Genomic DNA, 56,834 nt, shown 5'->3' on the forward strand with positions numbered 1-56,834 from the left:
CTGGGCAGCAACTGGGTGGACAACGGCCCGGGCTGGCTGGGGATCCGGCTGCAATCAGCGGAAACAGTGCTCCGGCTCACCTGTGTAGAGCTGGCGCGGACGGCCGATCTTGGTGTTGGGGTCGCTGATCATTTCGCGCCACTGGGCAATCCAGCCCGGCAGGCGGCCGATGGCGAACAGCACCGTGAACATCTTCTCCGGGAAGCCCATGGCCTTGTAAATCAGGCCGGTGTAGAAGTCCACGTTCGGGTAGAGCTTGCGCTGGATGAAGTAGTCATCATTGAGCGCCTTCTCTTCGAGGCGCAGGGCGATCTCCAGGAGTTCGTCGTTGCCGCCGAGCTTGGTGAGGATCTCGTGTGCCGTGTCCTTGACGATCCTTGCCCGCGGATCGTAGTTCTTGTAGACGCGGTGCCCGAAGCCCATGAGGCGGACGCCGTCTTCCTTGTTCTTGACCTTCTCCATGTAGTCCTCGGGCTTGGTGCCGTCGGCCTGGATCTGGCGGAGCATCTTCAGTACGGCCTCGTTGGCGCCGCCGTGGGCGGGGCCGAAGAGGGCGTTGATGCCTGCCGACACGGAGGCGAAGAGGTTGGCGTTGGACGAGCCGACCAGCCGGACCGTGGAGGTCGAGCAGTTCTGCTCGTGGTCGGCGTGCAGGATGAGGAGCAGGTCCAGTGCCTTGGCGACTATCGGGTCAACCTCGTACTGCTCGGCCGGAAGGCCGAAGCTCAGGCGCAGGAAGTTCTCCACGAGGTTGTGGGAGTTGTCCGGGTAGAGCATCGGCTGGCCGATGCTCTTCTTCAGGGCGTAGGCGGCGATGACCGGCATCTTGGCCAGGAGCCGGTACGTGGAGACCTCCACCTGCTCAGCGTTGAACGGGTCCAGCGAGTCCTGGTAGAACGTGGAGAGCGCGGACACAGCCGAGGACAGCACGGGCATCGGGTGGGCGTCCCGCGGGAAGCCGCTGAAGAAGCCCTTGAGCTCTTCATGCAGCAGGGTGTGGTGGCGGATCCGCTGGTCAAAGGCTTCCAGCTCGGTGGCGTTCGGCAGGTTGCCGTAGATGAGCAGGTAGGAAACTTCAAGGAAGCTCGAGTGCTGGGCGAGCTGCTCGATCGGGTAACCGCGGTAGCGCAGGATGCCGGCGTCGCCGTCGATGTAGGTGATCGCCGAAGTGGTGGCCGCAGTGTTCATGAACCCCGGGTCAAAGGCAACGGCGCCTGTCTGCTTCAGCAGTTTGGAAACGTCATAGCCTTCGTTTCCTTCTACAACCTTGATGCGCGGGAGTTCGAGTTCGCCGCCCGCATGGCGCAGGGTTGCGCTGGTGGTCTCAGTCATGGAGTCTCCTCATGAGGCGTCAGGGCCTCTCTGTAGAAAGCTTGATCCAACATCCGGTGGAGCCGCCCGAGGAGCCTGCGTGGCAGGGTTTCCAACGGCCGGGCTGCCTTCTTGTAGAAAGCCACCATTGATAGTCAGTTAAAAAGTACCGCTCCAAGGCAAGGTGACACTAATCCGATAGTGCCGAAATGCCCCAAAAAGGCCCCCGTTGTGTTGCGTGTCACATCATTGTTACGGACCCGTGGCGGCTACGAGCCGGTGCTCAGCCTGGCTACAGCCGTGTCGATCCGCTCATCCGCGGCCGTCAGCGCAACGCGAACGAACCCGTTGCCGGCATCGCCGTAGAACACGCCGGGGCCAACCACGATCCCCAGCCCGGCCAGCCTGCCCACGGTGTCCCAGGTGGCTTCGCCGGCGCTGCACCACAGGTACAGCCCCGCCTGCGATTCGTGGATGGTCAGCCCGAACGCCTCGAGCGCCGGCACTAGCCGTTCCCGCCGGCCGCGGTAAAGGTCCTTCTGCGCCTGAACGTGGGCGTCGTCGCCCAGCGCCACCCGCATGGCTTCCTGCACCGGGTACGGCACGATCATGCCTGCGTGCTTGCGGCTGTTGACCAGGTTGGCCATAGTCACCGGGTCGCCGGCCACGAACGCCGCACGGTATCCCGCCAGGTTCGACTGCTTGCTCAACGAGTAAACCGCCAGCAGGCCGTCATGGGAGCCGCCGGCTACATGCGGGTCCAGAATACTGGGCACCGGGCTACCGCCGCGCTGGACGTCCCACTCCCCCCAGCCAAGTTCCGCGTAGCATTCGTCGGAAGCCACCACGGCGCCGAGCCCGCGGGCCTGGTCGACGATCCGCTTCAATGACGCCGCGTCACGGACGCTTCCGGTGGGGTTGGCCGGCGAATTTACCCAGACGAGCCGGACGCGCTGTCGTGTCTCGTCATCCAGTTCGTCGAGGTCGTCAGCGGCGATCTGTTCGGCGCCGGCGAAGGTCGCCCCGATGTCGTAGGTGGGGTAGGCAACCGTAGGACGGACGACGACGTCGCCCGGCTTCAGTCCCAAAAGGAACGGCAGCCATGCCACCAGCTCCTTGGACCCGACGGTTGGCATCACATCTTGGGGATCCAGCCCGGGGACGCCGCGGCGGCGGGCGAACCAGTCTGCAATAGCGGTGCGGAGCGCCGGCGTGCCGTGCACCGTGGGGTACCCGGGTGCGTCGGCGGCGTCCTGGAGCGCCTCCTGAATCAGGGCCGGCGTGGGGTCCACCGGGGTGCCGATGGAAAGATTGACCACCCCGCCCGGGTGCTCCGCAGCCTTGGCAAGATATGGTGCCATGGCCTCCCACGGGTAATCGGGCAGGCTAAGGCCGAAGCTGCGTACTGCGGATGTCACGCCAAGCGCCTCAGTGATCCTGGTTCTGCGGCGGCAGGGCAGCAATCATCGGGTGGTCGGTGTGGGTGTTGCCGACCTTTGCAGCGCCGCCGGGCGAGCCGAGGTCGTCAAAGAACTCAACGTTGGCCTTGTAGTAGTCGGCCCACTCGTCCGGGGTGTCATCCTCGTAGTAAATGGCCTCGACGGGGCAGACAGGTTCGCAGGCACCGCAGTCGACACACTCATCGGGGTGGATGTAGAGGGACCGCTCACCCTCGTAGATGCAATCGACGGGGCATTCTTCAATACATGCCTTGTCCTTGACATCTACACACGGCTGCGCGATTACGTACGTCACGTCCCTTGCCTCTCCACGTTGGTTTCCGGCATTCCGCCGGTGATCATTTCCGGCCTGAACGCCGAACTGCTGACTTCTGAGCCTATTATCTATCAGGCTGTTCCCGCGAACCTAGCGGCGCGTCATACATTGCCCGCGTCATACTAGCGCGGGGTCCTAGGATGGAGTGGTGAATCCGCAGATCCCCGCTCCCCGGCAGTTCCTGGAAGGCGCGCCGCTGGGCACAAGGGTGGTGGTCCGTTACAAGATCCCGGAGGGCATGACGGATGCTGTGGGCGATCTGGTGGGAATCAACGCCGCTGAATGCACCGTCCGCACCCGGCGGACCGACGTCGTAATCCCTTTGGCCCTGGTGGTGGCAGCGAAAGCGGTGCCACCGGCGCCGGCACGGCGTGCCCCGCGCACGGCACCTTAGCCTCCAGCACGCGCGTCGTCAGGCCGGCGGCCTCAGCGTCCGGTAGCGCCGGCACCAGACGAGCATCAGCACGGTTACGCCGGCGATGCCGTAGATCCACGTGTACCCGGGAAAGTCCCCCGCGATCAGCCGCTTGCCGGGCTCCAGCGTCGACCACAGGCCGGCCAGGACGTAGCACAGCACGCCGCAGGCCGCCGTCGGGATCACCGACCGGAAGGCCGCCCCGAGGAGCAGTTGGACCGAGCCGAGAAGCACCAGCGCTGCCACTGCACCCCAGGGAAGGACGACGCCGGAAAGCAGCAACTGCTGGCGGTGCAGTGTCGTACCGGCCGCGGCAACAAAAAGAGCTGCCGGCACGGCGGCGGCGATGCCGCCTGCCATGCCGGCAGCTCTATTGTTCACGAAGGTGATAACCGGAACGTGCCCGGATCAGACCTTGGCGCGGGCGCGGTTGGCCTTGGCGCGCTCGTTGGTGTCCAGGATGACCTTGCGGATCCGGATGGACTCCGGGGTAACCTCGACGCACTCGTCTTCGCGGGCGAATTCGAGGGACTCTTCGAGGGTCAGGTCGCGCGGGGGCGTCAGGTTCTCGAAGGTGTCGGAGGAAGCGGCACGCATGTTGGTGAGCTTCTTTTCCTTGGTGATGTTGACGTCCATGTCGTCGGCGCGGGAGTTCTCGCCCACGATCATGCCCTCGTAGACCTCGGACGTGGGCTTCACGAAGAAGGAGCCGCGTTCCTGCAGGTTGATCATGGCGAAGGGCGTCACAACACCGGCGCGGTCGGCGATCATCGAACCGTTGGTGCGGTATTCGATCGGGCCGGCCCAGGGCTCGTAGCCCTCGGAGATGGAGGCAGCGATACCGGCGCCGCGGGTGTCCGTGAGGAACTTGGTGCGGAAACCGATCAGGCCGCGGGCCGGAACGATGAACTCCATGCGGCACCAGCCGGTGCCGTGGTTGGCCATGTTGGTCATGCGGCCCTTGCGGGCTGCCATGAGCTGCGTGACGGCACCGAGGTATTCTTCCGGCACGTCGATGGTCATGTGCTCCATCGGCTCGTGGATCTTGCCGTCGATGGTCTTGGTGACCACCTGGGGCTTGCCGACCGTCAGCTCGAAGCCTTCGCGACGCATCTGCTCGACGAGGATGGCCAGGGCCAGTTCGCCACGGCCCTGGACTTCCCAGGCGTCGGGACGCTCGGTGGGGAGGACCTTGATGGAGACGTTACCGATCAGTTCCTTGTCGAGGCGGTCCTTCACCTGGCGTGCGGTGACCTTGGCGCCCTTGACCTTGCCGGCGAGCGGCGAGGTGTTGATACCGATGGTCATGGAGATCGCGGGATCGTCCACGGTGATCAGCGGCAGCGGCTGCGGGTTGTCGGCGTCGGTCAGGGTCTCACCGATGGTGATGTCCTCAATGCCGGCGACGGCCACAATCTCGCCCGGACCAGCGGACTCGGCCGGCACGCGGTCGAGGGCCTTGGTGGCCAGCAGTTCGGTGATCTTGACGTTCTTCAGCTCGCCGTTGGCACGTGCCCAGGCAACGGTCTGGCCCTTGCGCAGGGTGCCGTTGTAGATGCGCAGCAGAGCCAGGCGGCCCAGGAACGGGGAGGCATCCAGGTTGGTGACGTGTGCCTGGAGGACACCATTCGGGTTGTACGTCGGTGCCGGGATGTGCTCGATGATGGTCTTGAACAGCGGCTCAAGGTCCTCGTTCTCCGGAGCGGTGCCGTCAGCCGGCTGCTCAAGGGAGGCGCGGCCAACCTTGGCGGCGGCGTAGACGACGGGGACTTCGAGGATCTTGTCCAGGTCCAGGTCCGGAACTTCGTCGGCGAGGTCGGAGGCCAGGCCCAGGAGCAGGTCCATGGACTCGTGGACGACTTCGTCGATCCGTGCGTCGGGGCGGTCGGTCTTGTTGACCAGCAGGATCACCGGCAGGTGCGCGGCAAGGGCCTTGCGAAGCACGAAACGGGTCTGGGGCAGGGGGCCCTCGGAAGCATCGACGAGGAGCACAACGCCGTCAACCATGGACAGGCCGCGCTCCACCTCGCCGCCGAAGTCGGCGTGGCCCGGGGTGTCGATCACGTTGATCGTGATGGTCTCGCCCTGCGAGGACGGTCCGTTGTAGGCCACGGTGGTGTTCTTGGCCAGGATGGTGATGCCCTTTTCGCGTTCAAGGTCACCGGAGTCCATGACGCGGTCTTCGAGGTGGTTGTGCTCGGCAAAGGAGTTGGTCTGCTTGAGCATGGCGTCGACCAGCGTGGTCTTGCCGTGGTCAACGTGGGCCACGATCGCGACGTTGCGCAGGTCACTGCGCGATGCAGTGGCTACCGCGGTGTTGGTGGTGGTTTCAGACATGCGTTATTGCTCGATTCAGTGGTGAAGTCAGCTGTGGTATCGCGACATTTCCAACCGGAACGCACGACGGATGAGACCCTTTGGCACAGGGCACCTTCTACCATTCTAAGCGCTAGGTCATTTATTGGCCTAAAAACCCCAAAATGGGGTCCTCCAGACCCCGTTACTGGATCGTCATCTGAATGGGACGAATAGTGGCTTAAGTTACTGGATATTCCTGTTGCGATGCCCCATCATTACGGAGGTAACAGCACGCAAAGCCCGGAGACCCTAGATGCGAAACGCTTCAGCCCTGACCCGCTTCGTCGCACCTATGATCGCCGCCGGCGTTCTGATGGCCGGCTGCGGGCAGGCACCACAGACCCCGAATGCGGCCCCGGAATCTGCCGCACCGGCCGCCAGTGCGGCAGCATCGCAGCCGTCGGCATCTGCATCCGGCCAGTCCGTTCCGCGGAAATCGGCGGCCGCGCCGGTGGCTGCAGCACCGGGCGAACCGGTCGCCGCCGGATCGCCGGGGAAGGCCCGGCTTGCCCCGGAATCCGATCCGGCATCGATGGCACCCGGGTCGGTCTACCTGAACCCTGCAAACGGCCGCAACGAAGTCATCGTCGCCAACATCAAGCGCACCGCAGTCCTGATCGGGGACTCCCAGTCCGAGCCCGAAGCCGGCTGGCCCCGCCAGGGCCTGGCTGCCATGGGTTACAACGTATTCTTCTGCGGCCGCGGCGGCACCGGCTTTGTTGTGGGCAATGGCAAGACCGGAAACTACATTGACGCGTTGCAGCGCGGCGACTGGCAGCTTCCCTACGGGTCGCCCGGGCTGGTGGTCATCCAGGGCGGCGGAAACGATGCTGCCCGCGGAGCCACTGATGCCCAGATCGTGACCAATGCCGAACGCCTGATCTCCTCGCTCAAACAACGCTACCCTGGGTCCAAGTTTGCCATGATCGGCACCCTGGCCCGCGGAATCAACTACGGCGGCGGGCGGCGGTCACAGGTGGACGCATTGCTCGGCACGGTGGCAGCCAAAAATGCCATCCCTTTCGTCAGCGTTGGTGACTGGCTGACCAGGTTCGATCTAGCCAAAGAACTGGCCGACGCCGTGCACATGAACAGTGTGGGCCACAAGGCGCTGGGGACCATCCTGGCCGCAAGGCTGAAGGAACTGGGACTTGAGGCGCCCGCTGTGCCGGCCACCTCGGCATTGCCGGTCGGGTGAGCGGAGCCTCACCCTCCTGAGCTGCCCCTTCTGCATAGAGTCGCATCGGCACCCGGACAATTCAGCACAAAAAGGAGCCGGTATCCGCCCCGGGGGCGGATACCGGCTCCTTTCGTGATGACCCTAACCCAGGGAACATTTGCTCGCGTTTTTGCTCAGGCAACTTCCGGCGGCAGCATCAGCCGCGCACCCGGGATGGCATGGAGCAACGCCTTCGTGTAGTCCTGCTGCGGAGCGTCGAACACATCGTCCGTGGAACCGGTCTCAACCAGCTTGCCCTTCTCCATCACGCACACGTGGTCCGCGATCTGCCGGACCACGGCAAGGTCGTGGGTGATGAACAGGTAGGTCAGGCCCAGCCTGGACTGCAGTTCGGCAAGCAGGTTCAGCACCTGCGCCTGGACCAGGACGTCGAGGGCGGAAACCGCCTCGTCGCAGATGATCACTTCCGGGTCGAGTGCCAAGGCACGGGCGATGGCAACACGCTGCCGCTGCCCGCCGGACAGCTCGTTCGGATAACGCTGCATGGTCGACTGTGGCAGTGCCACCTGGTCCAGGAGCTCGCGGACCTTCTTCTCGCGGCTGGCTTTGTCCCCGATCTTGTGGGTACGCAGCGGCTCCTCGATGGTCCGGAAGATGTTGTACATCGGGTCAAGGGAGCCGTAGGGATCCTGGAAGATCGGCTGCACGCGGCGGCGGAACGCAAAGATCTGCTTGCTGTTCAGCGTGGAGGTATCCACGCCGTCGAACACGATCTTTCCGGACGTCGGCTGCAGGAGGTTCAGCACCATCTGGGCCACGGTGGACTTGCCAGAACCCGACTCCCCCACGATCGCCGTCGTCGTCCCGCGCTTGACGCTGAAGGAAACGTCGTCGACGGCGGCGAAGTCGGTGGACTTCCCGAAGCCGGAGCGCAGTTTGAAGACCTTGCGGAGGTTCTGGATCTGGAGCACGTCTTCGGTCATGGTCGGCTCGACGACGACCGCCTCGGCGGGAGCGAGCAGCTCGTCCGTTTCGACGCCGAGTTCCTTGGCCACCTGGATGCGCCGAGAGGCCAGCGACGGCGCCGAGGCCACCAGGCGCTGCGTGTACGGGTGCTGCGGGTTCTGCAGCAGTTCGAGGGACGGACCGGCTTCCACCACGTTGCCCCGGTACATCACCACCACCTTGTCCGCGCGTTCGGCGGCCAGGCCCAGGTCGTGCGTGATGAGGAGCACGGCCGTACCCAGCTCGGAGGTCATTTTTTCGAGGTGATCCAGGATCTGCCGCTGCACGGTGACGTCCAGCGCGGACGTGGGCTCGTCAGCGATGAGCAGCCGCGGCTGGCAGGACAGGCCGATGGCGATCAGCGCACGCTGGCGCATGCCGCCGGAGAATTCGTGCGGGTACTGCTTTGCGCGGCGGGCCGCATCGGGAAGCCCAGCTTCGGAAAGCACCTTCGCGACGTCGTCCGGGCCGCTGGGCAGCCCGTTCGCCTTCAGCGTTTCCCGGACCTGGTAACCGATCTTCCACACCGGGTTGAGGTTGGACATCGGATCCTGAGGCACCATGCCGATGCTGTTGCCGCGCAGCTCGATCATGCGCTTCTCCGAGGCATGGGCGATGTCCTCGCCATCAAAGAGAACCTGGCCGGCCGCTACACGGCCGTTACCGGGGAGCAGGCCGATGGCGGCCAGCGCCGTCGTCGACTTGCCGGAACCGGACTCGCCGACAATGGCAACAGTCTCGCCGGGCATCACCGTGAGGTGCGCGTTGCGGACAGCATTCACTTCGCCGTTGCTGGTGGTGAAGCTGATCGCCAGATCCTTGATTTCAAGGAGCGGGCGTCCGGCAGCCGCGCCGGCTTCGTGGAATTCGACAGAGGCGTTCATGGCGTCCCCTTTCATCGCTTGCGCGCTTTGGGATCGAGCGCATCACGCAGGGCGTCGCCCAGCATGATGAAGCTCAGGACGGTGATGGACAGCGCGATGGCCGGGTAGAGCAACGGCATCGGGTTGGACCGCAGGGAAGCCTGCGCTGCCTGGATGTCATTGCCCCACGACATGACGCTCGGCGGGAGGCCGATGCCCAGGAAGGACAGGGTGGACTCGGCGACGATGAACGTGCCCAGCGAAATGGTGGCCACGACGATGATGGGCGCGAGGGAGTTCGGCATGACGTGGCGCATGAGCGCGCCGAACTTGGAGACACCCAGCGAGCGGGCGGCCGTCACAAAGTCCGCGTTGCGGACCTCGATCACGGCGCCGCGGGTGATGCGGGCGATCTGCGGCCAGCCGAAGGTCACCAGGATCAACACGAGCGTCCAGGCCGTGCGGTTGGCACGGAACACCGGAAGCTGCATCAGCACGATGGCGCCGAGGATCAGCGGCAGCGCAAAGAAGATGTCGTTGATGCGGGCCAGGATGGAGTCCACCCAGCCGCCGTAGTAACCGGCGAGGGCACCCATGATGCCGCCGATCAGGAGGACGCCAAGGGTGGTGAAGAGTCCCACGGTCACCGAGGAGCGTGTGCCAAAGATGACGCGTGCGTACACGTCGCAGCCCTGCTGGGTGAAGCCGAGGGGATGCCCGGCCGCCGGTCCAGCGTCGGAGTTGGCCAGCTGGCATGCCTCTGAAGCCGGGTCAATGCCCGAAAAGAGCGACGGGAACAGTGACACTGCCACAACGACCAGGATTAGGAAAGCCGAGATCAGGAAAAGCGGCTGCCGGCGCAGGTTCTTCCAGGCCTCGCCCCAAAGGCTCAGCGGGGCCTGGTCTTCCTTGACCCTGTCGGTTGCCTGCAGCGGCGTCTCGGAAAAGTCGGCGACAAAGTGTTCGATGTGCCGCTTTGCCGGTGCGTCAGTGAGTTGGGATGATGCGATGTTCTCAGGCGTCATAGCGGATCCTCGGGTCAAGCCAGGCATACAGCAGGTCTACAAGCAGGTTGGATACGACATAGATCAGCACCAGCACGGTGACGATCGAGACAACCGTGGGGCCCTCGCCCTGGGTAACGGCGCGGTAGAGCCGGTTGCCCACACCGGGGACGTTGAAGATTCCCTCGGTAACGATGGCTCCGCCCATCAGGGCGCCCAGGTCGGCGCCGAGGAAGGTGATAACCGGGATCAGCGAGTTGCGCAGGATGTGCACCCGGACCACACGGAAACGGGACAATCCCTTGGCCGTAGCTGTTCGCACGTAGTCGGCGTTCATGTTTTCGATGACGCTGGTCCGGGTAAGGCGCAGGACGTAGGCGAACGAGCCCAGTCCAAGGACGATCGCCGGCAGGATGAGGTCCTGGACGGTGGCGGCCGAACTCACGGTCGGCTTGGCCCAGCCAAGCTGGACGCCGATGGTGAACTGCAGCAGGAAGCCGAGCACGAAGATCGGGATGCCGATCACGATCAGGGAGGCGATCAGGACGGTCGCGTCGAAGAACTTGCCCTTGCGGAGGCCCGCGATCAGGCCGAAGATGATGCCGAAGACGGCCTCGAAGATCAATGCCATGACGGCCAACCGGGCCGTGACCGGGAAGACCTCGCCAAGCACAGCCGCAATCGGGCGTCCGGAGAAGTCCTGGCCCAAATCGAAGGTGAAGATGCCCTTAAGGTAGAGAAGATACTGGATCCAGAACGGCTGGTCCAGGTGGTACTGGGCCCGCAGCTGGGCCGCCACGGCCTCATTGACCGGCTTGTCGCCGAAGAGGGCCACGATTGGGTCACCAGGCAGGCTGAAGACCAGGAAGTAGACCAGCAGCGTAGCGCCCAGGAAGACCGGGATCAGCTGCAGGAAACGCTTGAGGATGTAAGTCGCCATCAGCGAAGGACACCCCCGTCAGCAGGCATCCTGTCCAAGGATGCGGCGGAGTTGTTCATCAAAGAACCTTTTCACTATGGGTGCAGCCGTCGCCGGTGTGGTCACGGAGGCCCGGCTGCAAAGTACACCGGCGTAGCTGGTGCTTAGAAATTGGGGTGCAAGCAAAACAACGGCGGGGGCCCAGTCCATGCAGCCCCCGCCGTTGTTCAGTTGTTACTTGCCAGTGATGTTGTAGTACAGCGGGACGCCGTCCCAGCCGTAGTCAACGTTGGTGACCTTATCGCTCCAGCCGCCCTGGGCAACCTGGTACCACAGGGGGATGGCCGGAAGGTCGGTCAGGAGGATTTCCTGAGCCTTGTTCATGGCCTTGTTGCCGTCGCTGACGGAGGAAGCGGCAAGACCTTCAGAAATGGCCTTGTCGAACGTCGGGTTGGCGTACTTGGCGTCGTTGGAGCCTGCACCGGTCTTGTAGATCGGTCCGAGGAAGTTGTACAGCGACGGGTAGTCCGCCTGCCAGCCGGCGCGGATGGAGCCGGTCAGCGTCTTAGCGGTGGCGTCGTTGCGGGCTTCCTTGAAGGTGGCGTACGGCTTGCCCTCAACCTTGATGCCGAGCGTGTTCTTGAGCTGGTTCACTACGGCTTCGACCCAGGCCTTGTGTCCGCCCTTGTCGGCGTTATAGGCGATAGTGAAGGTCTTCTCTGCGTCCCACTTCTGGATGCCGTCAGCCTTGGCCCAGGCAGCCTTGGCCTTCTCTGCGTCGAACTTCAGGTTCTCGGATCCCGGGATCGAATCGCTGTAGCCGTCAAGGACGGGAGCAGTGAAGTCCTTGGCGGGCTGGCGTGCGCCGCTGAAGATCACCTTGGTAATTTCTTCACGGTTGATGGCCATGGAGATGGCCTGGCGACGAAGCTTGCCAGCTTCTCCACTCCATTCCGGCAGGTATTCCGGAATGGCAATCGTCTGGTTGCCGGCGTACGGCTTGTTGATGGTGCGGTCGCCGAGGTCAGTCTTGAAGTTCTTCAGCGCGCTGGTCGGGATGGTCTGAAGGACGTCCAGGTTGTTGGACAGAAGATCCTGGTACGCGGCGTCGTCGTTCTGGAAGATCTTGAACGTCACACCGGCGTTCTTGGCCTTACGGGCGCCGTTGTAGTCCGGGTTCGGTACGAGCTGGATCTGCACGTTGTGCTGCCAGCCGCCGTCGGCCATCTTGTACGGGCCGTTGCCAACCGGCTTCTCGCCGAAGCCCTTCGGGTCCTTCAGCGCGCCGGACGGAACCGGAACGAAAGCGGTGTAGCCGAGGCGAAGCGGCCAGTCAGATTCAGGCTGCTTCAGTTCAACAGTAAACGTCTGGTCGTCAACGACTTTGAGGCCGGACATGGTCTCGACGGTGGAGCCTTCTGCGCTGGCCTCGTCGTAACCCTTGATGCTCTCGAAGAAGCTACCGCTGAGCTGTGCGTTCTTCGCGGCCGCGCCGAAGTTCCAGGAATCAACGAACGTCTTGGCCGTGATGACCTCGCCGTTGGTGAACTTCTGGTCCTTCTTGATTTTGACGGTGAAGTTCTGGCCATCCGGACCCTCGATGGACTCGGCCAGTTCGTTTACGGGCTTGCCGCTCGGGTCGTAGCTGACGAGGCCCGAGAACATCATCTGCATGATCTTGCCGCCACCGACTTCGTTGGTATCGGCCGGCATCAACGGGCGCTGGGGCTCGGAGCCGTCGACAAGAATTACTTTGCTGGTGTCGCCACCGGTGCTGCCGCTACCGGCGGTGGAGCCGCCTCCGGCACCGCATCCGGTCAGGGCTAGGGCCGCGATGGCAACCATGCCCAGTGCTTTGGAAGTGCGCGAAAAACGCATTCCGCCTCCTATGAGTTGTGGGAGTGAGAAGGGAAAGTCTTGTGCTTCCCCGCAGGCCGGGCACAGAGGTGTCCTGTGACGTGGCATACATAAGTGAGTAGCCTAACCCCAAAATGTCCAGATGTTGGAACTCTGTTGCCAAACTGTAACCCGGTCACAATTTGACCACTAGCGTCAACACCGGCGTATTTCAAGTCACACGTTACTCAGTGGTAGCCTACACCTGATGTGACGGATCTTACTCCACTCCACTCGCCAGCAGCTGAGCCCGCAGCTCCCGTCGCTCACGCTGTTTTTCGGGGTCCGGCAGGGGCACCGCGGCGAGCAGGCGCTGCGTGTAGGGTTCCTGCGGATTCCGCAGAATCTGGTCCCGAGTGCCCTGCTCAACGATTCTGCCCCGCTGCATCACGCAGATGCGGTCGGCCAGCACGTCGACCACCGCCAGGTCGTGCGTCACGAAGAGGCAGGCGAAGCCGAGGTCTTTCTGGAGGTTCTGGAACAGTTCAAGTACTTTTGCCTGCACCGACACGTCAAGTGCCGACGTCGGTTCGTCCGCAACCATCAGCTTCGGCTTGAGCGACAGTGCCCGGGCGATGCCCACGCGCTGCTTCTGGCCGCCGGATAGCTCATGCGGATACCGGTTGCGGTAGCTCCTGGGCAGCTCGACCTGGTCAAGGAGCGCCTCGATCCGCTTCTGCAGCCCGCTTCCCTTGGCCTCCCCGGCAAGGAACATGGGTTCGCCGATGCTCTCGCCGATCGGAAGGCGCGGATTCAACGACGACGACGGGTCCTGGAAAACCATGCCGATGTGCCGCCGGACATGGTGCAGCTGCTTGCCGTTCTTCTTGGCGGCTGAAATGTCCTGGCCCACCACCCGCATTGTGCCTGCTGCGACGGGAAGCAACCCCACGGCCGCGCGGCCGATGGTGGTCTTGCCGGAGCCCGATTCGCCTACGAGTCCCACCACCTGGCCCGGGTAGATCACGAGGTTTGCTCCCTCCACGGCCCTGAAGGCAGGCACGCGGCCCTGTTTGGGGTATTCGATGGCCACATCAGTCAGTTCGAGGACCGGCTCGCCCTGGGGCCGTTCCGCGGCCGCAGCAGCCAGCGCCGCAGCGTTCTCCCGCTCGCGCCGAACCAGTTCGTCATGCTCCACCGATTCCAGCTCGGCGTGGGTGGCGGCTGCCAGCGCGGCGGTAACGTCGACTTCTTCGCCGTGCTCCGCTCCGCCCTGGCCAAGGTGCGGCACCGCCGCCAGCAATGCCTGCGTGTATTCGTGCCGGGGGTTCCGGAAGACCTGCTCGGCCGTTCCGGTTTCGACAATCAGGCCCCGCCGCATGACGGCGATCCGGTCGGCGAGGTCCGCCACCACGCCCATGTCGTGGGTGATCAGCACAATGGCGCTGTCCAGCTTGTTCCGCAGATTGCGCATGAGGTCCAGGATCTCGGCCTGGACAGTGACATCCAAGGCCGTGGTGGGCTCGTCGGCAATCAACAGCTTGGGGTCGCAGGACAGCGACTGCGCAATCATGGCCCGTTGCCGCTGGCCGCCCGACAGCTGGTGCGGGTAGGACTTGAACGCCTTCTCCGGGTCCGGTAGTTCCACCAGTTCCAGCATCCGCAGGGCGCGTTCCTTGGCCTGTTCGGGTGAAACTTCGTTATGCAGCCGCACTGTCTCCACGATCTGCGCCCCGACCGTGTAAACCGGGTTGAGTGCGGTCATGGGCTCCTGGAAGATCACGGCCACGTCCTTGCCGCGGACTTCCCGGATGTTGGCCGCGCTGGCACCGAGGAGCTCTTTCCCTGAGAGGCGGACGCTGCCGGATACCCGGCTGTTACTGGGCAGGAGGCCCAGGAGGGCCATGGAACTGGCGCTCTTGCCCGAACCGGACTCCCCCACGATGGCCAGGACTTCGCCGGCCCTGACCTCATAGTTCAGGCCGATGGCCGCGGGCACCCATTTCTTGTCCACTCCAAAGTCCACGCTGAGGTCGCGGACCTCGAGTACAACAGCGCCCTTGGCGGGTTCCTGCCCGGGGGCGGCGTCCTGGTGGGGGGTGATGTTGTCAGTCATGACGGGTTCCCTTCCGCCCAGGCCGCCACTGCACAGGAGATTAGTGCTGCGGCCTGGAATCCTGAATTATTAGGGGCATGAGCAGTGTGCCGCACGCCGGAAATGTTGAAGTCTTCAAAGCCCCTACGAACAGATGGTTCGCGTGGCTCTCCTGGCTGGTCGCAGCGCTCGGCCTCGTCGTCACTGCGGCGGCCGGAGGCCCGGCCGCCCTCGTGGGGGCAGGCCCGCTGCTGCTGATCGGCTTTCTCGGCTGGCTGCTGTTCTGGATGCCTTCGGTGGTGGTTCACGACGCCGGCATCACCTTGGAGAATCCGTTCCGCTCCGTTAACGTCCCCTGGGCTGCCTTGGTCAATGTTGATACCCGGTACGCCTTGACGCTGGTCACGCCGGCCGGGAGCTACGTTTCCTGGGCTGCACCGGCACCGGGCATCTGGGGCGGCCGGAACGCCCGTCCTGAGGATCTCAAGGGCCTGCCTTCCGCCACGTACGGGCCGGGAAAGTCCGTGCGCCCCGGTGACCTGAAAACCACTGATTCCGGCCAGGCGGCCCGGCTGGTCCGCGGACGCTGGGAACAGCTGGTCGAAGCTGGCTCCCTGGACGCAGGAAATGCCGAAACGACGGCCGTCAGGGTGACGTTCCGCTGGCCGGCGGTTGCAGCCACCGCCGTGCTGCTGGCCGCCAGTTACTGGGCCGTTGCAGTTCCTTAGGGCGGATGCCCGGACAGGCCGCATTCAGTCGCCCGCAGACCCGTCGGCTGCGGCAGCCGGCACCTTGGCCGGTTCCCCGGACTGCTGAGTGTCCCTGGCCTTCTTGGCGTTGAACTTCTTCTGCCTTGGATCGAATGCGTCCCGGAGCCCGTCGCCGATGAAGTTGATGCTCAGGCAGATCAGGACAATGAAGATGCCAGGGAACCAGAACAGCCATGGCCGGGTGGCGAACGCTTCCTGGTTTTGCGAGATGAGGAGCCCCAGCGAGGTGTCCGGGGATTTCACACCCACGCCGAGGTAGCTCAGGGCGGTTTCCAGGAGGATGGCGGCGGACATTGTGAGTGTCACGTTCACGATCAGGACGCCGATGGCGTTGGGCAGGATGTGCTTGAAGATGATTCTCGCGTTGCTGGCGCCGGAGATGCGTGCAGCATCAACAAACTCCCGTTCCCGTAGTGTCAGGAATTCCCCGCGCATCAGGCGTGCAAGGCCGACCCAGCTGACGAGCCCTAGGAAGATTCCCAGTATCAGGATGCCGTTGCTGGCCGCGAAGCCCGAAAACCAGCCGCCCTGGTCCCTGCGGTTAACGCTCTGGGCAACCACTGCGGCCAGCAGCAGCACCGGAATGATGATGATGACGTCCGTGATGCGCATCAGGACGGCTTCCACCCAGCCGCGGAAGTAGCCGGACAATCCGCCCACCACGGTGCCGAGCAGGCCTGCGATGGTCCCGATGAGCAACATGATGATGATGGACTGCTGGGCGCCGCGCATGGTCATGGCAAAGAGGTCCCGGCCGATCCGGTCCTGCCCGAACGGGTGGTCTCCCCAGGCCGGCGGCCAAAGGGACGCCGTAGGGACGCCGTCGTTAACGAGCGGTGAAACGTCAACGTGGTTGTACTTCCACCAGCCCGGAATTCCTGCCCAGCCCACGGAAGTAAAGGCGAGGATGAAGATCATGGCGAAAATGACCAGGCCCACGATGGCGCCGCTGTGGCCGAGGAAACGCTTGCGGACAATCTGCCCCTGACTTAACCCCTTCGCGTCGGGTTCCAAGGACGAACCCGGCTGCCTGGAGTGTGAGTGTTCGGCCAGGAATTCTTCCTGCTGGGTTGGCTGGCTCATGCCTTAATCCTTACGCGGGGATCGAGTGCGGAGTACGCGAGGTCCGCTATCAGGTTGAATACCATCGCCGTAACCGCGACGCAGACGAATACACCCATCACAGGGTTCGGATCGATGTGCATAATGCCGTCCAGGAACAGGAAGCCCATGCCTCGGACGGAGAACACGGTCTCAGTAATGACGGCACCACCGATCAGGGCCCCGATATCGAAGGCCACGATTGTTGCAATGGGAATCAGCGCGTTGCGGAACGCGTGCCCCATCACCACCGATCTCTCGGACAGGCCTTTGGCGCGGGCCGTCCTGATGTAGTCCATGTTCATGATTTCGAGCATGGAGGAGCGGGTAAACCGCGTGTAGCTGGCGAGCGATACCAGGATCAGGGCCATGGTCGGCAGAATCAGGTGCGTAAAGGTGTCCAGGGTAAGGATCCAAAAATCACCTTGGATGTTGGGCGTGCCTGCACCGATCGTGGCGATGGGACGGCCCCGGACCCTGCTGTTGCTGAAGTAACCGGGCCATGCCTGCATAAAGCGGTCCAACACAACGAGCCCGCCCACTAGGAAAGCCGTTATTCCGGCTGCGCGCATCGACTGGCCGCGGTCGTAGCCGCCCACCAGGTAGCCCGTTCCCACGCCAACGCCGATGGTCGCCAGGCCCAGGAGGACGATCATGACAGCCGTGGCCTGGTTGAGAAGCGGCTGCACAGCAAAGTATGCGACCACAGCAAGGGCAACCACAATGAGTGACGCCTGCAGGGCCTTCCGGTTCTTGAGGCCGGCCACCAAAAGCGTCACGGCAAAGGCCAGGCCGACACCGGCGATGGCAATAACAACGGGGCCGAGACCGGGATTCCGGAACCACTGGACGACGGAGAAGTAGACGAGCACAAGGCTGACTGCCACAAAAACGATGCCACCCGAAACGAACCTGCGCCGGGCCGCCCCGCCCACCGCCACGGCCACGATCAGGCCGGCGACGACGCCGATGCCCAACGCGACGGGCAGCGGTATTTCGGGATTTCGGAGGAAGTCGTTGAAGCCGATGGCACCGTATTCCTTCAGCAGCACGGCAACCCAGAAGATGGGCAGGGAGAAGAATAGGAACGCCATGAACGTCACGCCGTAGTCCAGCGCGCTGTACTGGCGCAGCGCGGTAATGATGCCGAGGGCTATGCCGATCAGGATGGCAAGGATGGTGGCGCCCGTGACGAGGGTCAGGGTCTGGACCAGCGCGAACCCGAGGGCTTCGGTGATCGGCTGTCCGGCGATGTTCTTACCCAGGTCGCACGACGAGCCGAAGGGAACCAGGCACTGCGCCGCTCCGCCCAGCCATTTGAAGTACCGGAGCGGAGCCGGCGTGTCGAGATCAAGGAGTGCGCTGCGGGCATCCATGAGTTGTTGCTTGTTGGGCGCGCTGCTGGCGCGGAATTCCTCCAGGGGATCCCCTGACGACGCTGTCAGGAGGTAGACGAGGAATGATGCGCCGAGAAGTATGAGTGCGGCTGTGATGAGCCGCCGGACGATGTACGTCACCATGGTGGAAAGCCTCGATATCCGGGCCCGGGATCTCGCCGGACCCATCGCAGAATCAGGCCGGCTTTCCGAATGAGGGGGGGCGGAAGGCCGGGAGAATGCCGGTGGTGCCGGCAAAGGCGCCGGGACGGTGCTTCTGTTGTCCCGGCGCCTTCACCTGCTCAATCACTTGCTGAGCGGGGGCTCTACTTCTCGGCCCACTCCCAGAAGTTCCACCAGACACCGGTCTGGTTCGGCATGAACTTAACACCCGTGATGCGGTCGCTGTAAGCGTCCACGCCCACGGACTGGAAGAGCGGAAGGCCGTAGGCGGAATCCCAGATCTTCTTGTCGATTTCCTTGCTGAGGTCATCCTGCTTTGCGCGGTCCGTGGTCACGATCAGTTCATCCATCAGCTTGTCGGCATCGGGATCGCTGAACTGGTTGAAATTGGATCCGTTGCCGCTGCGGAAGATCTGCGGTACACCGGAAACGCCCACACCCGGGTTGGTCCAGCCGAAGATGGTGGCGTCGTAGCTGCCGTCACCGAGGGCCTTGCCCCAGTCGGACTTGCCCAGGCCGCCGTCGACGATCTTGAAGCCGGCCTTGGTGGCCGACTCGCGGATCAGCGAGAATGCGTCCACACGGTTGGGGTTGTCTTTGTTGTACATGATGCGGATCTCGGGCGTCTTGCCCGCGAGGAGCGCCTTGGCGCCGTCGATGTCCACGTCCTGGTAGGCGGAGGAGCCGTTGTTCTTGACGGAATCCGCATAGGCAGCCTGCGCCGGGACGAACAGCTGCGAGTCCAGCGGCTTGGCCTGCGGATCGAGCTTCTTCACGATCTTGTCAACGATGTCCTTGCGCGGGACAGTCTTCATGAACGCTTCCCGGACGCTCTTCTCGGCCAGCGGGCCCGAGTAGTTCAGGTCGATGTGGTCGTAAGAGAGCTGGTTGCCCTGTTCCACGGTGACGCCCTGGCTTTCCAGGGCCTTGAGCTGCTCGATGGTGTCAGCCGAGGCCTGCGGCGCAATAATGTCAGCTTCGCCGTTCTTGAGGGCCTGCACCTGTGCCGGAGCTGAGCCGATGTAGCGGACCGTGATTTCGTCCAGGCTGGATTCGGGGCCCCAGTTGTAATCCTTGTTTCGGACCATGGTCAGCGACTGGTCCTGGGTGACGCTTTTGACGATGTACGGACCGTTGGAAAGGAAAAGGCTGGGATCGGACGGCAGGGTCTTCGTGTCGAAGCCGGTGTTCCAGAGGTCAGCCATGGCCTTCAATTTCTCATCGGCCGGCTTCGGAGCCTTGGGATCGCCCTTGGGCTTTTCCTTCAGGTAGTCCACGAGCGCCTTAGCGTCGCTCAGGCCAGCCTTCTTGGCCAGCACATGCGCCGCAATGTCGATGCCCGGTCCGCCAAGAACGGTTTCCCAGTCAGCGAAGGGCTTGGAGTACTTGATGGTCATGGAGCGGTTGTCGTCACCGAGCTCCGGGAAGTCGGTGAGCTTGAGGCCGGTGGGGTCACCGGCGTAGGAGAAGTACTGCGTGCCCGTCTTGGCCTCGGAGTCGGCATCATCGTAGTAGCCGGAAAAAGCCGCCCACTGCAGCAGGAGGTCGGCCGCCGTCACGGGTGTGCCGTCGGACCACTTCACGCCCTCGTTGACGGTGTACTTGATCGTTAGCGGGTCATCGGAAGTCTTTTCCATCTTGCCGAATTTCTCGTTGCGTACAACGTTCAGCTGGTTGTCGATGTAGTAGAAACCCGAGTGGGTGGCATAACTGATCTTCGAGTTGATGTCCGTGTTGCCGTCGGCGGTGTTCGGGTTGAACGTGTTGAACGCGTTCACCTCGACCACCGTGGCTGAGCCACCCTGTTTGCCGGCAGTAGCGCTGGACGGGGTGGTCCCGCCGCTGTTGCCGGCGCAGGCGCTGAGAGCTAGCGCGGCAGCTGCCGCGACGCCTACCGCTTTGGAAATACGACCTAAGCGCATTCCGCCTCCTATGTTTCTGTGGTGTTGAAAAGACCGCCGCTGTAGGCGCCGGCCAGACCGCCCATTCCCCCAGTGAGAATGTGGCTAGTCTCACATGAGCAGTAGCCTAGACCCGAAAAGAAAGCCAAAGGGACCAAAGTTGCCCATGGGTAAAGGTTGTTACCGAGCTGCAACAATCAACATAAAGGCCACGATTCGCGAGGAATCGTGGCCTTTGGGGTTAATGCCTATTCACTGACTGCGGCAGTGCTGCGGACGATCGAATCTCATCGTTGTAACCACCTCGGAGGTCATCGAGCGGCTCGATTCCAGGTCAGTGTCTTAGCGGGTAATTTCCCGCCATTGTCGGTAGCTGCCCTTCGTCGCCCGCCTATCATGGGGATCAGTCCCACACTGACCCTGAAGGAAGCCCATGCCCGACTCCTCACGACCGCTACGCAAGCTCGGATTCCTGACTATTGGCCTGTTCGATCCGGCGGATCCAGCCGCGGGGCACGAATCGACGTTGCAGGTCATCGAGCTGGGCGAGCGGCTTGGATTTGATAGCGCCTGGCTGCGCCACCGCCATCTGCAGTTCGGGATTTCCTCCCCCGTTGCCCTCATGGCTGCGGCCAGCCAGCGCACCTCCCGGATCGAGCTTGGAACGGCAGTGACTCCGATGGGCTGGGAAAACCCGTTGCGCCTGGCCGAGGACCTGGCCACCGCGGATCTGCTCGCCGGCGGACGAATCAATCCCGGCCTGAGCGTGGGGGAACCAATGCACTACGCCACGGTCAAGCACGAGTTGTACCCGGATTCCGCTGAGCTGGAGGACTTCAGTTACGGACGTCTGGAGCGGCTTGCCCGTTTGATTGCAGGGGAACCGGTGCGGGAATTCTCCGGCAAGCATGGTGTCGTTGAGGAATTCTCCAACCGCGTCGAGCCGCACTCTTCCGGGCTGCGCGAACGGCTTTGGTATGGGGCGGCAAGCAAGAAGTCAGCAATCTGGGCCGGAGAAAACGGATTCAATCTGCTCTCCAGCAGTGTGATGTTTGCCGAGACGAATCAGGAACCGGCGTTTGCCCAAATCCAACAGTCACAAATTCGGGCCTATCGTGAAGCTGCCGCTGCCTCAGGCCAAGCGCACGGACCAGCCCGGGTCTCACAAGGCCTGGTGGTGATCCCGACCGATTCGGCTTCCGCCAAACAGCGGGAAAAGTACCAGCAGTACGTCGATGAACGCACTCCCCGGACCTTGGCGCCGCAGGGGCCTAAACGCGTGTTGTTCGCTCCCGATCTCATTGGCACCAGCGCTCAGATTGCGGATCAGTTGTACTCGCACGCGGGGTTCCAGGAAGTCGACGAAGTGGCGTTCGCGCTGCCTTTCAGCTTCGACCACGAGGACTACGTCCAGATCCTCACCGACATCGCCACCAAGTTGGGACCCGCCCTCGGATGGACCCCCGCAGGTTTATCAAGACCCGCACTAGGCGGTTCTGACAACGAAAAATCGCGCCCCGACTTGTGCCAGGACGCGATTTTCGAGAACGTGGCTAGACGTTGAAGCGGAACTCCACCACGTCGCCGTCGGCCATTACATATTCCTTGCCTTCGATACGGACCTTGCCGCGGGCTTTGGCCTCGGCCATGGATCCGGCGTCGATGAGGTCGTCGAAGGACACAACTTCGGCCTTGATGAAGCCACGCTGGAAATCGGAGTGGATGACGCCGGCGGCCTGCGGTGCGGTGTCGCCCTGGTGGATGGTCCAGGCGCGGGTTTCTTTGGGACCGGCCGTCAGGTAGGTCTGCAGTCCCAGCGTGTGGAAGCCGACGCGGGCCAGCTGGTCGAGGCCTGATTCGTCCTGGCCGTTCATCTCCAGCATCTCGCGGGCTTCTTCCTCGTCCAGTTCCACGAGGTCGGATTCCAGCTTGGCGTCGAGGAAGACGGCGTCCGCCGGAGCAACCATGGCGCGCAGTTCTTCCTGCTTCGCGGGGTCGCCCAGGATTCCCTCGTCCGAGTTGAAGACGTAGATGAAGGGCTTGGCGGTCAGCAGGCCGAGCTCCTTGAGGTGCTCCATCTCGAGCTTGTCGCTCTTGATCGAGGAGAAGATGGTGTCGCCACGTTCAAGCACGGCCTGCGCCGCCTTGATCGCGGCCAGTTCGGCCGCGTCGCGCTTCTTGATCTTGACTTCTTTTTCGATCCGGGGAATCGCATTTTCGATGCTCTGGAGGTCAGCCAGGATCAGTTCGGTGTTGATGGTCTCCATATCCGAGCGCGGATCCACCTTGCCGTCAACGTGGATGACGTCCGGGTCATCGAACACGCGGACAACCTGCGCGATGGCCTCGGCCTCGCGGATGTTGGCGAGGAACTTGTTGCCCAGGCCTTCGCCCTCCGACGCACCCTTGACGATCCCGGCGATATCGACGAACGACACGGGGGCGGGCAGCAGGCGCTGTGATCCGAAGACAGCGGCCAGCTTGGCAAGCCGCGGGTCCGGCAGGTTGACCACACCGACGTTCGGCTCGATGGTGGCGAACGGATAGTTCGCAGCCAGCACCTGATTACGGGTCAGTGCGTTGAAAAGGGTTGATTTGCCGACGTTGGGCAGTCCGACGATGCCAATAGTAAGAGCCACGAGCACTAATTCTACCGGTAACCGGGCGCGAACCATGCGGCGGTCCGTTCCCGGCCTCCGCAGGCGGCGTGCGTCTGCGCCAAAAATGTCGGTGGCCCATGCCAAAGTGAACACATGGACGCTTTTGCACTGATACTTGCCCTGCTGATGCTGATTCTCGGCGCCGTGATCGGCGCCGCCCTCACCTACGTGGCGCTCCGGCGGCGGAGTGTGGCCCTGGAACAGGACTTCGACGGCGTCTCGGCGCGCCTTTCGGAGGTCAGCGCCCAGTTCGCGGCGGCCGACGCCGAGCGGCGCCTCTTGTCTGCACAGAACCGGGAGCTGGGCGAGTCGCGGAACCAGGACGGCAGCGTCCTTCGGGCGCTTGCCCCGGTGGCGGAAAAGCTGACGGCGGTCCAGCAGCAGGTGTCCCTGTTGGAACGCGACCGGCTGGAGCAGTACGGGCAGCTGGCCCAGCAACTTCAGGAGGCCCGGCTTTCCGACGAGCAGCTCTTGCGCTCAACCCACGCCCTGGAGTCCGCCCTTCGGTCGAATAGCGCCCGCGGCCAGTGGGGTGAGGTCCAGCTGCGCCGGGTCGTGGAAGCCGCCGGCATGCTCCGCCACGTGGATTTCCACGAGCAGCAGCACACCGCCGGAGCGGGGAACGCCGTCCGCCCCGACCTCGTGGTCCAGCTCCCGGGCGGGAAGCAGCTGGTGGTGGACGCCAAGGTTCCCCTGGGGTCCTACCTTGAGGCCCAGGACCTGGGACCTTCAGCGGGACGCCAGCAGCAGGGGTCCGCCCTCAACGGCCAGAACGCGTTGCTGGCAGCCCACGCCAAGGCCCTGAAATCCCATGTGGACGCCCTGAGCAACAAGAAGTATTGGGAGATCCCGGGCAATTCGCCGGAACTCGTCATCTGCTTCCTGCCGGCCGAATCCATCCTGGCGGCCGCGCTGGCAGCGGACGCCGGCCTTCTGGACTACGCCTTGAATAAGAATGTGGTGCTGGCATCCCCCGGCACCTTGTTGGCCGTGCTGAAGTCAGTAGCGTTCACCTGGCGCCAGGACGTGCTCACAGACAGCGCCCGAGAGCTCTTTGAGTTGGCGCGGCAGCTCTACGAGCGGATGGGCACACTGGGCGAAAACGTGACCAAGCTGGGTTCGTCGCTGAAGACTTCCGTTGACCGCTACAACTCAATGGTCGGAACGCTGGAAGCGCGCATTCTTCCGACGGCGCGGAAACTCAACGCCCTTGAAGCCGAGGGGCTGACCACACCGCCTGCGATCGAGGTGACTCCCCGGTCGGTGGCGGCTCCCGAACTTCAGTCTGAGGAGTCGGCCGCCTAGCCCGCGGCCGGGCCGGCCGGCCTCCGCTGAGACCGCATGGCCCTGTGCCGCGAAGGAGTTAGTTCCGCGCTCCGCGTCCGCCGAGGGCACGGGTCACGTCGCCCGATTTCTTAAGCGTTGCGCGCAGCTCCTTGGGCAGCGAGAAGAGCAGGTCTTCCTCCGCCGTGACCACTTCTTCCACAGCACTGTAGCCGTAGTCCGCCAGGAGCCGGAGCACATCCTTGACCAGCACTTCCGGAACGGACGCGCCGGAGGTGACGCCCACCGTGGCCACGCCTTCGAACCAGGCCTCGTCCACTTCGTTGGCGAAGTCGACGCGGTAGGACGCCTTGGCGCCGTATTCCAGTGCAACCTCCACGAGGCGGACGGAGTTGGAGGAGTTGGCGGAGCCCACCACAATGACCAGATCGGCCTGCGGGGAGATCTTCTTGATGGCTACCTGCCTGTTGGTGGTGGCGTAGCAGATGTCGTCGCTGGGCGGATCCTGCAGTGTCGGGAACCGTTCCTTGAGGAGCCGGACGGTTTCCATCGTTTCATCCACGCTCAGGGTGGTCTGTGACAGCCAGATGACCTTTTCCGGATCCCGCACGCTAACTTTGTCGACTTCGTGCGGACCGTTGATGATCTGGATGTGGTCGGGGGCTTCGCCGGCGGTTCCTTCAACTTCCTCGTGACCGTCGTGGCCGATGAGGAGGATGTCAAAGTCGTCCTTGGCGAAACGGACAGCTTCGCGGTGGACTTTGGTCACCAGCGGGCAGGTGGCGTCAATGGTACGCAGGCCGCGGTCCTCGGCCGACTGCACGACCGCGGGCGATACTCCGTGGGCCGAAAAAATTACCAGGGCGCCTTCGGGGACCTCATCAGTCTCGTCAACGAAGATGGCGCCCTTCTCCTCAAGCGAACTCACGACGTGGACGTTGTGGACAATCTGCTTCCGCACGTAGACGGGCGGACCATAGTGTTCCAGTGCCTTCTCCACGGCGATGACGGCGCGGTCCACGCCGGCGCAGTAGCCGCGGGGAGCCGCTAGCAGCACCTTTTTGGGACCTGAGACCGGGGCTGCAGCCAGCACGTCTTCAGGCGAACGGCGCCTGCGTGGAATTGACGGCATGGGAATGGAGACTGCTGAGGTGGTCATTGTTCAATGCTACCGGGAACGCTGGTCGCGTCCGGCGCCGGCAACGACGCGGAGAATGACGCCGGCCACAATGAGGACGGCGCCGGCGATGAGAGCCACCAGGATCCATTGTCCGAACCGCTCCGAGGATGCCGCCACGAATTCACTCTTGAAGATATCCGCCACCTCGTTCCCGCTGGCCGTCCCGCCTACCGCAAGGCCGGCCGCATCAGATCCGAGTTTCCACGCCGCGGCCAGCACCAACGCCCCCGTTCCCGTACCTACCAGCACAATCCAGCGCCGGCGGGCGGCGATGAGGGCCAGCAGTAGGGCAATGGCCGAGCCGGCAGCCAACGCGTAACCCATGGGGGCATAGGCCGCAACCTGGTCAACGAGCTGACGGTGGCTCGGCTGCCCGATGTCGATGCGCGTCTGGTCCGGCGCTTCAATCGGAATGTTGGTGGCCTCCGAAATCTGCTTGGTCAGCAGGCCAACCAAGGGCGCCACATCCAGGGTGAGGGACGTGGACGGGTCAGCTGCTGCCGATCCGGCCCCTGCAGCCGGGAAGTTAAGCCGGTGGCTCTTCCTCAGCGTTTCTTCCCAGGCCGCAGGATAGCCGGGGAGCGTCGTCAGGGATTTGGCGGCGGAGTCCAGGATCGGCTGCACCAGATCGGCGAACGGTTCAGGAATCTGGCCGGCCGGGTCGATGCTCGCAACAGCCGCGGACGCCAGCCTCTGCTGGAAGACGGTGTCCTTGCCCAACGGTGCGGCGAGCGAGACAAAGCCATCCTCCTGCACAATGTTCCGGTCCACCCAGATGGCAGGGACGGAGACGGCGGCCAGCAGCAGTCCAAGGATGACGGCGGCAGCGGAGACAAAAGTGCGCAAGGGATTCCTCGGTTGTGGTTGGCGGTACTGCCATCCTAGGGGCGTCGGCCGGGAAGCAAAAATGTCGGCGGACAGTGGTAAAGCTATGGATAGAGTTGATTCGGTTTGATGCCATTCCGTTTTGATGCACCGCCACCTGCAAAGGATTCCCAATGCCCAAGGCTCCCTCCCCGTCACGGCCCGCCCATGCCTGACAACATGCCCGCGGCCACCACGGTTCCTGCGACGGCTGCTGAAACGAGTCCGGACAACCCCTGGCCCCTGCAACTGTTGTCCCAGAAGCTCAAGGCCCATATCGACCGGACGCCCTCGGCGTGGGTCGAAGGTCAGGTCATTGAGCTGAACCGCCGTGGCGGCAGTGCTTTCATGACGCTCCGGGATGTCGACGCCGAAATCTCCCTGCCCGCCTCCATCTGGTCGACTGTGCTGGATCGCCAGGAGGTTCCCCTGGAACGCGGGTCCAGGGTGGTGGCGCTCCTGAAGGCGGAGTTCTGGCTCAAGACCGGACGCCTCAACATGTCCGTGAAGGACATCCGCCCGGTGGGGCTGGGCGACTTGCTGGCGCGTATTGAACGGCTCCGCCATGCGCTTTCCCTGGAAGGACTCTTTGCGGATTCCCGGAAGAAACGCCTGCCCATCCTCCCCCACCGGATCGGACTGATCACCGGACGCGATTCCGATGCCAAGAAGGACGTGCTGCGCAATGCCGCCCTCCGGTGGCCCGCGGTCGAATTCGAGGTCCGCGAAGTTGCCGTCCAGGGAAACACTGCTGTTTCCCAGATCATGGCCGCGCTGCGGGAACTCGATGCTGACCCGCACGTTGACGTCATCGTCATCACCCGCGGCGGCGGCGCACTCGAGGACCTCCTCCCCTTCAGCAACGAGGACCTGATCAGGGCAGTGTCCAATGCGTCCACGCCGGTGGTCAGCGCGATCGGCCACGAGGCAGACCGCCCCATCCTCGACGACGTCGCCGATCTGCGGGCCTCGACGCCTACGGACGCCGCCAAGAGAATCGTTCCCGACGTCGTGGAAGAACTCGCCAGGGTCCGGCAGGCACGGGACCAGCTCCGGCGCGGGGTTAACCGGCTCGTTGAGCGGGAATCCGACCGGTTGGCTTCCCTGCATTCACGGCCGGTCCTGGCCGCACCGGAGACCATGGTCAGTGCACGCGCCGAGGACGTGGCGCGGCTCAGCAGCCGCTCCCGTGCAGCCATCAGCACGGCGGTGCTGAGGGCAGCCGACCAGATCGTGCATCTCCGCAACCAGGTCCGCTCGCTCTCGCCGCAACAGACGCTGGACCGGGGCTACGCCGTGGTGCAGGTTGCCGGCACAGACCAGGCAGCGGACGCGCAGCCGGCAGTAGTCCGGCACCCGTCTCAGGCCCCGGAGGGTGCGGACCTATTCGTCCGGGTGGCCGGCGGCAGCTTTTCCGCCCGGTCCACGGGCGGACACCAGGTATCCGACGGCTGAACCAGCCCACGCCGGACATGTACCGGCCCCGGCCCATCCACTGACAACCAGCAGGGAGCACCACAATGGCAGCAGAACAGAAACCGAACGCGGATATCGAAGCGCTCAGCTACGAGGAAGCCCGCGAGCAACTCGTGGCTGTCGTGGGCAAGCTGGAAGCCGGCGGCGCCAGCCTGGAGGACTCACTCGCCCTGTGGGAGCGCGGCGAAGCCCTGGCCAGGCGCTGCGAGGAGTGGCTGGAAGGCGCCCGAAAGCGGCTGGCCGCAGCCCGCAACCAGGCCGGGCCCGAGTCGTAGGGCCCGTCAGGACCTTTCCACCAGGCTCCGTTCCAGGGCCACGTCGAACTCAGCGGCGGGCCACTGAAGATTGAGGTCCGCCATCGCCTGGAGCAGCAGCTGCTGCACGGCGATTCGGGCGTACCACTTCTTGTTCGCCGGGACTACGTGCCAGGGGGCAACCTCGGTGTGCGTCTTGTCGAATGCCGCCTGGTAGGCAGCCATGTAGTCGTCCCAGAAGACGCGCTCCTTGAGGTCGGCGCTGCTGTATTTCCAGTGCTTTGATGGATCGTCAAGCCGTGCAAGCAGGCGGGCCTTCTGTTCGTCCCGGCTGATGTTCAGCATCACCTTGACGATTCGGGTGCCGGAGCCGGCAAGCCGGGCTTCAAACTCGTTGATCGCCGTGTAGCGTCGCTCCAGCTCCTCCGGCGAGGCCCAGCCGTGGACGCGGTGGATGAGCACATCCTCGTAGTGCGAGCGGTCGAATACGCCCACCATGCCGGCCGCCGGGACTTCCCTCTCGATCCGCCAGAGGAAGTCGTAGGATTTTTCCTCGTCCGTGGGCGCCTTGAACGCCTTGAGCTGCACCCCTTGGGGGTCCATGGCACCCACCACGTGGGCCACGATGCCGCCCTTACCCGCAGTGTCCATGGCCTGGAGGATCAGCAGGACGCGCTTAGTCCCGCCGAACTTTGCTTCGGCGAACAGCTGCTCCTGGAGGGTCGCAAGTTTGCCGTCGAGTTCTTCTAGGAGTGCCCGGCCGTCGGATTTGCCACCGGGATAGCCCGGAGTGGAATCAGGGTCCACATCCGCCAGCTTGAACCCGTCACCAGCCGCCAAGGTCCCTGACGGGTGTTCGTCGAACGTTTCGATGTTTGCCATGAGAAGCCTTCCGCCGATGTGCCGCCAGTCCGGAGGGCCGCTTCCTTGCGCCCGTCCGGCCGCAGCCGCCCGCTATCCGCGGGGCGACTGCTGCCATCAGGCTAGTTCCCCTGGTACCGGCTCAGGAAGTCCCCCATGCGGCCGACTGCCTCTTCGATGTCCTTCACGTTGGGCAGCGTGACCATCCGGAAGTGATCCGGCCGTACCCAGTTGAAGGCGCGTCCGTGGGAAACGAGGATCTTCTGCTCCCGGAGCAGGTCCAGGACAAATTTTTCGTCGTCGCGGATATGGAAGACCTCCGGATCCAGTTTCGGGAACAGGTACAGCGCTCCCCTGGCCTGCTGGGTGCTGACGCCGGGGATGGCGTTGAGCATGTCATAAGCTTTGTTCCGCTGTTCCAGCAGCCGCCCGCCGGGCAGGATCAGATCGTTGATGCTCTGGTATCCGCCCAGTGCGGTCTGGATGGCATGCTGGGCAGGCACGTTGGCACACAATCGCATGTTGGCGAGCAGGCTGATGCCTTCGAGGTAGTCGGCGGCATCCTTCTTCGGCCCGGATATCGCCATCCAGCCGGCCCGGTACCCGCAGACACGGTACGCCTTGGACAGCCCACTGAAGGTCAGGCACAGAACGTCGTCGCCGGTAAGGCCTGCCAGGTTCACATGGACGGCGTCCTCGTACAGGATCTTCTCGTAGATCTCATCCGCGAAAAGCACCAGCCCGTGCTTTTCAGCCAGGGCCACGATCTTCTTGAGGGTTTCCTCGGGATACACCGCGCCGGTGGGGTTGTTCGGGTTGATCACCACGATTCCCTTGGTCCGCGGGGTGATCTTGGATTCAAGGTCTTCCAGGTCCGGCTGCCAGCCGGACTCCTCGTCGCAGAGGTAGTGCACCGGCCGTCCGCTGGCCAGTGCCACCGAGGCGGTCCACAGCGGGTAGTCCGGCGTGGGGATCAGAACCTCGTCGCCGTCGTCGAGGAGGGCCATGAGCGACATGGTGATGAGTTCGCTGACGCCGTTGCCGAGGTAGATGTCGTCCACGTGGATGTTCTGGATGCCGCGGGTCTGGTAGTACTGCGACACTGCGGTCCGGGCGGAGAATATGCCGCGGGAGTCACTGTAGCCCTGGGCGTGCGGCAGGTGGCGGATCATGTCCACCAGGATGGCGTCCGGCGCTTCAAACCCAAACGGGGCCGGGTTTCCGATGTTCAGTTTGAGGATGCGGTGACCCTCTGCCTCCATTTGCTGGGCGGCCTGAAGAATCGGTCCACGGATGTCGTAGAGGACATTATGAAGCTTGGTGGACTGCTTGAATTCTGCCATCCATCAAATATGCCATATGGAGGATGTACTTCAGCTGAGACTTGACTCACACAAGCGGAAAGCCGGCGGTGCGGTCCGGCGTCGAGGTGGGCACCGCGTCAAGGAACGACGACGGCGCCTGCCGGACATGTGGAGTCCGGCAGGCGCCGTCGAGCCTGCGCTAATCAGCGGGAGATACTAACCGGTGTTACTTGACCAGGCCTTTGTCCTTGAGCCAAGCCGCGGCTGCATCCTTCGGGTTCTGCTTCTGGGTCCCGCTGACGGCACGGTTGAGGTTGATCAGGTCCTCCGTGGTGAGGATTTTGGACACCGAGTTGAGCGCTTCCTTGGCCTTGTCCGTCATCTTGGCCTTGTTGTACAGCGGCAGTACCTGCTGGGCGATGAAGTTGTTCTTCGGGTCGTCCAGGACCACCAGGTCATTGTCCGCAATGGCCGGGGTGGTGGTGTAGATGTCAGCGACCTGGACCTGGTCCTCCAGCAGTGCCTTGACGGTGATGGGGCCGCCGCCGTCGCTGAACGGTTCCAGCTTCTTGGGTTCGCAGCTGTAGTTCTTCTTCAGCCCGGGCAAGCCGTAGGCGCGCTCGGCGAAGGTGGCCGGAGCTCCCACCACCAGTTCGCTGCAGACCTTGGCGAGGTCTTCGATGGACTTGAGCTGGTACTTTTCCGCCGTCGCCTTGGTCACCACCATGGCGTCCTTGTCCTCGGCCTTGGAAGGCTCCAGGACCGCGAGACCCTCCGGCAGCTTGGCCGGAAGCGCCTTGAAGATGTCTTCCGCCGAGACCTCGGTGGCTTCCTTGTTCACATGCAGCAGGAGGTTGCCGCTGTAATCGGGAATGATGTCCACGGAGCCGTCCTGGACCGCCTTGAAGTACACCTCCCGCGAGCCGATGTTGGGCTTGGTGCTTGCGGTGACGCCGGCTGCGTTCAACGCACCGGCATACACCTCCGCGATGATCTGGCTTTCCGGGAAGTCCGCAGATCCGATCACCAGCGCGGAACCTGAGCCCGAACCGCCCGTGGCGGGCGCGCTTTTCAGCGGATCCGATCCGCCGCCGCACGCGGACAGCGCCAGGGCCAGTCCGACGCCGGCGGCCAGGCCGCCGAATGCGCGGCGACCCAGAATACTAGGGTGGGTTTCCTTCATGATCTACCTCCTTGAACAACAGGCTCCGCGGGCACGGGGTCTGTGAGATCAGCCGGTGCCTGCTGGCTCCGGCGTGGCATGGCAGAGGATTCCCGGGACAGGAACAGCCTCTGGAAAACAGCGAGCAGCAGATCGACGGCAATGGCCAGTGCTGCTATCAGCAACGAGCCGCCGAGCATCTGCGGAAAATCGGAGAGCACCAGGCCGTCGAAGAGGTACCGGCCCAGGCCGCCAAGGTTGATATACGCCACCACTGAAACGGTGGCGATCACCTGGAGCACGCCGGTCCTGAAGCCGCCGAACATCACGGCCAGGGCGTTGGGAAATTCGGCCCGGAACAGCACCTGCAATTCGGTCATGCCCATGGCGCGGGCCGCATCCACGACGTTCCGGTCCACGCTGGCAATTCCGGCGTAGGTGCCTGCGAGTAGCGGAGGTACGGTCAGAATCACGAGCGCCCAGATCGGAGGCATTAGTCCGATGCCGGCCAGGAGGACGAAGAGCGTCAGCAGGCCCAGGGTCGGCAGTGCCCGGAGCGCCCCGGCCAGCGCAACAACCGCCACCCGGCCGCGGCCGGTGTGGCCGACATAGAGTCCGATGGGGACCGCTATCGCCGTGGCAATGAGCATCACGAGACCTGTGTACTGGAGGTGCTCAGCCAGCCGTACGGGAATGCCGGTGCTTCCCGTCCAGTGCAGGGGATCGCCCAGCCACGCAAAAGTGTCGGTGAAGACGTTGCTCATGCGGACGCACCCCCGGTCCGGACATCCGACAGCCGCTCGGCCGCCGAGGCGAGACCGGCCTTTTCTGTTTTGGCCACAGCCCTGGTCCACGGCGTCAGGAGCCGTTCCAGGAGAACCAGAACGGCATCCATCACCAGCGCAAGCACCAGGATGGCAATGATCCCGACAAGCACCTCGGTAATAAAGCCCCGTTGGAGGCCGGAGGTGAAAAGCATCCCCAGGTTTCCGATGCCGAGGAGGGCGGCCACGCTCACCAGCGAAATGTTGCTGACGGACACAACCCTCAGGCCGGCGAACAGCACCGGCAGGGACAACGGCAGATCAATCTGCAGGAAACGCGCAGCAGGCTTGAACCCCATCGCAACAGCCGCCTGGCGGAGGTCTTCATCCACGGAGTCGAAGGCGTCGAGTGCGGCCCGCACCAGCAGCGCCACCGCGTAAATAGTCAGGGCGACGATCACGTTCAGCGGATCCAGGACCCTTGTCCCCAGGATTGACGGCAGGATGATGAACAAGGCAAGGGACGGGACCGTGTAGAGCAGAGACGTCGCCGTGACCACCACGGAACGCAGGGTCCTGTTTTGCCGGGCAAACTGTGCCAGCGGAATGGAGAGCAGCAACCCGAACACCATGGGCAGGATGGCCAGCACCAGGTGCTGGCCTGCCAGTTCGAACACCCTCCCGCTGTTGGCCAGGAACCATTCCATCAGAGGGCACCCTGCCGGACCAGCCGGGCAGATTCAATGACCGCAAGGACTTCATCCGCGCGGAGGACACCGGCAAGTTTGCCGTCGGCGTCAACGGCGACGCCCAGCCCCGACGGCGATGACAGCGCCGCGTCCAGGGCCCGCCGAAGCGTCTCCCCTTTCCGGAACAGCGAGCCGCCGGGGATGAGCGAAGAACCGGAACCGGGACTTGTCCAGCCCATCGGACGGGAATCCGCATCCACCACGAGCGCCCAATCGCTGCCCTCCAGTCCGGCAGTTCCGGACTCAAGGGCGCTGTGACTGACCGTAGGAACGTCATGGAGGATAACGGCGTCGGACGGGCTGAACGCCAGGTGGCGGAACCCCCTGTCCTTGCCCACGAAGGAGGCCACGAAGTCGTTGGCGGGGGCACGGAGTATTTCCTCCGGCGTCGCGTACTGCGCCAGCTTGCCGCCCGTGGCGAAAACAGCGACCCTGTCTCCAAGCACGGTGGCTTCGTCAATGTCATGCGTGACAAAAACGATGGTCTTGGCCAGGTCCCGCTGCAGCCGGAGGAGCTCCTGCTGCAGCTCGTCGCGCACCACAGGATCCACGGCGCTGAACGGTTCGTCCATCAACAGCACCGGAGGATCTGCCGCGAGCGCCCTGGCGACGCCGACCCGCTGCTGCTGGCCGCCGGACAGTTGGGACGGGTACCGTTTTCCCAGCACCGAAGCCAGCCCGACGACGTCGAGCAGTTCCTCTGCGCGCTTGCGGGACTCAGTTTTGGAAACCCCGTTAAGCCGCGGAACCGTTGCGATGTTGTCCAGCACTGAGCGGTGCGGCATCAGCCCGGAGGACTGCATCACGTACCCCATGGACCGCCTCAGTTGCGCGGCGGGCACTGAGGTGACGTCCTTCCCGTCCACGGTGATGGTGCCCGACGTGGGCTCCACCATGCGGTTGATCATCCGCAGCGAGGTGGTCTTCCCGCAGCCGGACGGACCCACAAAAACCGTGATGGAGCCTTTGTCGATGGACATGGTGAGGTTGTCCACGGCCGGCTGCCCGCTCTGGTACTGCTTGGTGACGCTCTGGAATTCGATCATGGCTTCAGCCATTTCCGGGCTTACCTAACTGTTGGCGGCAACATCGGACGGTCAGGCCAAAGATCATAAGGTTGCTGATATTCGGCTGTAAAGCAGGTAATACACAGCGTAACCAGCGGCCCGTTCAAAGTCAGCGGTGCCGCGGCTACCGTAAGCATTCGGTAACCTACGCCTTTTGGATGGGTGGCGGCGCCGGACTGTGATCCCGCCCTCAGTCCTCCCTGCCGCCACCCCTCCGCCACGGGTCATCCGGCGTGCGTCAACTGCGTTTCCGTTTACCCCGGTTTCCGTCCCCGCCAGCGCGGTCGCGGGCCAGTTCCTGCCCGTACCGCTCGGCTGCCCGTTGACTCTTGCCCGCCACCACTACCTTCTGGTGCCACTCCCGCTGGTAGGCCCGCCGGGCTGCCGCGTCGTGCCGGCGGTTAAGCGCCGCCAACTCGCGCTGGAGCTTGAGGTAGCTTTCCCACCGGCGCATCTCAAGGGCTCCGTCGGCGAGTGCTGCCTGAACAGCGCAACCCGGTTCCCGGTCGTGGGCGCAGTCGGCGAAGCGGCAGCGGCCGAACAGCCCTTCGAGGTCGCCGAACATCTCATCCATCCCGTCGTCCGCGTCGAAGAGCCCAAAGCCGCGGACGCCCGGGGTGTCCATCAGCACCGCTCCTCCCGGCAGCGGAACGAGCTCGCGCGCCGTGGTGGTGTGCCTGCCCTTGCCGTCGCCTGACCGTACCGGCCCGACGTCCTGGACGTGGTGCCCGGCAAGGGCGTTAATCAGCGTGGACTTTCCGGCACCCGAGGGTCCCAGCAGCACGAGCGTTCCGCCGGCCGGCACGTGTGCGAGCACTTCGTCGAGGCCGTCGCCCTGTTCCGCCGAGGTGGTGACCACAGCAACGCCTGCCGCCTGCAGGATGACTTTTCCGACGACGTCGTCCGCTATGTCGGCAAGATCTGCTTTGGTGATGATCACCAGCGGGGTGGCCCCCGAATCCCACGCCGCCACGAGCGTCCGCTCCAACCGGTTGTGGGTGAGGGGCCGGTCCACGGGGACCACCACTCCCACGACGTCTACGTTGGCACCAAGGACCTGTGCTTCCGATGACGCCTCGAAGGCGCGTTTGCGGCTCAGCGCCGACTCGCGGGGCAGCACACCGATGACCGCGGGCTCCCCTGCTGCGTTGGCACCGAGCCACACCCAGTCACCGGTCGCGGGCACCTCGCCGCGCGCCGGGTAGGGCAGGTGCCACAGCTCCGCTGCCGCTGCGACCAGCACCCTGTTCCGGTCCACGCGGACTACCCGCCCCGGTTCCTCCCCGCCGGGCATGGGATGGGCGTCAAAAAGTGCTGCCGTCCGGGCTGTGAAGCCGTAGTGCACGGGACCGGCCATCGGCGGAGTCGAGTTGGTGGTTGTTGGATTTTGTGTTGTTGAATCTTCTACGGTCAGCGTGTGACCTGGTGTTGTTTTCAATGGAAACCTCTGCTGAGGCCCCGTTGGCACAGACTCCGCTGCTTGATTCAGCCGTTGCGGGTCAGGACGTGCGTTTTTGCCGGGGCAGGAATAATGACATTGCTGGCGCACTGGGCGCGCAAGAATATTGCAGTCATCGTCTCCACCTCCCCGTTTCTGCCATGCCAACTGTCGAAGCCAGTCCGAAGCCGGTCCGTCCGCATCGCCGGACGCTTTCGCCGGCGGCGTTTCAAGGGTAAGCCGTCCGGCCAGAGATTGGCTAGGGGTTCCGGCTCCGAAGTCCGGCCTGCCCGTATTCTGCCCTTCAGCCTAGAGTTGATCCTGTGACGAACCTAGAAGTAAGCCCTAAGGAAGAACTGTGCCCGGCAGGACAGCCCGGAGGATCCGCCGGGACCGGGCCGTGCCTGCAGTTGTGGCCGGCCCGGGAAGTCCCGCTCGGCGGGGTCCGGGCCATGAACGTCCTCCGTACCCTTCCGCAGCGAGGCCTCCCCACGGTGGGTGCCTGGTGCTTCCTGGACAGTTTCGGTCCGGACCGTGTCGCCATGTCCGTGCTGCCGCACCCGCACACCGGCCTGCAGACCGTGACGTGGCCGCTCGCAGGCAACATCAGGCACCGTGACAGCGTGGGCAGCGACGTCATCGTGCGTCCGGGCGAGCTCAACATCATGACCGCGGGCCACGGGGTCTCCCACTCCGAGTTCGCTGTGCTGCCTGGCCGTGCGTCCGGCACCGGGTCGAACGACGGCGGGACGGCCGACGCCGGCATGGAACTGCCGCTGCAGCGGGGCCTCCAGTTGTGGGTGGCCCTTCCGGACGGCGAGCGCCACCGGGCCCCGGCATTCGAGCAGCACCGCGACCTCCCGGAAGTGGCCGGAGACGGTTTCACAGCAACAGTGATGGTGGGAAGCTTCGCCGGAGTGGAGTCGCCGGCCACGATGTATTCCCCGATCGTCGGCGCGGACATCTCCTGCGCCGGATCGCTCAGGCTGCCGCTGGACCCGGAGTTCGAGCACGCGGTGCTGGTGCTCGACGGCGGCATCACCCTCGACGGTCAGGATGTGCCGGCGGGCCCGCTAGGTTACCTAGGCACCGGCCGCAGCCTGCTGGAAATCGAGGCGGCCCCGGGCACGCGCTTCATCCTGCTGGGCGGGGAACCGTTCCAGGAGGAGCTGTTGATGTGGTGGAACTTCGTGGGCAGGACCCACGATGAAGTGGCCCAGGCGCGCCAGGACTGGGAGGACCAGGCAGATCTGGCGGACCAGGAATCCGAGGGTTCCCGGTTCGGGCTGGTCCATGGACACGGGCCGGATTCGGGAGCCGAGGCCGGGCGCATTCCTGCTCCCCCGTTGCCGGGCGTCCGGCTCCGGCCGCGCACCCGTTCCTGACCGGTTCTGTTCCCGGCAGGCACCCGTTCCTGACAACGGGCCCGCGCAAGGCACGAAGTCCCGAAGGCTAGCCTTGTTCGGCCACCAGGTGCAGGACTCCGAACACGGGATCCTGCTCCAGGACCCGGACATCGGTCACTCCCTCAGCGGCAAGGCTGCGCTTGAAGGACTCCTGAAGCCTCGCGACGTTCATGCCGAGCCCGCTGCCCAGGATCACCGGTCCCTTGATGCCCAGTTTCCGCAGAGCCTGGGCGGCCAGCCCGGCGAGATCCCGGCCTGCCTGTTCAACAAGCGCCTGACTGGGCGCGTGCCCCGCGTCCGCCGCCTCCACAACGAGGCGGGCCTGCTGCGCCCAGTAGCGGCGGCCCGTATCCGGCGAATGGAAAAGGGCAATGAGCTTGTTGGGGTCATCGATCGCGCAGGACTGCAGGAGTGCCGTGGTGAGTTCGTCGGGTTCCAGGCCCTGGTTCATGCGGCGGAGGCTGTGCCGGACCGCCTCGCGGCCCAGCCAGTAGCCGCTGCCTTCGTCCCCGAGCAGGTAACCCCAGCCGCCGGCACGGGCTTCCTCGCCGCGGGAATTCTTGCCCCAGGCCGCGGAGCCGGTGCCGGCAATGACGGCAACGCCGGTGCTCGCCCCGCCGGCGGCCAGCAGCAGCCGGGAGTCGTGGACCACCGTGATCTTCGCGCCGGGAACATGGGGAGCGATCAGGGCCGCAAGCGCGGCTGCGTCCTCGTCCGTGTCGATTCCGCCCGCCCCGGCGTAGACCTGCGCAACAGCCCCGCCGCCGATCTTGGCGAACAGCTCTGCCAGGTGACGTGCCGCTTCTTCGCGGCTGACATTCTGAACGTTTGAGCTGCCGACCGATTTATCGGCCACGGCCTGGCCGTTTTCGAAGCGGACGCCGCGCGTCTTGGTTCCGCCAATGTCCAGGCCGATCACGGCGCCGGGCACTGCGGCAGTCCCGCCGGCGGGACCCGCTACAGACGGCGCCGCGCCCGGCGCTGCCTGGAGCCCGCCGGTGGAAGGAACAGAATCCGTTGCTGCCAAGTTGTCAGAATTAGTCACGTGAACAGACTACTGAGTCGTTAGAGGGAGCAGGGCATGACGAGCGCCATTTTCGGTACACGGATCATTGCGGCGCCAATGGCCGGGGGCACATCGACGCCCCGGTTCGTGGAGTCCGTGCATCTGGCGGGCGGTGTGGGCTTCCTCGCGGCGGGTTACAAGACCGCGGCGGCGATGGAATCCGACATGCGCGAGGTCCGGTCCGCCGGGGCGTCTTTCGGCATGAACCTCTTCGTCCCCGACCGGTCCCAGCTCGATCCGCCCGCCGGCGTCCGGCGGCAGCTTGAGGACTACCGGCGGAGCCTCGAGACGGACGCCCGGCGCTACGGAGTAGCACTTCCCGGGCTGCGGCTCGACGACGATGATGCCTGGCAGGACAAGATCGACGCCCTGCTGGCGGATCCCGTGGAGTTTGTCAGCTTCACGTTCGGCCTCCCGGAACCGGCCGAAGTTCAGGCGCTCAAGCGTGCAGGGTCAACCCTGCTTGCCACTGTCACCAGCGCGGCCGAAGCACTGCTTGCCGTGGAGCGGGGAGCGGACATACTGGTGGTCCAGCACGGGAGCGCGGGCGGCCACAGCGGGGCCTTCCTGGCCCCGGCAGGTCCGACGGACTCCCATGGCCCCGCGACCACGGCTGAGCTGCTCACGGCGGTGCGCACCGCCGTCGACGTTCCCCTGGTGGCGGCCGGCGGGATCATGGATTCCGCCGGCGTCGACGCGGTGCTGGCCGCCGGCGCCACCGCGGTCCAGCTGGGCACGGCCTTTCTCCGCAGTGACGAAAGCGGTGCGCGCCAGCTTCACAAGGACGCCCTCGCCAGCCGCGATTTTAGCGGGACACGAATGACCCGTGCGTTCACCGGCAGGCAGGCGCGGGCCCTGGTTAATGCCTTCGTCCGGGACCACGGTGACGCACCGGAGGGATACCCTGCCATCCACCATCTCACCGCGCCGATCCGCGCGGCGGCGGCAGCAGCGGGCGATCCGGAGAGGCTGAACCTTTGGGCAGGAACCGGATGGCGGCAGGCGGCAGCCAGTCCGGTCCCGGTGATCATGGCCGGCCTGCTCGCGGGATCCTCGCTTTCCTGACCTTCCTGCACTTCGGGATCGCGTCCCCGCGGTGAAGTCAATGTGCGGCCTGCGCATCCACCAAGCCCGTGCCGGTCAGCCCTCCGAACGTGCCCGAATGAGTCCTGCCAGCAGTTCCGGGCCCTCGGTCAGGACCAGTTCCCGGAACAGCCTGACCTGGTCCGGTTCGGCCTCCTGGCCGCCTCGCCGTTCGCGCCACGCCAGCCCGATTTCACGGAACGCCAGTCCGGACTCCAATGGAACCTCAACCCAGCCGAGGTTGCCGGTGTGCGGGCTGACCGTCCGGCCCGGAGCCAGCCCGCCGGGCGGAAGGATGCTGACGCCCAGCCCTGCGGACACCAGCCCGCGGACGGTATGGGAATCCTGGCTTTCGAAGGCAATGCGCGGGCGGAACCCGGCTTCGCGGAACAGCGTGTCCGTCAGCGAGCGCATGCCGTAGCCGTGCCCCATCGCCACGAACGGGTCCTGTCTGATGTCCGCGAGCCGGGCGCTCTTCCGGCCGGCCAGAGGGTGTTCATGGTGCACCACCAGCCGCAGCGGCTCCCGGTACAGGGCGGCTGAGCCGACGCCCCGGCCCGCCGCGGCGACGGGTGCCGTCAGGGCAAGATCAGCGGTCCCGGCCGCGAGTTCGGCCAGGCAGCCGTCACGTGCCCCCTGGCTGAAGTCGAAGGCGGTCTGCGGGTGGCGTTGGCGGAAGGCATTGATCAGCAACGGCAGCGTCGCCTCGCCGAAGGTGTGCTGGAACGCGACCGAGATCCGGCCTCGCACCACCTCGGATTCGTGCCGCACCAGGTCCAGCCCGGTGCGGAACTCGTTGAGGGCCGCGTCGATGTAGGGCAGCAATGCCTTGGCCGCCGGCGTCAGCCGGACTCCCCTGCCGTCGCGGATCAGCAGTTCAGTGCCCACGACTGCGCTGGCGCGGGCGAGGGCCCGGCTGACGGTGGACTGCGGTATGCCGAGCAGTTCCGCTGTTTCAGTGACGTGCTGCGTCCGCCCCAGTTCGGACAGGACCGGAAGCAACGGCAGCAGCTGCGACAGCTGTTTGTGCTCGATGTCCATCGGGGCCTCCCAAAGACTGATCCGTTTTCAGTATCTATTCTATGTAAATCATGCATTGGAAGCATGCCATCAGCCGATTTAGGCTGGCATTATGCACATGCTGTCAACGCAGGACACGTCACAATCCGGGCCGTGGGCGGGCCACCCGAAAGGCTCGGCAGCCTACCGACGGCTGCTGGCGGCCCTGGCGTTCGCCGGGGTGGCAACTTTCGCACAGCTTTACTCCACCCAGGCTGTGCTGCCGATCATGGCCACGGACCTGCGGATCACGGCGGCCGAAGCGGCGCTCACCATCTCGCTGGCCACGGTGGGGCTCGCCATCACGGTCATCCCGTGGTCATTCCTGGCAGACCGGATCGGCCGCGTCCGGGCCATGACCCTGGGCATTTCGGCCGCGACCGTCCTTGGCCTGCTGGCTCCGCTGGCCGCCACCTTTCCCGTCCTCCTGGGCCTCAGATTGCTCGAAGGCATGGCACTGGGCGGGATACCGGCCATCGCGATTGCCTACCTGAACGAGGAGGTCCACAAGGCGCACGCCGCCCTCGCCGCCGGGACCTACGTCGCAGGAACCACGCTGGGCGGGCTGGCGGGACGGCTCGTTGCAGGTCCCGTGGGAGAGCTCTGGGGTTGGCGGGCGGCAGCATTGGCCGTGTCCGGCCTTGCCGCGGCCGCTGCCGTCCTGTTCCTGGTCCTGGTGCCCAAGGCCCGAGGCTTCACGCCCGCACGTGCCAGCGGGTTCCGCGGGGCGGCGAGGACGCTGGGCGGCCATCTGCGCAATCCCCGCCTGCTGGCCCTGTATGTGCAGGCGTTCCTGCTCATGGGCGGGTTCGTAGCGGTCTATAACTACCTCGGGTTCAGGTTGTCCGGCGACCCGTTCGGGCTGCCGGCCACCGTGATCAGCCTGATTTTCGTGGCGTACCTTTCCGGGACGGTGACCTCGCGGCTGGCCGGCGGGCTCACGCTGAAGTTCGGCCGCCGGACCATCCTGCTGGGCGGCATCCTGCTGATGGCCGCTGGTCTGGCGCTGACACTGACGCAGGTGCTGGTGCTGATCCTCGCCGGCCTGCTGGTGTTTACCGGAGGCTTCTTTGCGGCTCACAGCATCGGGGCAGGCTGGACCGGAGGAATCGCCACAACGGGCCGTGCGCAAGCTTCCTCCCTGTACAACCTGGCCTACTACCTTGGCTCCAGTGCCATCGGGTGGGCCGGCGGCCTGGTTTTCCAGTCGTTTGGCTGGACGGCGCTGGCCCTGACCGTCATCGGGCTGGCGTGCACGACGGCGGTGATCACCGCCGTCGTGCACCCAGCGTCCGGCCCCGGAGAGCAGGGCGCCGTACAGAGGGGCCCCGGGCAGCAGGGCCCCGGGGACGGGAAGCAGGCCGGCTAGCGCGTGCCCTCGATCGCCTGCACGAGGTCTTCGACTATGTCCGCGCCGTCCTCCAGCCCCACAGACAACCGGAGCAGGCTGGCATGGGGCTTCGCGTCGGAGGCAACGGGCCGGTGCGTCAGGCCGGCCGGATGCTGGATGAGGGTGTCGATGCCACCTAGCGACACGGCGTGGGTGATCATCCGGACCCCCGCCGGGATCCTCTCTGCGTGTTCGGCACTGCCCAGTTCAAACGCCAGCAGCGAACCTGGGCCCGACATCTGCGTCCCCACCAGGCCCATCGGGTCGCACTCCGGGAGCCCAGGGTAATAGACCGCCTTCACCAGTCCGTGCCCGGCAAGGGCTGCAGCAACCTTGTGTGCGGTTGCTTGCTGCGCCCGGACGCGTACCGGAAGTGTGGCCAGGCCGCGGTGCAGCAGGTAGGCCGGCCAGGGAGTCAGGATGCCGCCGGTCACCGCACGGACCTGGCGCAGCCTGGTGGTCCACTCCGGCGAAGCCGCCACCACCCCGCCCATGGCATCCCCGTGTCCGCCCAGGAACTTGGTGGCGCTGTGGAGCACCAGGGCGGCGCCGTGAGCCAGCGGCTGCTGGAGGACCGGGCTGGCGAAAGTGTTGTCCACCAGAACCGGGACGCCGTCAGCGTCACGGGCTAGCTGCGCAATGTCCACGAGCTCCAGGCTGGGGTTGGCGGGTGTCTCCACAATCACCAGTCCCGTATCCGGACGCAGTGCCGCGCGCACCCCGTCCGCCGTCGTGAACGTCACTTCGGTGCCGAGGAGGCCCGAAGCGAGGATGTGGTCGCTCCCGCCGTACAGGGGCCGGACCGCCACCACGTGCTTGTTTCCGGCAGCCACCGTTGCGAGGAGGACGGCCGACAGGGCCGCCATTCCGGTGGCGAAGGCCACCGCTTCCGGGGCGCCCTCGAGGAGGGCCACACCCTGCTCAAAGCGGGCTACGGTGGGGTTCCACAGGCGCTGGTAGACGGTGCTCTGGCCTTCCAGGTGCATCCCGCCGGTGGCCATTTGTTCGTACGCCTGCCCTCCGTCGTGGACTGAAGGAAGCGGTGCAGTTGTTGACAGGTCGATCGGCACGGCATGCACGCCTTGTTCGGTCAGGCCGCTCCGGCCTGCATGGACAGCCAGTGAATCGGGAGAAAGCACGGGACTCCTTTTGAATTATTCGCCATTGAATCCGGCAAGTATCTGGCAATAATTCGGAGTTTCACAGGCCAAACGAATGGAACTGTCGGAAACCGGAGTTTATGATGAACTCATAACACTTTGAGGAGGCGCTGTGAGTACCGGTGCGAAGAATATTCGGCTCGGGGCCGGAACCGAGCCGCTGGACGCCATCGACGAGCGGCTGCTGGCGGCCCTCGTGGACGACGCCCGGATCTCAAACAAGCAGCTGGCCGAGCTCGTGGGCATTGCCCCGTCCACGGCGCTCATGCGCACCCGAGCGCTGTCCGAACGCGGCATCATCCAGGGATTCGAAGCGAAACTGAGCCTGTCCGCCATCGGCAGGTCCGTCCAGGCCCTCATCGCTGTGCGGCTCCGCGCCCACGACCGCGAACAAATCGACCGGTTCACGTCAAGGGTGCCCCGGCTTCCGGCCGTGCTGTCCACCTTCCACACCTCGGGTTCGGTGGACTACCTGCTGCACATTGCTGTGGCGACCACTGAAGACCTGCGCGACTGGGTCCTGGACAACCTCGCAACCGATCCCGTGGTGGGCCACACCGAGACCACGCTGGTGTTCGAGCACATCCCGGGCAACCACGGGCCGCTGCCCGACTGAGCCGGCCCAGGTCCCCGGCGCCTGTCTCCGAGCGCCTGTTTTGGGGCCCCAGGTTCCCGGCGCCCGTCTCCGAGCGCCTGTTTTGCCGGCGCCGGCCTTGGCCTCAGTGCCAGATGTAGAGCCCGGAATGCGCGGCGCCCATGATGTCACTTCGCAGGACATCCAGCTGCTCCCGGCGGAGCGCTGCCTCGCGCTCATGGACTGCCCAGTCAGAGAGAATAACCCGCCGGCGTTCGGCCCAGCGGACCAGTGCGGCGCCCAACGCGGCCGCAGCCGACTCGACGACGGTGGGCCGGCGGTATGGGCCGCAGGCAGTTGTACCGGTGGCGGACAATGCGCTCATGGCACGTTCCTTTCAGGACTTGCTGGTTGTTGATTCCGTGAACTACGGCCGCGGCTGCCGGCCGATGCGGGAACGCCGAGGATGGGGAAGGCATTGAGATGAATTTGGACCGGGCGGGCGCCTTCCTGCTCGCCCTCGTTCCTGATGTCCTCCAGCAGGCGGTGGCCGAAGGCTTCCAGGGCGCCGGTGTACCTCGCCAGCTGGTCCGCCGTGAGCCTCGCATTTGCCGTGCTGATCAGGGCGGCGTGAAGCCATTCGGCGTCAAGGCTTTCGCTGCCGTGTGCCATGAAGTCCGCGAGGACGGCCTGCCTGCTGTGTTCAAACTCGCGGGTGACCAGCCGGGAGGCTTCCTCGGTCGCCGGGGACGTCGCCAACTCCGGCGACGTGATTTGGATGGCTCCGCGGGGGCGCTCCCACCAGCGCTCCCGTGCCGTGCCTTTGCCTTCCACTTCACGGACGAAGTCGTGCTTCGCCAGTTGGCGCAGGTGGTAGCTCGTGGACCCGCTGGACTCGTTGAGCAGTTCACCCAAGCTGCAGGCCGTCTGGGCACCGTAGCGGGAGAGCATCTCGAGTATCTGCACGCGCAATGGGTGCGCGAGTGCTTTCAGCGATGCGGTGTCGACGCGGCGAACCGGGAACGGTAGATCCTGCCCGGCCGGCAGGTCCGGATCCGTTGCGCCTTCAGCGGTGGTGGCTGCAGCTGATGCCGCATCGGGTGAACTCTTCATACCTCAAAACTACGCTTGCAAAGAAAGCTTTGCAAGGGTTTCTTTGCAACGAATCCTTTGCAAGCGTTCCTTTGCAACTATGCCATGCAGCGTCTGCCTGGCCGCGGACGCGTGGCACGGGGCCATTCAGGCCGGCGGGCGGACTGCTGCTGCTCAGGCCGGCTGGCGGACTGCAGCAGCCAGTGTCACGGCAGAGAGGGCGAAGGCCAGGACCGCGCAGAGCACCACGAAGCCGGCCACTGCCGCCTGCAGCCCGTAGGCCGCCGTCGCAAGTCCCAGCCCGATCACCGGGAGGGCGCTGCCGAGGTAGGTGATCACGTAAACGGTGCTGATGATCTGCGCATGGCGGGAGGCCTCCACTTTTCCGGCCACATCATTGAACACGGTCCGGAAGGCCACCCCCTGGCCAACACCCGCGGCGAGGCTCGCAGCAATGAGCAGCCACGGGCTGCTCCACGCGGCGGCAGCGGCAATCAGGAGCACCGACACCGCAAGGACCGCAAGGCCGGCAGGCACCACGTACTTCCCGCGCACGGCCAGGAGCTGGCTCACGGCCGAGGCACCAAGCGTCAACCCGGCAAGCACTCCAATGAGGGGACGCGAATCGGCGCCCACAATCTGGGCAAAGTAGCCCGGAGCCAGCGAAAGGCAAAAGCCGAAAACACTAAAGCTGAGGAAGCCGACGGCGGAGGCCAGCCAGAAGGCCCCCCGGGCTTCGCGCGAAACGGAAGGCCGCCGGGGTGCCAGGACCCTGAGTGGCTGCGGACCAGCAACGGACTTGATCGCCGGACGCGCCTTGAGGAGATAGAGGGGCACCAACATGGCGATGAGGACGAAGGAGTGAAGGTAGTACGGCGTGGACGTCGGTCCCGGCAGCAGCGACAGAATTCCGCCAATGGCCGGTCCGGCGGCAACTCCCCCGGCGGAGGCCAGCAGGGTGAACCGGGAGGCCCAGTCGGGGCGGGATGGCAGCAGTTCGCGCAGCGCCGCGGAACTCGCACCCGTGGCAAGGGCCACGGCGACGCCTTGGAGGGCACGTCCGGCGGACAGCGCGACAAGGCTGTCCGCGTTGGCAAACACCACTCCGCCGGCCAGCCCGATGATCACCGCGAGGAGCAGCGCTGCCCGGCGGCCGATGTGATCGGACCAGTGCCCGGCCAGCATAAGGGTGGACACCAGCGCCAGGACATACGCCGCAAAAGCCACGGTAATTCCAAAGGACCCAAGACCCAGGTTCGCCTGGATCAGCGGGTACAGCGGGGTCGCAAGGTTCGCGCCAACGAGGAGCGTAAAAATCACGACGCCGGCCATCACCAGCCTCGCTGTGGTGGAAGCGTCCCATGCCCGGCTTCCGGCTGTGGCCGGACGCATGCGGAGTTCGCTGAAGACAGTCATGTGCGTGCCCTTGCCTGCAGTGCCGGCGCCGGTCTGCTCCTTGTGGGAACGGCCGCGCGCCGGGCCAAAGAATTGATAACTACAGAATGGGGCACGCATGACCCAGACAACCAACATTCGTGCCAAGATTGATCAAAATAGTCAATGATGCCTTGTAAACGTGAACCGGAGTGACCATTTGAACAGCCTGGACAACACGGACCTGAAAATCCTGCTGGAACTGATCCGTGATCCCCGGGTCCAGATCGGCGAACTCAGCGAATCCCTGGGCATCGCCCGCAACACGGCGCAGTCGCGGGTCCGCCGGATGCTCCGTTCCGGCCTTCTACACGACGGCGGACGGGAAATTGACCTCGAGGCGGTGGGGTACGACGTCGTCGCCTTCGTGACGATCGAAGTCAGCCACCGGGAACTCGACGGTGTCGTGGGCGCTTTGCGCCTCCTGCCGCAAGTCCTGGAAGTCCATGAGATCTCGGGGCGCGGCGACGTCTGGTGCCGCGTGGTGGCGACAGATACCCACAACCTGCAAACGGCCCTGCGCTCCATCCTCAGGATCAAGGGCGTCATCCGTACGGAAACCGTCCTCGCCCTGCACACCCACATCCCCTACCGGACGGAGCCGCTCATCAGCCGGCTCGCCCAGGGCGGGGCGGAGGCCTCCACACGCAAGTGACTGGGATAATGGCTCGTGACCATCATCGACAACGCTGTGTACGTCAACGGCCGCCGCACCGCAGAGCCGCATAACCTTGAGCAGACCTTTGAGACCCTTGCGGATCACGGCGGCATGGCCTGGATCGGACTCTACCGGCCCACCGAGGCCGAGATGTCCTCCGTGGCACGGGAATTTGGACTCCACCTGCTCGCGGTGGAGGATGCCATCTCGGCCCACCAGCGGCCCAAGCTGGAGCGCTACGACGACGTCCTCTTCACCGTGCTCCGCCCGGCGCGGTACCTCGACGACACCGAAACGGTGGAATTCGGCGAACTCCACGTCTTCACGGGCAAGAACTTCGTGGTCACGGTCCGGCACGCCGAAACGGCCGGAGTGGCTCAGGTACGGCGGCGGCTGGAAGACCGGCCGGATTTGCTGCGGCACGGTCCGGAAGCCGTGCTCTACGCCCTGATGGACCAGGTGGTGGACGACTACGTCCCCGTCGTAGCAGGACTCGAAAACGACATCGACGAAATCGAGGACCAGCTCTTCAGCGGGGACTCCGCCGTCTCCCGCCGCATCTATGAACTCGCCCGGGAAGTCATCCAGTTCCAGCGGGCCATCCATCCGCTCCCGGAAATGATGCAGCTGCTGAAGCGCGGGTTCGACAAATACGACGTGGACACGGACCTGCAGCACCATCTCCGCGACGTTGAAGACCACGTGGAACGGCTCATTTCCCGCGCAGATTCCTTCCGTGACATCCTCCAGAACGCCCTGACCCTGGATGGAACCCTGACCGCCAACAGGCAGAACGAGGCGAGCGCCGAGCAGAACGAACAGGTCAAGAAAATTTCCTCCTGGGCCGCCATCTTCTTCGCCCCGTCCTTCGTGGCAGGGGTTTACGGAATGAATTTCGACCACATGCCAGAACTGCACTGGGCCTTCGGCTACCCCCTGGCGATCGTCATGATGGCGGCAACCGCAGGGCTCATGTACACCATTTTCAAACGGAAGGGCTGGCTCTAGGAGCCGCGGGTATGTCCGATCCAGCAGTTGGAAGCGAGCCGCGGGTGCGCCCCGGCCGCGTCCTCGTTCCGGGCACCGCCAAGCAGTTGGGCGCCGTCGGGCTGTTTGTCCCCGCCCCTGGCCAGCAGCGGACCCTGGAGGTTTCCGGGCACCCGCTGGCCGTAAAAAGCGCTGAGGGTGGCCTGCTGTGGATCGGCTTCCGGCACCTTACCGGCACGCCGGTTGCCGCCGGGGATTTCGCCGCCCTGGCCGCCCGCTACCCGGAATGGGTAATTGACGGTGTCCCGGCGCCGCCCGCCCCCGCCGGGTCGCCGGAGTGGCAGCAGTTCCTGGACGTGGTGGAATTGCTGTTCGACGCGGACGTCACGCTGTTCCTCATCGGTGCGGCGCTGCCGCCGTTCAGCGCCGGGAGCCCCTTGTCCCGGCTCCTCCGCGCCGAGTCGGACGAACAGATGGCGGAAGAATTTACGTCCGGCAGCTAAGGCTAATCCCGCACGGGCTGAACGATGGTCACGGTGCCGGCGCCGCCGTCGACCTCTATCTGCTGTCCGCTGGCGATCCGGCGGGTCGCCACCCCGGTGCCCAGCACTGCCGGGATGCCATACTCCCTGGCCACAATGGAGCCGTGGCTCAGCGGCCCGCCAACGTCCGTGACCACGGCGGAAGCCATGGCAAACAGCGGGGTCCAGGCGGGAGTGGTGATGCGGGCCACCAGAACCTCCCCCGGCTGCATCCGGGAGAAGTCTTCGGGACCGGCCAGCACGCGGGCTGGAGCGCTGACCCGCCCTTGGCTGGCACCCACGCCTCTGATGGTGTTCCCTTCCTGGTCCTGGGACCCTTCGGGCATCATCCCGGCGAGGGACTTCTGGAGCCACCGGATCTCGGGCAGCATCTGCGGCGCTGACGCATTGCGTTGACCCCGCCACCGCATTTTGCGGTCCGCGACTGCCTCCGCGAGGACCGGCCGGTCGGCACCGGTGATTGCCGCCGGGCTGCTGGCAGCGGCAAGGCCGAATTCGACGGCGCTGCTGAGTTCCCCGTGCCGAAGCCAGAACACATCGCCTGGGTCGGCGATGAGTCCGGCGGCTGCCAGCCGCTGCCCCAGTTCCCGCAGCATGCGCCGCATCAGGGGCCAACCGAGTCCGACGTCGGCGAGCGCGTCCTCGCGGATCGGCGCCGCCCCCTGCGCCCACCGGAGCAAACGCACAAAGACGGACCTGCGGGCCGGGTGCAGCCGGGAAAGTATTGTTTCGGTGCTGTCCTCCCGCCGGCCGGCGGCGAGCGCCTGCCGGCGGTGGGGGTCGTTGCCCTGCCCGCGCAGGTAGAACTTCAGTGTGTCCAGCAGGGGGGACGGGTCGTCCGCCGGCACGGGATTGAGGAAGTCGAGGTTGTAAACCGTGTGTCCGAAGTGGTCCAGGTGGAGCTGGAACCGGTGTTCCCACTGCCCCCACAGCCCCGGATCCATCTCCACCGGAGGCGTGCCCGAAACCTGCGCCCGGGCGAGGGATTTGGTCGGCGTCCCCAGGATGGCCGCTGCGAGCCCCGGGACTGTGCGCGCCCAGGCGGCCAGGTCGAAGAGTGCTTTTTCCGCCCGGATGGGTTCGCTGTCGTAGCCGAGCAGGAACGCCGGCGCCGGCGGATCGCCGTCCTGCCGGACAAACTTGTCGTAGAACTTCTGGAAGGCCAGTTCGCTCGACGTCGCGATCGGAATGATGGACTGGACTGCTGTGTAGTACACGGTTCCGGCATCCAGGAGGGCCGACACCCCCTCGAGGAGCTCCTGCCCGGTGAGGTCGGCGACGGGCTTTGCCGACCAGGACTCCACCACACGCACGTAGCGCGGGTGCGAATAGTCACGCCAGCCTTGGATGCCCATGTGGGCTTCGCCCCGGATGAGGGCGCGGACAAGGGCCGGCGTCTTTCCCATCAGCCGCCATAAAGCCGCCGTGCGGTAGTAGTAATAGGCGTAGCCGTTGATGGCGGGAAGGCCCAGATCGCCTGTGCGGAGGCTGCTTTTGCCGAACGCTTCATCCATCAGGGCGTTCAGGGACCGCGAGACCGAGCCGTCGATCAGGTCCGCAAACAGGGGCGAGAGCGGATCGGGCAGCTGCTCCACGATGCTGGCCCGGAAGTACAGCCCCGTGGGGTAGGGCACGCTCCAGTCCCGCGGCGTTTCCCCGGCGGGCTCGGGCAGCGCAGTGATGGGCCGGGACTGCAGGATGAAGAATTCGCCGCGCACCCGGGCCCACTCGATGTCCTGCGGGGAAGCGAAGTGCCGGGCGATGCGGGCCCCGTAGCCCGCCAGGGTGGCCGCCGCGGCATCGTCCAGCACCGGTTGATGCCTGCGGGAAGCCGGTACGGGCTCCTCCCGCGTGCCCCGGCCGGCGTAGACCGTCATGACCTCCTTGTCGGCTGTCCGCCGGGAAACCACCGTCCCTGTCGCGGCGTCGACGACGATGTCATCGGTGGAAACGGCTCCGCTCACCACGGACTCGCCCAGCCCCCAGGCGGCACCGATCACGATCTGGTCGCGGCGTCCGGTGGCGGGGTTGGCGGTGAACATGACGCCTGCGGCGTCCGCGTCCACCATTTGCTGGACCACGACTGCCAACCGGACCTGGTCCGGCCGGATGCCCTCCCGGGAACGGTAGGCCATCGCGCGGGAGGTCCAGAGGGAAGACCAGCAGTGGATGACCGCCTCCATGAGGGCGTCGGCGCCCCGCACGTTGAGATACGTGTCCTGCTGGCCCGCGAAACTGGCCGAGGCGAGGTCTTCGGCCGTGGCGGAAGACCGAACCGCTACCGCAGGTTCCGCACCTTCGCCAAGGGCTGGGCGGGAGTCCGTGCCGGGGCTCAGCTCCGTGCCGGGCCTCAGCTGGTGATAAGCGTCGCGGAGGGCGGCTGCTATCGCGTCCGGCATCCTTCCACCGGCGAACAGCCCTCGGATCTGCGCCGAAGCGTCCTCGTAGTCCTTTGCGCTCGCGGAGGGCGGCAAGGCGGCGTGCTCCTGGATGCGTTCGGCCAGCTCGTTGCTCCGGACGAACAGCTCGTAGGCGGCCGTGTTGAGCAGGAATCCCGGCGGTACGGGAAGGCCCGCCCGAACCAGCTCGCCGAGTCCGGCGCCCTTGCCGCCCGCCGTCGCGACGTCGTTCCTGCCGACCTCACTGAAATCATCGATGTAGCCCATGACCGCGGCGCCTCCTGTCCGGCGGGGGCCATGCAGCCCCTGATTCACAACATACTGGCACGTGGAGTGGCGTCAGGCCATGGCTTGACGCCTCCGGGTGGGGAGCTGACCCGAGGCCCTTCCGCTGCCTGGCCCTGGTCCCTACTGTGGGTCCATGGCTGATGCATTTTCCTCCCTCGTGGAGGCATTCAGGAACGTGGGTGTGGCGAGGGCTTACGGCGCTCCGGTGCTGGTCGGCGGTGAGGAACTCGTTCCCGTGGCGCTGGTGTCCTTCGGGTTCGGTGGGGGCGGTGACTCCGGCACCGCTGGCGCAGGCAGTTCCACAGGCGCTGGCGGTGCGGAAGGCGGCGGAGGCGGCGGCTTCGTCCTCCCGCTGGGCGCCTACACGAAGAACGCGCAGGGCACGGTGGTGTTCCGCGCCAACACGCTCGCCGTTCTGCTGGGGCTGGTTCCGGTGGTGTGTGCTGTGGGAATGTCGGTTCGCGGCGTCCTCAAGACGGTCAGCGCAGGCCGGCGGTAGCCTTGATCCAGTCCAGCTCGTACGGAACCGAGGCTGACAGGTTCAGGTAGGCCGGGGACGGCGGCAGTTCGATGGCGTTCGTTACACCCACCAACTTCTGTTCACCGTGGTCGGACCAGATGACGGGACCACCGCTGTCGCCACGGTTGGCTGTGGTGTGCGGCGAAAACGTGCAGAACTGCCAGGGTCCCGCAATGTCCGGGCAAGACTCTGCAGGGACTGCCGTGAGCTGGGTTTCCATAAGCCGGCGCGCCGGGTCGCACGGTTCTGCAGCATTGAACGGGTCCCCGGTGCAGCCGTAGCCGGCCACGGTCACTTCCGCCCCGACGGGAGCCGGCGTGGAGGCGAGTTCAATGGTGGGCTCGGAGACGGCAGACTGCAGGAAGAGCAGGGCAATGTCGTCCTTGATCAGCGCGGGGTTGTAGTGCGGCGAGGCAACGGCACTTGCCACCCCGACGGTGTATGCGGAGCGTTTCTGGCCGAAGTGGAATGTCACGTCGATGGCGGACGGGCTGCGTCCGTTGTTGCTGATGCAGTGCGCCGCCGTGACCACAGTGTCCTTCTTGATCAGGGACCCGGTACAGGAAGCAATTCCTTCCGGGTAGGCCAGCTGGACCTTGACGGCCCACGCATAGTTGTCCGAGTCCGCCCTGCTCCCGTTGTAAACGGCTTGGGCCGGCGTGCCCGTTGCGGCGGTGAGGGCTGCCGCAACAAGAGCCGACAGCAGCCGCGCCACGACGCGCCGGTGCCGCCGTTCGGAAACTGGGTGAGATATTCCGCCGTCGCGGGGCGTGGTCTGCGGTGGGATTCTGTTGCGCATGAGGTTGCTCCTCATCATTGCCTGAAGCTATTCGCGGATGTGGTGAAGGAACCGTGACTAACCCAGGTCCCCGGAGATCACACATCTGCCCCCAGTCGCAGCACCATAACTCTGCTCCTCCCCGCAAGCGGCCGTCAAGCGCGATTGGATGCGGGCGGTCAGGTACCGGGCGGTGACGGCTACGCTGCCCGCACCTCGACTTCCCCGGGCAGTGCCGCGTCGGCACCGAAGACCAGGTAGCGGTTGGCGATCTTTTCACTGAAGAACCGATCATGGCTGACCACCACCACGGCACCGGGAAAATGCATCAGCGCCCGTTCCATGACCTGGGTGCTGGACAGGTCCAGGTGGTTGGTGGGTTCATCCAGCAACAGGACCGACGCGCCGGACAGCAGGCACTGTGCCATCGCGACGCGGGCTTTCTGGCCGCCGGAGAGATTCCCGATTTTCTGCTTGAGATCCGCTTCGGAAAACTGGAACATCGCCAGGAACCGGTTGACAGACTTCCTGGTGGCGCTGAAAGCCAGGCTGTCCGGCAGGGCGTTGACTGCGTGCGAAACGGTGTCGGCGTCGTCGAGCTCTTCAAGCATCCGGTTGTAGGACACGAAACCGGGGCCTTTTGCCCAGGAGACAACGCCGGCGTCTGCTTCTTCCTCGCCCGTCAGCACTTTCAGGAGGGTGGATTTGCCGCTGCCGTTCGCGCCGAGCACGACGATCCGGTTCCCGCGCCTGATTTCGAAGCCAAGGTCGTTGAAGAGTGCTTTGTCTCCGTAGGACTTGGCCAGCCCCTCCACCCGGCAGAGGACGTCCTTGACGTGCAGGCCGCCGTAGATCTCGGTGACGATCTGGTCCACCGGGCGGGGTGTACGTGATTTCTTGATCTTGGCCAGTTGGTTTCCCAACCCGCGGCTGGCGGCCTTGGCGGCCTCGCGGCGGTCGGCGATCCCTTCAGCCTCGAAGGCCAGCAGTTCGGATTCGTGCACAAACTGCTGTTCCAGGGATTTGAGGCGGAATTGCTTCTGCACGATGTATTCGCCGAAGTTGCCCGGGTACTCGTGCAGGTGGAAGTTTTCCACTTCGATGATCCGGGTGACGACGGCGTCGAGGAACTTCCGGTCGTGCGAGACGATGACTGCTGCACCCTTGAAGTCCCGGAACCAGCTTTCAAGCCATTCGACGCCGGCCACATCCAGGAAGTTGGTGGGCTCATCCAGCAGCAGCACATCCGGATCCTCAAGGAGGATCTTTGCCAGCGCGGCCCGGTTGCGCCAGCCGCCGGACAGTTCGTCAATGGCGCACACCCTGTGGGCGTCGCTGAAGCCCAGCGTCGTCAGGACCTTGTCGATCCGCCGGGGGTAGTCCCAGCCGTCGAGGCGGTCCATGTCTTCGAAAAGTTCGGCCTGCCGGGCGATCAGCCGGTCAAGTTCTGCGCCGGCCGGGTCCCCGCCGATGGCCGAATCGATAGACGCCAGTTCAGCTTCCACTGCCTTGATGTCAGAGAACAGCCCATCCAGGACGTCTGTGATGGTTGATTCCCCGTTCAGTTCGGAGAACTGCGAAAAGTAGCCGATCCTTGTTCCCGGATCCACAGTGACGGTTCCGGACTCCGGGGAAATCCGGTCAAGGATCAGTTGGAGCATGGTGGTCTTACCGGAACCGTTCTTGCCGATGAGCCCCACCCTGTCACCCGGTTCGAGGCGGAAGTATGCCTCGCGCAAAATCTGGGTGTTATCGAATCGCACGCTGACGTCATGCAGCCGGACAAGGCTCATTGCTGCTGTCCTCTCGAGGGGTGGTTCGTGGGCGCGTGTTGCCGGACCGGCAATAAGAAAGCTCCCTGATCCGGCGCTGGCGCCGGATCAGGGAGCTTATTCTGTGGAGCTAAGGGGATTCGAACCCCTGACCTCTTCTCAGAGGACAGTCTATTTCATTGGTTGCCAAGGGCTTGCGTTGTGTTGGTAATCCGCGGAATCTAGATGTTTTTGGAGTGAGGGACAACCCCTGACATGTCAACGTTTTTCATTATTTCCGTGGGGTAAACGTGTGGCGGACGCTGACGCCGATGGTGCCATCGCAAGAGTTCGGGTCGATACCGGGCAGTTCTTATGCGCTGCGTGTACTCAACGCAACGTAGGCAGCGGCACACTGATATAGGGACCAGGCACTTGGCGCAGAAGTAACAACACGCCAAGTGCCTCGTCATGCGAAACTGACGCCATGATTAAAGTTCTGGTGTGGAATTGCGCCGATGACGACCTCAAAGAACCTGCGGACGGGGAAATAGAGCACCTGAAAGGGCTGTGCTCCGACGACTTCGATGTCACCGTTGCGGGCCGATCCGTCGAGTGGCGAGGCCTCTCCCACATCGCCAATGCAGTGCAGCCGACCATATTTCACTTCATCGGACATGGAGACGACGAAGGTAATCTCAGCGCACGTGAGGAAGGCGATGACTTCATCTTTCGACGTGGCGCAGAGGTCATCCGAACCGTCCGCGCAGCCAGCCCGGTCCTTGAAGGTGTTTTTCTCAGCGCTTGCTACTCAGCTAAGACCGGCCCCGAACTTCTCGACCCTCTCCCGACGGCCGGAGGATGGGCGATCGGGACTTCATCAGGGATACAGGGCGACGAAGCTGCCGACTTCTCGAAGACGTTTTATGAGCACCTCGTTGAAGACCCTGCGTCGCCGAAAAAGGCATTTGAAATCGCTGCAGCATACGCCGACGCTGACTATCCCAAACCTCTGCATAAGGCGTGGTTCTCCCGATCCTCCCTGCCACACCTAGATGAGATGGCTCGAGATATCTACACGGCGCTTCAGGACCTCTTCGATCGCGACTCGTTTCGGCTCTCGTTGCGAGGCGAGGCCTCGATGTTGGAACTAGACGTCGCCCTACAAGACATCGCTCTCGCGCTGAAAACAGGCCAAGTGGTGTCTCGCCAGGATCGAACGGTGATCCCAAACATCTCGTTCCCTGCGGAGTGGCTTAGCTCAGATCCTCATATTCGGGACTTCGTCCGGATTGCTAGAGGCGGTCTCTCCGATAGCCGGAGGGCACTCCGGGAAGTCATGAACGGCACCCCCGATGACCGCATTTTCGGAGACGTCTCAAACTTGAACCAAGCCACGCCCGCCCACGAGTGGAAGAAGAGAATAAACCAGGTCGACCGGGCTCGTAATCGGATTCTGAAAGCAGCAAGTAATCTTATTGCTCATGCCAATCTCGACCGGTTTCCCAGCATCCCACTCTCCTTCAGCCAAGCAGAAATTGCGGCAACGCGGCCGTAAACTGCGACCGGCCTCTTTCGTCCAATGATGTCGGTGCCACGAACGTCTGCTGGGAGTGGTCCTGGCGCGCGGCAGGACCAGGAACAGTGCTGGTTGTGGCGTGGATGGCGGTTCGGCGCAAGCGACAATGCGCGCTCGAAAATCCTTTACCGAGCTGCACCATGCGCCAAATAGCACTGTGAAAACGCCGCCATTATCGCCGAAAGGCACAGTTGTTGCGGTCGTTCAGTGGGTGAGACGTCTCGTTTCCCAAGGGACACGAGCCGGTGGCGGTGTCCTTGAGCAAGACGACACGCGCCCAGCAGGGCGGGCCTAGTAGAGATGGTCCACGGCTACACCAACGCATCCACCGCGCAGCGAAACCGTTCCGAACTAGAATCAGCCCAATCAGTTCTCCATGAGCTCGGCTGTCAGCCGGGTTGCTGTCCATCTTGGCTGGCCCCGTGTGCCATTGTTGACGATCCAGCCTTGGGGTGCGCGTAGACGCGAAGTGCCCGAGTGCGGGTCCCACTTCGCCGGCGAAACCGGCATTTGCGGCCGCATTGAACTTTGTCACGCCGACCTGTCCCTGTGCGTGACCCCGGCGATCAAACCCAATCAGCCGTTGGGCCGAAGAGCTCGGGGAATTTGCGCTTGAAGAAGCCTGGTTGTTCTGGCACCGGCGGTTCGGGAACCTCGATCGGATTTTCGATCAACTCACGCAGCGCGGCGCGAGTTGTCTTAAGATCGGCGGCCGAGAGCGAACCGGCGTCGGGGATCATAGCGAGCAGATTGTCGATTTTTCTCCCCATCTCGATCTCGTGTTGGTTGTCGCTTTCCAGCCCGAGTGTCATCCCGGCGATGAAGCCACCCGGAAGTTTCGAGAGGACGACGTCCAAAGCAACGTTCGCGACTATCTCTCCCGCAACCTGCTTGAAGTCCTCCCCTGACTTGAGCAGGAACGCAGCGGCTCCGACGGTTCCGAGAACCATCAGCATCGGCCCGACCGACACCATGCCGCGTTTTCCGGACACCCGCGCACCCTTGCGTAGGCTGAGCGCCTTGTGTGCCGCCTCCCACTCCGCCTGACCAGCTGCTCCAGCGGCGGGCGCAGGTGCGTAAAGCTTGTCCAAGCGCACGTCATAAGCGAAGAGATCCTTCTGGAAAAGGCCCTTCGTGAACCGAACCACGTCCCCAGCGAAACCATTGGACACGACCCTTTTGATTCTGCCGGCTTTCAAAGCGTCGAGCGCGAGAGCCGCTTCTCCCTTATTCGACCATGTCTTCTCAAGGAACTCCTGCAGCTTGGCCTTGTAGATGTCGAAGGCAGGGCCAGTCAGTGCATTGGCGTCGCCAATGCCACGCGTGAACTGCGCTTTGTTGTCGACAATCCATAGACTCTTGTCAATCGGGTCGTACGATGCGAAGTCGAACCCCGTCGCTGAGACGTGCTTGCGCCAGTCCGAGAAGACGATGTGCCCTTTAGCCTTGAGGGCGTTGGTGGCGATAATCTCGCCGACGATGCCAGCAAGTTCGTTCGGGGTGTATGCGGGCCGCACGTAGGTATCGCCCACGCGTTGGAGATCGGGGTTGTTCCCCACTTCGAGGGTCTTCATGTTGCCGTCTGCATCGCTCTCGGATGCCGATACGCGATTCCCCGTCTGCGCCAAGTCGAACGCTGATTGAATCGGCGAGGGTTCGAGCCGCTTGCTCTGCAGCGAGTCTTGCTGCCGCTGAGCTTCCCCCCCGTCGATCTGCTTTTCGAGATGGGCCTTGGTCAACTTGCCGTAGTCGTCTTGTGAGATCGCCCCGCTCTCCTTCGCGCTGCTGAGGGATCCCATGATCTTTTCCGAGTGCTGCGTGTTGTGCTCCTGCATCGCCATCCCCTTGGCCATCTCTGCGAACGCCTTGGCGTTCTCCTGGTTGGAGAGATAGGTCCGGATCACGTTCTGTT

49 protein-coding genes (1 of these 49 running past the window's edge) are annotated in these 56,834 nt (G+C 64.5%); 16 read left to right on the plus strand and 33 right to left on the minus strand.

The annotated features are described in order from the left end of the window. Nucleotides 1-54: 54 nt before the first annotated feature. From AC07YR_RS05685 to fdxA, 3 genes are all read right to left on the minus strand, one after another. Nucleotides 55-1,332 carry a citrate synthase gene (locus tag AC07YR_RS05685; protein ID WP_494733392.1) on the minus strand — a complete coding sequence of 426 codons (1,278 nt, stop codon included), beginning with the start codon at nt 1,330-1,332 and terminating at the stop codon, nt 55-57. A 248-nt stretch (nt 1,333-1,580) separates the two neighbouring features. After that, nucleotides 1,581-2,729, minus strand: a complete 1,149-nt coding sequence (dapC, locus tag AC07YR_RS05690) for a succinyldiaminopimelate transaminase (protein ID WP_494733393.1) — start codon at nt 2,727-2,729, stop codon at nt 1,581-1,583. 10 nt (nt 2,730-2,739) lie between these two features. Continuing rightward, on the minus strand, nt 2,740-3,066 hold the full coding sequence (fdxA, locus tag AC07YR_RS05695; protein ID WP_055796733.1) for a ferredoxin: 327 nt from the start codon (nt 3,064-3,066) through the stop codon (nt 2,740-2,742). Nucleotides 3,067-3,235: 169 nt separating this feature from the next. Between fdxA and AC07YR_RS05700 the strand changes: the two genes are divergently transcribed. Continuing rightward, nucleotides 3,236-3,481, plus strand: a complete 246-nt coding sequence (locus AC07YR_RS05700; protein WP_494733394.1) for a putative acetyltransferase — start codon at nt 3,236-3,238, stop codon at nt 3,479-3,481. An 18-nt stretch (nt 3,482-3,499) separates the two neighbouring features. Here AC07YR_RS05700 and AC07YR_RS05705 read toward each other — a convergent pair whose 3' ends face one another. Both AC07YR_RS05705 and typA read right to left on the minus strand, forming a co-directional pair. Further along, nucleotides 3,500-3,862, minus strand: coding sequence for a hypothetical protein (locus tag AC07YR_RS05705; protein ID WP_494733395.1), 363 nt, complete (start codon nt 3,860-3,862; stop codon nt 3,500-3,502). Nucleotides 3,863-3,910: 48 nt separating this feature from the next. Continuing rightward, complete coding sequence (gene typA, locus AC07YR_RS05710) at nt 3,911-5,839, minus strand: translational GTPase TypA (protein WP_055796742.1); 1,929 nt, start codon at nt 5,837-5,839, stop codon at nt 3,911-3,913. A 274-nt stretch (nt 5,840-6,113) separates the two neighbouring features. Between typA and AC07YR_RS05715 the strand changes: the two genes are divergently transcribed. Then, a complete protein-coding gene (locus AC07YR_RS05715; RefSeq protein WP_494733396.1) occupies nt 6,114-7,058 on the plus strand; it encodes an SGNH/GDSL hydrolase family protein in 945 nt (314 codons plus the stop codon). 155 nt (nt 7,059-7,213) lie between these two features. Here AC07YR_RS05715 and AC07YR_RS05720 read toward each other — a convergent pair whose 3' ends face one another. The 5 genes from AC07YR_RS05720 to AC07YR_RS05740 form a co-directional block, all read right to left on the minus strand. Beyond that, nucleotides 7,214-8,929 (minus strand): dipeptide ABC transporter ATP-binding protein, encoded by a 1,716-nt coding sequence (locus AC07YR_RS05720; protein ID WP_494733397.1) that lies wholly within the window; start codon nt 8,927-8,929, stop codon nt 7,214-7,216. A gap of 11 nt (nt 8,930-8,940) precedes the next feature. Further along, nucleotides 8,941-9,933 carry an ABC transporter permease gene (locus AC07YR_RS05725; RefSeq protein ID WP_494733398.1) on the minus strand — a complete coding sequence of 331 codons (993 nt, stop codon included), beginning with the start codon at nt 9,931-9,933 and terminating at the stop codon, nt 8,941-8,943. Next, the gene (locus AC07YR_RS05730) at nt 9,923-10,852 is read right to left on the minus strand and encodes an ABC transporter permease (RefSeq protein ID WP_230118676.1); all 930 of its coding nucleotides are present in this window, start codon (nt 10,850-10,852) and stop codon (nt 9,923-9,925) included. The genes AC07YR_RS05725 and AC07YR_RS05730 overlap by 11 nt, the downstream gene beginning before the upstream one ends. A gap of 213 nt (nt 10,853-11,065) precedes the next feature. Beyond that, the gene (locus tag AC07YR_RS05735; protein ID WP_494733399.1) at nt 11,066-12,709 is read right to left on the minus strand and encodes a peptide ABC transporter substrate-binding protein; all 1,644 of its coding nucleotides are present in this window, start codon (nt 12,707-12,709) and stop codon (nt 11,066-11,068) included. Between the two features lie 238 nt (nt 12,710-12,947). Further along, complete coding sequence (locus AC07YR_RS05740) at nt 12,948-14,783, minus strand: ABC transporter ATP-binding protein (protein ID WP_436058139.1); 1,836 nt, start codon at nt 14,781-14,783, stop codon at nt 12,948-12,950. A 77-nt stretch (nt 14,784-14,860) separates the two neighbouring features. On the opposite strand from AC07YR_RS05740, the gene AC07YR_RS05745 reads away from it, so the two are divergent. Beyond that, nucleotides 14,861-15,490: a PH domain-containing protein gene (locus AC07YR_RS05745; protein ID WP_436058140.1), complete on the plus strand. Its 630-nt coding sequence runs from the start codon at nt 14,861-14,863 to the stop codon at nt 15,488-15,490. A 24-nt stretch (nt 15,491-15,514) separates the two neighbouring features. Here the strand turns inward: AC07YR_RS05745 and AC07YR_RS05750 are convergent, their stop codons facing one another. The 3 genes from AC07YR_RS05750 to AC07YR_RS05760 form a co-directional block, all read right to left on the minus strand. Next, a complete protein-coding gene (locus AC07YR_RS05750; protein WP_494733400.1) occupies nt 15,515-16,615 on the minus strand; it encodes an ABC transporter permease in 1,101 nt (366 codons plus the stop codon). After that, entirely contained in the window at nt 16,612-18,153 is a 1,542-nt protein-coding gene (locus tag AC07YR_RS05755; RefSeq protein ID WP_494733401.1) for an ABC transporter permease, read from the minus strand. The genes AC07YR_RS05750 and AC07YR_RS05755 overlap by 4 nt, the downstream gene beginning before the upstream one ends. A 182-nt stretch (nt 18,154-18,335) precedes the next feature. Continuing rightward, nucleotides 18,336-20,114: an ABC transporter family substrate-binding protein gene (locus tag AC07YR_RS05760; RefSeq protein WP_436058143.1), complete on the minus strand. Its 1,779-nt coding sequence runs from the start codon at nt 20,112-20,114 to the stop codon at nt 18,336-18,338. A 412-nt stretch (nt 20,115-20,526) separates the two neighbouring features. On the opposite strand from AC07YR_RS05760, the gene AC07YR_RS05765 reads away from it, so the two are divergent. Continuing rightward, nucleotides 20,527-21,657, plus strand: a complete 1,131-nt coding sequence (locus AC07YR_RS05765) for an LLM class flavin-dependent oxidoreductase (RefSeq protein WP_494733402.1) — start codon at nt 20,527-20,529, stop codon at nt 21,655-21,657. Here AC07YR_RS05765 and ychF read toward each other — a convergent pair. Next, entirely contained in the window at nt 21,647-22,732 is a 1,086-nt protein-coding gene (gene ychF / locus AC07YR_RS05770) for a redox-regulated ATPase YchF (RefSeq protein ID WP_494733403.1), read from the minus strand. The two genes, AC07YR_RS05765 and ychF, sit on opposite strands and share 11 nt — an antisense overlap. 114 nt (nt 22,733-22,846) lie before the next feature. Here ychF and AC07YR_RS05775 point away from each other — a divergent pair, with 114 nt between their 5' ends. Continuing rightward, complete coding sequence (locus tag AC07YR_RS05775; protein ID WP_494733404.1) at nt 22,847-24,058, plus strand: DNA recombination protein RmuC; 1,212 nt, start codon at nt 22,847-22,849, stop codon at nt 24,056-24,058. 58 nt (nt 24,059-24,116) lie between these two features. Here AC07YR_RS05775 and AC07YR_RS05780 read toward each other — a convergent pair whose 3' ends face one another. Further along, a complete protein-coding gene (locus tag AC07YR_RS05780) occupies nt 24,117-25,196 on the minus strand; it encodes a 4-hydroxy-3-methylbut-2-enyl diphosphate reductase (protein ID WP_436058146.1) in 1,080 nt (359 codons plus the stop codon). 9 nt (nt 25,197-25,205) lie between these two features. Then, complete coding sequence (locus AC07YR_RS05785; protein WP_494733405.1) at nt 25,206-26,063, minus strand: hypothetical protein; 858 nt, start codon at nt 26,061-26,063, stop codon at nt 25,206-25,208. A 186-nt stretch (nt 26,064-26,249) separates the two neighbouring features. On the opposite strand from AC07YR_RS05785, the gene xseA reads away from it, so the two are divergent. Together xseA and AC07YR_RS05795 are read left to right on the plus strand one after the other, a co-directional pair. Continuing rightward, a complete protein-coding gene (xseA, locus tag AC07YR_RS05790) occupies nt 26,250-27,536 on the plus strand; it encodes an exodeoxyribonuclease VII large subunit (protein ID WP_055796780.1) in 1,287 nt (428 codons plus the stop codon). 65 nt (nt 27,537-27,601) lie between these two features. Then, nucleotides 27,602-27,832: an exodeoxyribonuclease VII small subunit gene (locus tag AC07YR_RS05795; RefSeq protein ID WP_055796783.1), complete on the plus strand. Its 231-nt coding sequence runs from the start codon at nt 27,602-27,604 to the stop codon at nt 27,830-27,832. Nucleotides 27,833-27,838: 6 nt separating this feature from the next. Here AC07YR_RS05795 and AC07YR_RS05800 read toward each other — a convergent pair whose 3' ends face one another. The 7 genes from AC07YR_RS05800 to rsgA form a co-directional block, all read right to left on the minus strand. Beyond that, nucleotides 27,839-28,693, minus strand: a complete 855-nt coding sequence (locus AC07YR_RS05800; RefSeq protein WP_494733406.1) for a polyphosphate kinase 2 family protein — start codon at nt 28,691-28,693, stop codon at nt 27,839-27,841. Nucleotides 28,694-28,794: 101 nt separating this feature from the next. Beyond that, nucleotides 28,795-30,015, minus strand: a complete 1,221-nt coding sequence (locus AC07YR_RS05805) for a pyridoxal phosphate-dependent aminotransferase (protein ID WP_028269467.1) — start codon at nt 30,013-30,015, stop codon at nt 28,795-28,797. A gap of 187 nt (nt 30,016-30,202) precedes the next feature. Further along, on the minus strand, nt 30,203-31,159 hold the full coding sequence (locus AC07YR_RS05810; RefSeq protein ID WP_055796789.1) for an ABC transporter substrate-binding protein: 957 nt from the start codon (nt 31,157-31,159) through the stop codon (nt 30,203-30,205). After that, nucleotides 31,156-31,902 (minus strand): ABC transporter permease, encoded by a 747-nt coding sequence (locus AC07YR_RS05815; RefSeq protein WP_436058150.1) that lies wholly within the window; start codon nt 31,900-31,902, stop codon nt 31,156-31,158. Before AC07YR_RS05815 ends, AC07YR_RS05810 begins: the two co-directional genes overlap by 4 nt. After that, nucleotides 31,899-32,609, minus strand: coding sequence for an ABC transporter permease (locus AC07YR_RS05820; protein WP_494733407.1), 711 nt, complete (start codon nt 32,607-32,609; stop codon nt 31,899-31,901). The genes AC07YR_RS05815 and AC07YR_RS05820 overlap by 4 nt, the downstream gene beginning before the upstream one ends. Then, on the minus strand, nt 32,609-33,709 hold the full coding sequence (locus AC07YR_RS05825) for an ABC transporter ATP-binding protein (protein WP_494733408.1): 1,101 nt from the start codon (nt 33,707-33,709) through the stop codon (nt 32,609-32,611). Before AC07YR_RS05825 ends, AC07YR_RS05820 begins: the two co-directional genes overlap by 1 nt. 247 nt (nt 33,710-33,956) lie before the next feature. Continuing rightward, complete coding sequence (gene rsgA / locus AC07YR_RS05830) at nt 33,957-35,156, minus strand: ribosome small subunit-dependent GTPase A (protein WP_494733409.1); 1,200 nt, start codon at nt 35,154-35,156, stop codon at nt 33,957-33,959. Nucleotides 35,157-35,479: 323 nt separating this feature from the next. Here rsgA and AC07YR_RS05835 point away from each other — a divergent pair, with 323 nt between their 5' ends. After that, complete coding sequence (locus AC07YR_RS05835) at nt 35,480-36,541, plus strand: pirin family protein (protein WP_436058154.1); 1,062 nt, start codon at nt 35,480-35,482, stop codon at nt 36,539-36,541. A 67-nt stretch (nt 36,542-36,608) separates the two neighbouring features. Here the strand turns inward: AC07YR_RS05835 and AC07YR_RS05840 are convergent, their stop codons facing one another. Next, entirely contained in the window at nt 36,609-37,607 is a 999-nt protein-coding gene (locus tag AC07YR_RS05840) for an N-acetylglucosamine kinase (protein ID WP_494733410.1), read from the minus strand. Between the two features lie 36 nt (nt 37,608-37,643). Here AC07YR_RS05840 and AC07YR_RS05845 point away from each other — a divergent pair, with 36 nt between their 5' ends. Continuing rightward, entirely contained in the window at nt 37,644-38,693 is a 1,050-nt protein-coding gene (locus tag AC07YR_RS05845; protein WP_494733411.1) for a nitronate monooxygenase, read from the plus strand. A gap of 75 nt (nt 38,694-38,768) precedes the next feature. On the opposite strand, the gene AC07YR_RS05850 is transcribed toward AC07YR_RS05845, so the two are convergent. Further along, nucleotides 38,769-39,752: a LysR family transcriptional regulator gene (locus AC07YR_RS05850; protein WP_494733412.1), complete on the minus strand. Its 984-nt coding sequence runs from the start codon at nt 39,750-39,752 to the stop codon at nt 38,769-38,771. 97 nt (nt 39,753-39,849) lie between these two features. On the opposite strand from AC07YR_RS05850, the gene AC07YR_RS05855 reads away from it, so the two are divergent. After that, nucleotides 39,850-41,139, plus strand: a complete 1,290-nt coding sequence (locus AC07YR_RS05855; protein ID WP_436059342.1) for an MFS transporter — start codon at nt 39,850-39,852, stop codon at nt 41,137-41,139. Here the strand turns inward: AC07YR_RS05855 and AC07YR_RS05860 are convergent. Beyond that, a complete protein-coding gene (locus AC07YR_RS05860) occupies nt 41,136-42,299 on the minus strand; it encodes a trans-sulfuration enzyme family protein (RefSeq protein WP_494733413.1) in 1,164 nt (387 codons plus the stop codon). The two genes, AC07YR_RS05855 and AC07YR_RS05860, sit on opposite strands and share 4 nt — an antisense overlap. A 133-nt stretch (nt 42,300-42,432) precedes the next feature. Between AC07YR_RS05860 and AC07YR_RS05865 the strand changes: the two genes are divergently transcribed. After that, nucleotides 42,433-42,936, plus strand: coding sequence for an Lrp/AsnC family transcriptional regulator (locus AC07YR_RS05865; RefSeq protein ID WP_055796818.1), 504 nt, complete (start codon nt 42,433-42,435; stop codon nt 42,934-42,936). 103 nt (nt 42,937-43,039) lie between these two features. On the opposite strand, the gene AC07YR_RS05870 is transcribed toward AC07YR_RS05865, so the two are convergent. The 3 genes from AC07YR_RS05870 to AC07YR_RS05880 form a co-directional block, all read right to left on the minus strand. Further along, nucleotides 43,040-43,279 (minus strand): 2-nitropropane dioxygenase, encoded by a 240-nt coding sequence (locus tag AC07YR_RS05870; protein ID WP_436058159.1) that lies wholly within the window; start codon nt 43,277-43,279, stop codon nt 43,040-43,042. After that, nucleotides 43,276-44,007: an ArsR/SmtB family transcription factor gene (locus tag AC07YR_RS05875; protein WP_494733414.1), complete on the minus strand. Its 732-nt coding sequence runs from the start codon at nt 44,005-44,007 to the stop codon at nt 43,276-43,278. The genes AC07YR_RS05870 and AC07YR_RS05875 overlap by 4 nt, the downstream gene beginning before the upstream one ends. A gap of 153 nt (nt 44,008-44,160) precedes the next feature. Next, complete coding sequence (locus tag AC07YR_RS05880; RefSeq protein ID WP_436058161.1) at nt 44,161-45,402, minus strand: MFS transporter; 1,242 nt, start codon at nt 45,400-45,402, stop codon at nt 44,161-44,163. Nucleotides 45,403-45,580: 178 nt separating this feature from the next. On the opposite strand from AC07YR_RS05880, the gene AC07YR_RS05885 reads away from it, so the two are divergent. The 3 genes from AC07YR_RS05885 to zapE are packed head-to-tail and all read left to right on the plus strand — an operon-like array spanning nt 45,581 to nt 47,568. Beyond that, the gene (locus AC07YR_RS05885) at nt 45,581-46,075 is read left to right on the plus strand and encodes an Lrp/AsnC family transcriptional regulator (protein ID WP_436059343.1); all 495 of its coding nucleotides are present in this window, start codon (nt 45,581-45,583) and stop codon (nt 46,073-46,075) included. 15 nt (nt 46,076-46,090) lie between these two features. After that, complete coding sequence (corA, locus tag AC07YR_RS05890; RefSeq protein WP_436058162.1) at nt 46,091-47,086, plus strand: magnesium/cobalt transporter CorA; 996 nt, start codon at nt 46,091-46,093, stop codon at nt 47,084-47,086. A gap of 11 nt (nt 47,087-47,097) precedes the next feature. Then, a complete protein-coding gene (gene zapE, locus AC07YR_RS05895) occupies nt 47,098-47,568 on the plus strand; it encodes an AFG1/ZapE family ATPase (RefSeq protein ID WP_436058163.1) in 471 nt (156 codons plus the stop codon). Nucleotides 47,569-47,570: 2 nt separating this feature from the next. Here the strand turns inward: zapE and AC07YR_RS05900 are convergent, their stop codons facing one another. Next, nucleotides 47,571-50,273 carry a PEP/pyruvate-binding domain-containing protein gene (locus tag AC07YR_RS05900; protein WP_494733415.1) on the minus strand — a complete coding sequence of 901 codons (2,703 nt, stop codon included), beginning with the start codon at nt 50,271-50,273 and terminating at the stop codon, nt 47,571-47,573. Nucleotides 50,274-50,427: 154 nt separating this feature from the next. Here AC07YR_RS05900 and AC07YR_RS05905 point away from each other — a divergent pair, with 154 nt between their 5' ends. Further along, nucleotides 50,428-50,793: a hypothetical protein gene (locus AC07YR_RS05905; protein WP_494733416.1), complete on the plus strand. Its 366-nt coding sequence runs from the start codon at nt 50,428-50,430 to the stop codon at nt 50,791-50,793. Here AC07YR_RS05905 and AC07YR_RS05910 read toward each other — a convergent pair. Continuing rightward, nucleotides 50,774-51,613: a S1 family peptidase gene (locus tag AC07YR_RS05910; protein ID WP_494733417.1), complete on the minus strand. Its 840-nt coding sequence runs from the start codon at nt 51,611-51,613 to the stop codon at nt 50,774-50,776. The two genes, AC07YR_RS05905 and AC07YR_RS05910, sit on opposite strands and share 20 nt — an antisense overlap. A 179-nt stretch (nt 51,614-51,792) precedes the next feature. Then, nucleotides 51,793-53,385 carry an ABC-F family ATP-binding cassette domain-containing protein gene (locus AC07YR_RS05915; protein ID WP_494733418.1) on the minus strand — a complete coding sequence of 531 codons (1,593 nt, stop codon included), beginning with the start codon at nt 53,383-53,385 and terminating at the stop codon, nt 51,793-51,795. Between the two features lie 445 nt (nt 53,386-53,830). Between AC07YR_RS05915 and AC07YR_RS05920 the strand changes: the two genes are divergently transcribed. Then, nucleotides 53,831-54,901 (plus strand): hypothetical protein, encoded by a 1,071-nt coding sequence (locus tag AC07YR_RS05920; RefSeq protein ID WP_494733419.1) that lies wholly within the window; start codon nt 53,831-53,833, stop codon nt 54,899-54,901. A gap of 587 nt (nt 54,902-55,488) precedes the next feature. On the opposite strand, the gene AC07YR_RS05925 is transcribed toward AC07YR_RS05920, so the two are convergent. Beyond that, nucleotides 55,489-56,834 carry the end of a hypothetical protein gene (locus tag AC07YR_RS05925; protein ID WP_494733420.1) on the minus strand. 4,147 nt of this gene lie beyond the right edge of the window, so the window shows 1,346 of its 5,493 coding nt (coding positions 4,148-5,493); the start codon falls outside the window, past its right edge — the gene reads right to left on this strand; its stop codon occupies nt 55,489-55,491.

The sequence above is a fragment of the Arthrobacter sp. GW460-12-1-14-TSB2 genome (genome assembly GCF_059423525.1).

Bases quoted from the DNA above. Each gene is read 5' to 3' on its own strand.
- AC07YR_RS05715 (WP_494733396.1), top strand. From the start codon at position 6,114: ATGCGAAACGCTTCAGCCCTGACCCGCTTCGTCGCACCTATGATCGCC.
- AC07YR_RS05825 (WP_494733408.1), bottom strand. From the start codon at position 33,709: ATGGCTGAAGCCATGATCGAATTCCAGAGCGTCACCAAGCAGTACCAG.
- AC07YR_RS05740 (WP_436058139.1), bottom strand. From the start codon at position 14,783: ATGACTGACAACATCACCCCCCACCAGGACGCCGCCCCCGGGCAGGAA.
- AC07YR_RS05815 (WP_436058150.1), bottom strand. From the start codon at position 31,902: ATGAGCAACGTCTTCACCGACACTTTTGCGTGGCTGGGCGATCCCCTG.
- AC07YR_RS05810 (WP_055796789.1), bottom strand. From the start codon at position 31,159: ATGAAGGAAACCCACCCTAGTATTCTGGGTCGCCGCGCATTCGGCGGC.
- AC07YR_RS05765 (WP_494733402.1), top strand. From the start codon at position 20,527: ATGCCCGACTCCTCACGACCGCTACGCAAGCTCGGATTCCTGACTATT.
- AC07YR_RS05870 (WP_436058159.1), bottom strand. From the start codon at position 43,279: ATGAGCGCATTGTCCGCCACCGGTACAACTGCCTGCGGCCCATACCGC.
- AC07YR_RS05900 (WP_494733415.1), bottom strand. From the start codon at position 50,273: ATGGGCTACATCGATGATTTCAGTGAGGTCGGCAGGAACGACGTCGCG.
- AC07YR_RS05875 (WP_494733414.1), bottom strand. From the start codon at position 44,007: ATGAAGAGTTCACCCGATGCGGCATCAGCTGCAGCCACCACCGCTGAA.
- AC07YR_RS05880 (WP_436058161.1), bottom strand. From the start codon at position 45,402: ATGACTGTCTTCAGCGAACTCCGCATGCGTCCGGCCACAGCCGGAAGC.
- AC07YR_RS05725 (WP_494733398.1), bottom strand. From the start codon at position 9,933: ATGACGCCTGAGAACATCGCATCATCCCAACTCACTGACGCACCGGCA.
- AC07YR_RS05755 (WP_494733401.1), bottom strand. From the start codon at position 18,153: ATGGTGACGTACATCGTCCGGCGGCTCATCACAGCCGCACTCATACTT.
- AC07YR_RS05705 (WP_494733395.1), bottom strand. From the start codon at position 3,862: ATGGCAGGCGGCATCGCCGCCGCCGTGCCGGCAGCTCTTTTTGTTGCC.
- AC07YR_RS05735 (WP_494733399.1), bottom strand. From the start codon at position 12,709: ATGCGTTTTTCGCGCACTTCCAAAGCACTGGGCATGGTTGCCATCGCG.
- AC07YR_RS05910 (WP_494733417.1), bottom strand. From the start codon at position 51,613: ATGCGCAACAGAATCCCACCGCAGACCACGCCCCGCGACGGCGGAATA.
- AC07YR_RS05800 (WP_494733406.1), bottom strand. From the start codon at position 28,693: ATGGCAAACATCGAAACGTTCGACGAACACCCGTCAGGGACCTTGGCG.
- AC07YR_RS05915 (WP_494733418.1), bottom strand. From the start codon at position 53,385: ATGAGCCTTGTCCGGCTGCATGACGTCAGCGTGCGATTCGATAACACC.
- xseA (WP_055796780.1), top strand. From the start codon at position 26,250: ATGCCTGACAACATGCCCGCGGCCACCACGGTTCCTGCGACGGCTGCT.
- AC07YR_RS05795 (WP_055796783.1), top strand. From the start codon at position 27,602: ATGGCAGCAGAACAGAAACCGAACGCGGATATCGAAGCGCTCAGCTAC.
- typA (WP_055796742.1), bottom strand. From the start codon at position 5,839: ATGTCTGAAACCACCACCAACACCGCGGTAGCCACTGCATCGCGCAGT.
- AC07YR_RS05685 (WP_494733392.1), bottom strand. From the start codon at position 1,332: ATGACTGAGACCACCAGCGCAACCCTGCGCCATGCGGGCGGCGAACTC.
- zapE (WP_436058163.1), top strand. From the start codon at position 47,098: ATGTCCGATCCAGCAGTTGGAAGCGAGCCGCGGGTGCGCCCCGGCCGC.
- AC07YR_RS05760 (WP_436058143.1), bottom strand. From the start codon at position 20,114: ATGCGCTTAGGTCGTATTTCCAAAGCGGTAGGCGTCGCGGCAGCTGCC.
- AC07YR_RS05805 (WP_028269467.1), bottom strand. From the start codon at position 30,015: ATGGCAGAATTCAAGCAGTCCACCAAGCTTCATAATGTCCTCTACGAC.
- AC07YR_RS05920 (WP_494733419.1), top strand. From the start codon at position 53,831: ATGATTAAAGTTCTGGTGTGGAATTGCGCCGATGACGACCTCAAAGAA.
- AC07YR_RS05820 (WP_494733407.1), bottom strand. From the start codon at position 32,609: ATGGAATGGTTCCTGGCCAACAGCGGGAGGGTGTTCGAACTGGCAGGC.
- AC07YR_RS05745 (WP_436058140.1), top strand. From the start codon at position 14,861: ATGAGCAGTGTGCCGCACGCCGGAAATGTTGAAGTCTTCAAAGCCCCT.
- AC07YR_RS05720 (WP_494733397.1), bottom strand. From the start codon at position 8,929: ATGAACGCCTCTGTCGAATTCCACGAAGCCGGCGCGGCTGCCGGACGC.
- AC07YR_RS05845 (WP_494733411.1), top strand. From the start codon at position 37,644: ATGACGAGCGCCATTTTCGGTACACGGATCATTGCGGCGCCAATGGCC.
- AC07YR_RS05855 (WP_436059342.1), top strand. From the start codon at position 39,850: ATGCTGTCAACGCAGGACACGTCACAATCCGGGCCGTGGGCGGGCCAC.
- AC07YR_RS05775 (WP_494733404.1), top strand. From the start codon at position 22,847: ATGGACGCTTTTGCACTGATACTTGCCCTGCTGATGCTGATTCTCGGC.
- AC07YR_RS05730 (WP_230118676.1), bottom strand. From the start codon at position 10,852: ATGGCGACTTACATCCTCAAGCGTTTCCTGCAGCTGATCCCGGTCTTC.
- AC07YR_RS05780 (WP_436058146.1), bottom strand. From the start codon at position 25,196: ATGACCACCTCAGCAGTCTCCATTCCCATGCCGTCAATTCCACGCAGG.
- AC07YR_RS05850 (WP_494733412.1), bottom strand. From the start codon at position 39,752: ATGGACATCGAGCACAAACAGCTGTCGCAGCTGCTGCCGTTGCTTCCG.
- AC07YR_RS05905 (WP_494733416.1), top strand. From the start codon at position 50,428: ATGGCTGATGCATTTTCCTCCCTCGTGGAGGCATTCAGGAACGTGGGT.
- AC07YR_RS05750 (WP_494733400.1), bottom strand. From the start codon at position 16,615: ATGAGCCAGCCAACCCAGCAGGAAGAATTCCTGGCCGAACACTCACAC.